Origin of the sequence: Paenibacillus sp. AN1007 (assembly GCF_040702995.1) — a bacterium.
In the GTDB taxonomy this organism is placed as follows: Bacteria; Bacillota; Bacilli; order Paenibacillales; family Paenibacillaceae; genus Paenibacillus.
The window spans coordinates 4571488-4629158 of the sequence record NZ_CP159992.1; the positions used below are offsets into that span (position 1 = coordinate 4571488).

A 57671-nucleotide genomic window follows, 5' to 3' on the forward strand; every position below is an offset into this window, starting at 1 on the left:
ACAGCTAATGATACAACCGATCCAGCATACCTGTCTGGACGACGGGTTGCCGTACCAAGTGAGCGTTCTACAGCCTATCTCCTATTCCGTCTATGGGCCGCGCAAAATGTACCTGGCGGTGTCGGGGAAATTGTGGTCATGCCCTTTGACAAAATAATGCCTGCCGTTCGCGACGGTCAGATTGATGCCGGACTGGTCATTCATGAAGCACGCTTTACGTACCAGAACTATAACCTGCAGCTGATGACAGACCTTGGCAGCTGGTGGGAAAATGACACGGGCTTACCGATTCCACTGGGTGCGATCATTGCACGCCGTGATCTGGACGCTCATGCACTCGCTGATTGGGCCCGTGCTTCTGTGGAGTATGCTTGGGCGCATCCAGAGGAGTCGAAATCCTACGTCATGGAACACGCACAGGAAATGGATCCGGAGGTGGCTGCTCAACATATCGATCTGTATGTCAATGAATTCAGTGCCAATCTGGGCGAAGACGGATATGCCGCCATTACTGCACTGCTGGGGCGTGCGATGAAAGAAAAACTGGTTCCCGAGTTCGACCTGAACCTGTTACGGATCTGATCTTCACATTATTCGGATGACCAACTGCTAACGATCTCTAAAGATCCTCACAGGCTCACAGAGCTTATTTGGCCCATTTCTGCACTCTACAATATCTAACGACCCTCAAAAACCTTATTTCGCCGAAAACAACTCTTTTTGATCTCACTCTTGTTGATTTTCGTGAAATAGCGTTCCTACAGATCGTTAGAATGTTAAAAGCGCCTGAATTGGCGCACATAGCATAGCGTCCGCTGAGATCGTTAGAATTTGCGCCATATAATCGTGCAGTATCATTGGAGCTAACGCGAAGTATCTTTGAGGTTAATCAACGTCCACCTCCTTAATATTGGACAATAGCTCGCAAAACCTTCCTCTAATTGGCGGATATACGTAAACATCAATCTAAATATGCATGTGAATTAGGGCATCTCCTCTCGCCACCTTTGTGACGTATTGGAGATGCCCTTTCGTTGATTCGTTCGTTCGACGGTTGGTTTTATTTGCACTCAGTTTATTTGATTGTTTCCACCTGTGTGTTTGTTTCTGTCTCTGACACAATCGTGCGGATTATGATCCGCAGTGCATCCAGCATCATGGACAGCGGTAAAGAAGGGACTGACGGCGCCGATGCTGCCATTTCTGTAGAGGCCGGAAAATGTATAAATCCCGCCTGCACAGACAGCTGCTCCAACCGAATATAATCCAGCACCCGATACATCGTGTTGTTACATATATAAGTTCCTGCCGTATTTGAGACAGCTGCCGGTATACCTGCTGCTGCCATTTCATTGACCATCGCCCGGATGGGCAGGGTGGAAAATAACCCGTCGGGACTTCCCGCCGCAATGGGCTCGTCCACAGGACGCTGACCCTGATTATCCCCGTAAGATCCGGGCGGGGTGTCTTTAACATTTATCGCGATGCGCTCTGGTGTGATGGCTGTTCGGCCTTTTGCCAAGCCGCATGAGATAACAACATCCGGCTGAAAAGCCTTCATTTCTGCAATCAACAGCTCTGCACATTCATCAAAATGCACAGGCAGCAGTATTGTTTTGATTACCGCACCCTCCAGGGCCTCATGATGTAATGCCTGCATCAACGCCCCCGTCGGATTTATGACATCCCCGCCAAAAGGCTCAAAGCCTGATATCAATATTCTTTTCATCCGCTCTCCCCCTGATATCATCCTTTCAATATGCAGCCTATCATTAATTTATCAACTTCACACAATGTCCGTCCCATCACACTTTCTCGCACAATCCGGCACACTTACTCCGATCTGTAACGCAGGCCCCATTGACGGCGGACTGTATCCATCAGCTTCATGATTTCCAGCGACTCGTCCAGCTTCATTGTGCTGCTCTCTGTGCGGCCCTGCAGGATGCATCGTCCAGCCTCTTCTGCTTCAAAGGCATATCCGATACAAGTCCGGTCATCCACAAATTTCTCTGGTTCATCCTGTCCGTTCACATGTAAATACGCTTCTTTACCTGCAAGGAAAAACGGCAGACGAATTCGGCCTTCCGTGCCGTAAATGACAGCCTCATTGTTCAGATTCAAACGAATCGCGCCATTTAATGAAGCTGACCGCCCTTCGGAATACGACAGCAGGACAGAAAATTGTTCGTCTACACCTGTTTCCCCGATATGTGCCGTGCTCCATACATGCTGAGGCTGTTCGCCAAAGATCATTGACGCAAAAGAAAGTGGATACACCCCGGCATCCAGCAAGGCACCACCGCCCAGATCCGGGTTAAGCAGTCTGCCTTCCGGCTCCCAACCGATACGGAATCCAAAGTCTGCCTGAACCATTCGCACCTCACCGATCCGTCCTTCTGCAATCCAGGCGCGTGCCTGGGCAATCGTCGGCAGGAAACGGGTCCACATACCCTCCATGAGAAAAAGCTTTTGCTCACGCGCCGTTTCCACCAGCTGTTCCAACTGACGTGAATTCATCGTAAACGGTTTCTCACAGAGCACCGCTTTCCCTGCTTCAAGGCAAGCCATCACATTTTCCTTATGTACCGGATGTGGAGTGGCCACGTAGATGATATCCAAATCAGGGTCCCGCAGCAGTTCATCATATGAAGCGTAAGCGTGTTCAAAACCGTATTCGGCAGCAAACTTTTCTGCACTGCCTGCTGTCCGTGAGCCAACTGCAGCTTTTACCGCGTTACCGGCAGGCTCCAGATCTTTGGCAAACTGGGAAGCAATCCATCCCGTGCCCATAATGCCCCAACGTACCTTATCCTGCCCTGCTTTACGTGCCATAAGTGCATCCTCCCTAACGCATATTTCGGTACTGCCCATCTACCTTTTCAATCCTGCCAATATCGTATCTCTCTTATTTTACCAAAAAGGAGCCCTTTCGTCAGAAAATGATGCTGCCCTTGATTGCATTTCATTTCCGCATCAGATTTGCTAAGATGATTTGGAGACAAGCCGGACCACCATATACTAGAATGTATATCAATCGAAGGCAGGGCCGGCAGAAATGGATACGACAGCCGCCTCAATTAATCTCTTGTGATTTGGCACTATCCCTTCTCACAAGAGAAATGGATTGATAGTAAATCATAAGATGAATAAATGTCTAAATGGAAATAAAGAAATTCAAGTAAGTTGAAATATAGAAATTGAAGGATAAAGGTTGAAATATACAAGTATAGAAGTAATAAGCACAACAAGAGTAACAAATAGAAAGGAAGGTAAGCCATGATCAGCGAACCGAATATCGACCATAGCCGCATACCTTCAGACGATAAACATGAGCGCCCTTTGGGCGATTCTAATAATCAACGTTCCGCCCAGACCGCTCCGGGCAAACTTGCACAATACTTCATGACCAGCAGCAGCAGGGCATCATTAACTAGTAAGAACGCCGAGCTTTCCTCAAAAAACACAGCTTTTCGCGCAGAGTTTAACCAGTTCCTGGACCATACCTTGATTGAGCTTCGACGGGCAGTGTATGTTAACACATCAAGCAGCTTCCATTCGCGTTCAGATGAGCTCCCGCATCATACCTTCATCTACATGCACCGATTCAATGGCACACATATCGCGGGCACCGAGCAGACTCGTGTCGTTCGTAAAGCAGCCTGCCTATACCCGCCTGGAACAAGTCTGGAACTGCTATCGGATGCCGATCACGATGCCGAGCTGTATATTGTAGAATTTGACCTGTTTCGTGTTACGGAGAAAACAGAGGCGAGGCGCATCTATGAACGTGAACATGGTTCACCTGTTGCGGGATGGATTCAAGGTCCTTTTTACGGCATTCAACGTATCGCCGCCCAGCTGACCGAGCTCGCACAACCCGATCACCAAGCAGCCCCCCGTGAAATCAAAGTACAGCTGCTGCTGACTGAGCTGCTCTGTATGCTCTGGCCTGAAGATAATTCAAGCCCTGCTGCAGAACCGGAACAGGATGATCCCGAGTCGTGGCTCAAATCAACACTTCAATATATGCAGCAGCATTACATGCATGAGATCAAACTGGATACACTCGCTGAGCTGGCTGGCATGCATCCATCCTACTACTCCCAGCTCTTCAAGAGCCGAATGCAGAAAAATCCAATTGAGTACATCACTCATCTGCGCATGAACCGGGCCAAGGAGATGCTGCTGACCTCGGATCTGCGCATACGGGATATCGCACGGGAGGTCGGTTATCGTGATGAGTTCTATTTCAGCAGGCGTTTCCGCAACCATGCCGGATATGCACCAACGGCTTATGCCAAACAGGTTCACCGCAATATTGTTTCACTTTCTTATCCCTATACCGATCATCTCATGACTCTCGGGATCACACCCTGCGCAGCCCAAATCCAGGGTCATCTGCCGCATCTGCCTCGGTCACTACAAATGCCTTTTCATGCGTATGAACCTTGGGAACAAGGACGGCAGGCTTTTCTGGATGTGAATCCCGATCTGATCCTGACCAAAGATAACGCCGCGGCTAAAGCGATAGAGCATATTGGTGATGTCGCACCGATTATTACGATTCCGTGGAACCAAACCGACATGTTCGGTCATCTGGAACAAATTGCTTCCATTGTAGACCGCACACAGGCGGCAAAAGAATGGATAGATCGACATGAGCGCAAAGCGGAGCGAGCACGCAAAAAGATTAAAGAACAGGCTGGCAGCCTCACTGTTGCTGTAGGTACGTTGACAGCCAAAGGGCCAAGGATGTACAGTCACCGTAACTTCGGTCATGTTTTCTACCGCACGTTACAACTTGCTGCACCGAAGCGGATTCAGGCTGAACTGCAAGGTAAAGCTCCGGGGGTTGGCTTCAACTGGATGTCTTTCACTCCGGGTGAGTGGGACGGCTTGGAAGCAGATGTCCTTGTGCTTGCGACTGACAGCATGCATAATCGAGCGGCTCTGATGCAAAAATTAAAGAATGATCCGCTATGGAACAGCCATCCTGCCGTTCACAGCGGGCGAGTTCATCTCGTCGATTGGAACGCGTGGGTTGTTTACGCCCCATATTCCATCAACATCCAGCTTGATGAAGCACTCTCGATGTTGACGAACAAGCCTGCACTTTTGTAATCTATAAAATGTCCATTTCCCAAATCTTAATTTATGCCATGTACGGGCCTGGATTAAGATTTTATAATAATCACTAATTGATAATGATAATCAATAACAACGAAAGCTGTTATTTGTTATAAAGGAGTGACCCGTATCCAACACCCGGGACTGCCTCATCGCCCGTCAAGTAAACAACGTTCTACCGTAACCATTGGTCTGATGTTCCTGTCTGCCATCGCCTTCCTGCTGATTAGCATGTTTGCCGCCATTTCCTTGGGAGCCAAGGGCTTAACACTGGAAACGGTCTGGACCGCCGTGTTTCAATATACCCCTTCTGTGACATCTCATCAGATCATTCACGAGCTGCGGCTGCCGCGTGTACTGGCTGCTGCTGTCATTGGAGCGGCATTCGCCGTGGCTGGGGCACTAATGCAGGGCATTACTCGCAATCCGCTGGCCGACACCGGCATTCTCGGTATTAACGCTGGAGCTGCATTTGTAGTGGCACTGAGTTTTGCCTTCTGGCCAGGATTACCTTATGGCTGGATCATGCTTTTGTCCTTCATAGGTGCTGTGCTCGGCACACTGCTCATCTTCCTTCTCGGTATGGCAGCACCCGGGGGCTTGAGCTCCATCAGGCTCACGGTGGCTGGCGCAGTGATCGCTGCCATGCTTGGTTCACTAAGTACAGGGGTAGCCATTTATTTTGACTTGAGCCAGGACTTGGCCTTCTGGTACGCAGGTGGTTTTGGAGGCATGGAATGGCGTCATCTGAAACTGGTTCTTCCCGTGCTGCTGCTTACGCTGCTGTTGACTATGCCGCTCGCCCGGCGCATTTCGCTCATGTCTCTGGGAGAAGAGGTCGCCATTAATCTCGGGATGAATCTGCGCTGGACCCGTTTTCTTGCCCTTACCGCTGTCGTGGTACTCGCGGGTGTGTCCGTCTCGGCTGTAGGTTCCATTGGATTTGTAGGTCTGGTGATTCCTCATATGTCTCGTAAACTGGTGGGCGTCGATTATCGGCTTATCATTCCAATGTCTTCGCTGCTCGGGGCAATACTGCTGGTGCTGGCCGATCTTGGGGCACGAATCGCGAATCCTCCTCAGGAGCTCGCAGTAGGCATCATGGTTGCCTTTGTCGGTGTACCGTTCTTCCTCTATCTGGCCCGCAAGGAAAGGAGGGCTTTGTAGTGATGAAACGGGGAAAGAACTCCGCAGCAGGATGTCTGAAGAAATTCAATCAGCTCTCGCGCGGCCAAAGATCGCTAATGATCAGCGTCGTCCTGCTCTGTCTCGGAGCACTGGTGATCCTCATCAGTCTGAACACAGGCACAGTGCGGGTGTCACCTCTGGCTGTCATACAGACCTTCCTGGGACAAGGAAACGAACAGGACCAAATCATCCTGTTTGATTACCGCCTGCCTCGCATTCTGGTGACCGTCCTTGCTGGAGCGGGGCTGGGAATTGCAGGAGCAGCCCTGCAGGGGATTACACGCAACGCACTTGCCGACCCGGGAATTCTGGGCCTGCATGCCGGAGCTGCCTTTGGGCTGATTGTGTTTGTCAGCCTGTCGTTAAGTATGGACACCTCGGTGGCTCTGCTGATTCCGCTCTTTGCTTTTGCCGGCAGTACGGCTGCTGCTCTGATCATCATGCTGCTGTCCTATGACAAAAACAGCGGCGTATCGCCGATTAAACTTATTCTGGTCGGCATTGCCGTCGCTGCCGGATTCCACGCACTTACACTGTATCTGTCCCTGCGTCTGGACGAGGACACGTATTCCTTCGCAGCACGCTGGCTTGCAGGCAGTGTGTGGGGCCGTGACTGGATTCATGTACAGGCACTGCTTCCCTGGGTTGTGCTGTGTACCGCCTATATCTGGAGCCGTTCCAAAACGCTGGACGCCTTCCATCTGGGGGATGCCGCTGCCACCAGCATCGGCACTCCGGTCCGTTCCCGGCGCATCCTGCTGCTGCTCTGCTCGGTAGCCTTATCTGCAGTCAGTGTATCTATGGCTGGAGGCATCGGCTTCATCGGGCTGGCCGCCCCGCATCTGGCTCGCAGACTGGTCGGGCCGATGCATCGCCACTTGATTCCGGCCGCAGGACTGATCGGCATGGTCATTTTGACGGCTGCCGATACAGTCGGCCGGACGATATTTGCACCGAATGCCATTCCGGCAGGGGTTGTTGTTGCGGCGATTGGTGCACCTTATTTTTTATACCTGCTGGTACGGACCAAATGATTATCAATCAAAAATATGAATTCCATCCAAGAGATGTGCAAGGAGAATAACGAATATGTTGAAGAAAAATCTTATGTTTTTGTTAACCATCAGTTTGGTGCTGGTACTCGCAGCCTGCGGGACAGCCAAAACGTCCACCTCGGGCTCCGGCGATTCGAACAGCAGTGCAGCTTCCGGCGAACCGCGTATCGCATCCATGTCCATCCATCTGACCAATGATTTGCTTTCCCTCGGGATCACTCCGGTTGGTTCTGTCATCGGCGGCGAAGCAAAGGGGTTTCTGTCCCATGTAGCTGATCGCCTGAAAGATACGACACCGCTCGGCCCGGTCAAAGACCCTGATATGGAAGCTTTGCTTGCCCTTAAACCGGATGTCATCTATCTGGATGAGGAATTTTCCGGTGACGATACTGCCAAGTTCGAGAAAATCGCACCTGTGCATGTGTTCAATCTTGATCAGGGTACATGGCGTGATCACCTGAAAGAGATTGGCAAACTGGTAAACCGTGAGAAGGAAGCAGAGCAGTATATTCAGGACTACGACACGGAGACAAAGGAAGTCCAATCGCTGATCCATGATCAGATCGGTGACGGTACCGTGATGGCGATCCGTGTGACAGCCAAGGAATTACGTGTATTCAGTACACGCCGTCCCATGGGTCCTATTTTATACGATGATCTCGGCCTGACCCCAGCCAAAGGCATCAAAGAAATGGATACTGCCAAACCGTATCAGGTTGTATCGCGTGAAGTGCTGCCAGACTACGACGCTGACGCCATCTTTGTCGTGGTTAACTCGGACGATGAGGCACAAACGATGTTCAAGGAGCTGCAAAACAATCCGATCTGGCAGGGACTAAAAGCGGTCAAAGCAGGCCATGTATACCCGATTGGGGCACAGCCTTGGCTCGATTATTCTTCCATTGGTAACAAAATGGCTATGGATGAAGCCAAAGAGATGTTTTCCAAAAAATAATATTCACTTCCACTATTGATTAAAAAACAAAAAACCTCGCTTCGGCAAAGGCACAGCGTTCGCTAGAGCATAGAGCATATTAACCATGCTCCATCTCCATTTGGTATAGGGATTCGAAAACATGAGCATTATCCATCCCTCTACCTCGCGCGCTTCCTTACCAAGCTGAGGTTTTTTTGATTTAAGATACATCCATCATACCGAGTTAAGATACATCCATCATACCGAGTTAAGAAACATCCATCATACCGAGTTAAGAAACATCCATCGTACCGAGCACCATTGCTCATATTGTACATACAACAATTTCGATATCCATATCCGCAAACGTGTCCTGAATGATTACGCTAACCTTCTCCCATTTCAAGCGGTCCAGCCCGCAGCCAATTCGGGGCATTGCCAGATGAGTTATCCCCTGCTGCTCACAGACATCCCGCATCGATTCTACTGCCTGAGTCAGCGATAAATACGTTGGTTTGTTCGAAAACTTCGCTTTGGTAACCAGGTTAAAGGTGCGTCCAACGGCATAACAGCGCCCGATCTCCAGAGGCTCCTGCCGAGCTTGGTCTTGAAGTACCTGCAGATCAAACCGCTCCCGAAACTGCACCGCAATCCCCTTCCCCATTCTGGCATCTGCTGAAATACAGTGAGCCAGCCTATAATGCTCCTCTAATTCAAATAAATCCTGCTGCCGTTCGTGAAACTGCATGCGATCCCTTCCTTCTCTATTTTATTTGCCCGGACAAGATGGATGACTTTCAGACCTGTTTATGCTGCTGCAGGACTGCTTCCATCTCACGCTCCATCTTCTGTGTTCAAACGCTTGAACGCCTCCAGCGTTCGCTGTCCGGCACTCCGGTCATATACAGCAAATACGATACGATCAAAATAATCCTTGTATCCCTCTCCAATCAGTACATCGGCAAAATACCCTGCAACTTGTACCGGATTATTCCGAAACACACCACAGCCAAAAGCTCCCAGCACGATGCTTCGATGCCCCTGCACAGCTGCAATCTGGAGCACATATCGAATACGCTGCTTCATCACAGATTTGATTTGTTCATCCGTCGCTTCATTTCGCTCCTTGACCACACCCGCATTTACGGCTGGAGCGGTAATAAATGAGCTGGTGTAATATTGATCCAGCAATCGGTCATAATCGTCCCGGATTACGGGCACATGAGGTGAATAGATCATATGATCTGAATAGAGGCAGGAGCGCTGCTTGCGATTGTACTCATACATTTCCTGCATCTGGACAATGCATGGATACAGTCCTGTTGCTCGCGCCAAGCTCTCCTCTTGAGCTTGACTTCCACCAAGGAAACCACCGCCCGGGTTTTTCGCTGATGCAAAATTCAGACAGACAACGTCTGTTCTTCCTTCTTCCACAGTCAGCCGGGCTGCCGCTGCAAGCGTTGTTTCTCCGGTGACTTCGATCCGTGCTGTTTTTCCTTGAGACCCAGTAGATATGGAGTTCTGCAGATTTCCGGATGAGCTGACTTGCGATCCTGCGCGCAGCTTCTCCCCTAGACCAGTAAGTTCCGAAGGCCGATACAGGACAGATTGCTGTACAGCCTGCTCCATATCTTTCTTGATATGAACAGCACGGTCATATCCGTTCACGTACACGCCTTCTTTCAGAATCTCCAACGTCTGATGTGCGGTACGAGAGCGCCCGGAACGCGAATTAACTCCTGTATGTTTTGATGATGCGTTAGATTGTTCAGACCCATTAACTCTGCTGCCTGATTCATTGTATTTATTGTATTTCTCCACATTACTCATTTCGATCACTTCCTATCTCTTCTCTCAGACGAGTAAGAATTTCGCCAAGCCAGTTCGTTCCCCGCCATGTCTTTCGATTACGAATTCGTGCATCCTCCTCTGCCAATCCCACTCCCCAGATCCGGTCGTCGGGGCTTGCTTCTACGAGCGTAGTGCCGCGGGTGTCCAGCAAAGCGGCCAGCAGGTCTTCATTTTGTGTGAATTTAGCCCGATTGCCTTCATAGACAATGCGCTGGCACTCGGCCTCCCATACCGTTTGGTCGAACCCAGCGACCTGCCTGCCCAGCTTCTTCTGTGCCGAAGCCGAACGGGTCTTCATGATTTTGTCTGCTGCGTTCTGGTCGCCAAAGAGCAGTGCTTTCTGATGCATCATATACTGCTCTGCACTCGTATAATGGACCCCGTCTACCGTAAAATTAGCGGGAAACCATTGGGAAAACGGCGATGCTGTACGCCAAAAAAATGTAAACTTTTCCATAGGTATCACCTCTTACCGATTTCATTAGCAGTCTTCTCTTTTTCTCAGATCAACTATAGTGTTTCTCGCTCTGGATTCAGGCGGTACAGCCGGGACGGCCGATGACCGGCACTGCTTGTGTATTCCCCCGTCTCCAGTACCCAGTCCGCCATTTTACGTCGAAAGGCAGCTGCCAGCAGTTTTTTGCCGCTTATAATCTCATAGACTTTCTGCAAAGCCGTCAGCGTAAACTTCTCAGGCATCAGATTGAACGCAATATCGGTATATTCAATCTTGGAACGCAGGCGCTCCAGCGCATAATGAATAATCCGGGCATGATCGAATGCGATCCCCTGAGCGTCCAGCAATCTGATGCTGCTGCTCCGTACACGCCCCTCCACCTGATCCATCGTCTCCACAACTGCGGATAACTGCTCTGTTTCATGGGTCAAAATAAGCTGCAATCTGCGCTCCGTTACCCGTCCGCGTTCGTGAATATGGCGTTTCTCTTCAATTAACCTCTGCTCCACCCGAAACCAGCTCGCCTCACTGGCATCATCACCGGCTTGAAGCTGCAGTTCACTGCTGTCCACAAGGGACATATAAGAGCAGCTGATTACACGAGTACGCGGGTCACGGTCCACATCGCCCCATGTATAGAGCTGTTCCAGATAAATGTCATCCAGCCCTGTCTCTGTCTGCAGCTCCCTCCGAGCAGCTTCTTCCAGGGATTCCTGCATCGAGACAAAGCCTCCTGGGAGCGCCCACTGTCCGAGAAAAGGGTGGCCTCCCCGGCGAATCAGCAGCAGTCCAAGCTCCGGCTGTGCCAGCTTGCGGTAATTTTCCTGTTCTCCGCTGCGGATTGTAAATACGAGCATATCGACGGTAACCGATGGACGTTCGAATTCACCCGCATCATAGGTTTTCAGAAACTCTTCTTCACTTATATGAGACACATTTGATGCCTCCGTTCTGTTATTAACATTTTGTTATTAACAACTTGTTAATAACAATGTAACATATGATCTGTTTACAGGTCAAATCTTCCATTTTCGCTATCACGGGCTGCGCATCCATACCCAACACAAAAAAACCGTCATCCGGCACTCCTTAATTTCCAGAGTGAGGACGACGGCTGGGGCATACCCGAGATTTTGCAGTCTTCTTCCGCAGTGCAGTTCTCAGAGACCCGTCTGAGGTTTCTTAAAACAAACTATCCGAAACGTAGTATATTTTCTGCCCGTTCTTTTTGTTTCCGGGGTCGGCCACGATCGTGAAATATACACTTCCGTTCTTCGTCTGCACACCTTCAATTTCGCGCTTTCCGACATTCGTTATTTTCACAAGGGACTGATAAGTACCTGCACTCGAAATTTTAGCGATCTGAGGAGTTTCTCCTTCTGCTCCGCCAGATGTAAAGATTTGAGTTTTACCGAGTAAGTCTACGCCTTGGAAAGAACCATTCGGTCTAATAATTCCACTGCCCGACTGCGTAAAACTGGCGACCGCAGCTTTAACTGCAGCAGGGCTGTCCATCCGAACCTGCTTATTCTGATCAAGCAGCCTGTTTAATGCAGCCGTGTCATATATGGACCATACCACCTTATCTGCCTTATTTTTTTCCTTCTTCATCTGAACCCGGAACACTGTATATTTACTGTTACCTCCGCCGTCAACCCGATACGTTTCCCCTTGTCTCGAACCATTTTTATTCGCATAATTCATATAGGTGAACCGATGAAGATCGGTATAATCTACCGTTTTTCCGGCCGCGTACTGCAGCCTCGCCACCTGAAGTGACCAATATTGTCGCGTGGACGGGTCGGCTTTGGAACTGAAATAGAAATAATTCGCCCCATTGTACGTATACATATCCAGTGTCTGACAATGACCGCTGTTCGTAATGGTCATATGATCCACATATGCTGCATCACTGCCTTTGATCAGCAGTCTGGATAGATGACACGCCCCACCTACCCGCTGCGTTACGTATACATACTTGTCCGCAACATAAGCCTTTTGTACGACCCGATCAAACTTGAGCCCTTTGAGATTGTAGGCCAGTCTGGCCGAAGCATTTACCGTTTTTCCGGGAGAAGCTGCGATTGCAGGTGTAACCGACATTACAAATACAATGAAAGCCAGAAAGGCAGACAGCAGCGTTTTCCATCTCATCGTTGTAACGTTCATGAATTGATTTTTAATCATAAAAGCGCCTCCTTATTCATCCGCAATAAATCAATAATCTGGATATTCGGCTGTCTCTGAGATTAAACCGCACCAATTAAATAATACCATATTTACCAATTAATAAAGTGAAAACAAAGCATGATTTTTATATTGTTCTTTTTAGCACAACTGTGTTATATTAATTTTAATTCATTTGTACCAAAAAAAGGAGGATTTCATGAAACGCATCGCCTTGCTCGACATCCTTCGGGGTTTTGCCATTATTGGAACTCTGGGAACGAACATCTGGATTTTTGCTTACCTTGGCGATCTGAACCTTGTGTTTGGAAATGCTCTTGAACCGTGGTGGAGTTCCGGGGACCGCTTGCTGCAGACGATTATGCTCATACTGGTGAACGGAAAATTTCTGGGCATGCTTACTTTGTTATTCGGGGCTGGTATGGAATTAAAACGACAAAAGGCCGTTCGTGAAGGATACACTTGGCCTGGTGTTTATATCTGGTCATGTGCACTTCTGCTCCTGGATGGTCTGCTGCATTACATTCTCGTAATGGAATATGATGTACTGATGAGTTATGCCATCACTGGCATGATTGTTTCCCTGATCATTCACCGTTCCCGGCGCTTCATCCTGGTTATGATGTGGCTCGCGGGGAGTATACATGTTATTGGCGTGACCGGGATTACAGCTCTGCTGGCATTCGAATCCGGCGCAGCCTTGAATGGTATGGATACGATTACGCAGCTCTACGCTGCCGGTACGTGGTGGGAGCAGGTCATGTTTCGGCTGAATCATTTCGGATTTTTCCGTGCTGAATCTATTGCTATCATCCCTCTGAATGTCTTCCTTTTCCTGCTGGGGGCGATGTTCATGCGAACAGGAGTGTTCTCCAACGACGAGTCTGGACGTCTCAAACGCCGAAAACTAATGATTGCCGGGCTGGGAATCGGTATTCCTCTGAATCTGCTCTTACTTATTCCCGGTGGAATCATGGATCTCTGGGTACGGTATATCAGTGCACCTGTGCTCACGCTTGGTTACCTTGGAATCATTGCCTACGGGATGGAGAAAGGTATATTTGACAGGCTGTTCCAGCGTTTCGGCGAGATTGGCAAGATGGCGCTGAGCTGTTACATTTTACAAAATATCATCGCCTCAATACTCTTCTATGGCTGGGGACTGAGATTCGGCGGACGCCCATCTTCCCTGTACATTCTGCTGATATGGGCCGGTATCTGCCTGTTATTGATGATCTTCTCTCATCTCTGGCTGCGCTTCTATCCACTTGGTCCGGTCGAATGGTTATGGCGCAAACTATCCATCTCTCCTGTATCCAAAGTTACGTCACGAGATACTTCTATATAAATGAGCAGCACAACAGGGGCTGTCCGAAACTCCATCGATCATTGATTATAATCAACAACCGGTGGCCTTAGGACAGCCCTTTCCTCATCGATACTGATAACATTCCCAGCAAGCCTTATCCCCCTTTTTTGGCTGGTCTGGCATGTACCTGTTTACATTTCCACTGTCTCCGCAGGCAGACATAATGTGAAGGTTGAACCTGTGCCCATCTCACTCTGTACGGTTATTTTGCCGTTATGATCCTGAATAATTTTCTGACAAAGCGCAAGGCCAAGTCCTGTCCCCTCTTCCTTTGTTGTAAAAAACGGATTAAAAATGGCAGATAACGAACTCTCGGGAATCCCGCTTCCCGTATCAGATAAGGAGATCAACACGATATTTCCTTCCTGTTTCATATCGATATGTACCTCTCCGGGGTCTGTCATCGCTTCAAATGCGTTACGAATCAGATTGATCAGAACTTGTACAATTTTATCGCGATCCATATTTACACAAACAGACTCATCCCTCATATGAAGTGTAATCCGGTGTCCTCTTGAAGCAGCATCCGATTCAGTCAAAGACATGACCCGCTCCAGACATTGTGCCAGCTTTTCGGGTTTCATATGATGGGCTTGCGGTTTGGAAAATTGCAGAAATTCCCCCGTTAAATCGGTGACCCTTGTTACCTCGCTCATAATAACTTCATACCACGGTGCAATATTGAAGGCTTGTCCACGTGACAGCTGCAGAAATCCGCGAATAGCGGTAAGTGGGTTGCGAATCTCATGCGCCATGCCAGCAGCAAGCTCACCCACAGCCCGCAGTCTTTCGGAACGAAAGACTTCCTCTTCATTCTTGATCCACTGGCTGCGCTGCTGCTTAAGCAGCTGGTCTTCGGCAGCAGTCATGAACTGCTGCAGGTTCTGCGATAATTTCGGATAATGCGATATGCTGTAACTTACCTGCAGCCCTTGAAGCTGATTAGACAGCAGGGAGGCTATCCTCTCTTCGATATGCTGCATCTGAGGCAGCACTACAGCAAACCGGTCCCCTGCATACCGGGATACCCCGTAAGCTTCGGGAAACTGGTTTGTAATCATCTTACCTGTCCCCGTAATGACGGAACACCAGGGGTCATCTGATCCTTTTTTATACCCGCTGAAATTGTTGACATTCAATAGAACTAACAAGAAAGAGTGTTCTCTCTCCAGCGTTTTATGGAGCACCTCCACGTAACCTTCATAATTTAGCAAGCCCGTCAGAGGATCATGAAGAGTCAGAAATGTATTCTTTTCCCGAAGTTTTCGTTTCTCCGACTCGCTGTTCGTTAATGTATGGTATATAAAAACAATCAGGATGGCAGTCAGCAGATCGAAAAAGGATACAAGCAAAGTGTATGGTTCAATCGGAACGTAAGATAGTCGGATCAGCGTATATTGAAGCATGAGCAGCAGTGAAACCGGCAAGGTCTGTGTCATCTGCTGTTTGTTCTGAATCATGGAAATAATAAGCATATAGTAGAGCATGCTGCACCAGTTCAGTTGACTGAAATAGTGAAATGCACCAAGAACCAGCCACTGTATCTTTCTTAGAAATGGATAACGCTGTTCGCCCCATATGCTTATGATCAGTAAAGCACCTGTAACCATCATCCATATCGGATGTGATGTTTGTCCCAGTATATTTGAGGATACAATGACAAGCAGACAACCTAGTGGGAAAACTACCATCTTCATTGTGTAACTTAGCAAATAGCCTCGCCCCCTTAGACAGAAGTCACACTAACAACATATTCACAAATATTATATCGATTATGATTAGCTGATGTTGTCGATTATTGGAATCTGTTAAAATTCGCAAGGATGTATAATTTTTAAAAACAATAGGGCATATGAAGTAATTGTAATATCTAAACGTGCATATCGTGATCTTATGACTTTCCGAACTGCGAAAATCTCTCATCAATAATCAAGCCAGCTCTCTAAAGGTGAGGGGTCGAATTTATTTTTTTAGAAAATACATTCAAAAATTGACTTATATTGGCACGTGTGTTATGATCATATAGGTCGATACATTAGTGGACATCAAGTCTACGGTTTAACTGCCGGATGAGCATTCATCAGAGTTGAATGCCGCTCATTCCAATGATCGTACAAAACTTATTATTTTTGGAGGAATCACATGCAAACAGGTACAGTAAAATGGTTCAACGCAGACAAAGGATTTGGCTTCATCGAAACTGAAGAAGGAACAGACGTATTCGTTCACTTCAGCGCCATTCAAGGTGATGGTTACAAAACGTTGGACGAAGGTCAGCGTGTCGAGTTTGAAGTAACTCAAGGTAACCGTGGACCACAAGCGGAGAACGTTACTAAACTGTAATTGATACGAGGGCTGCCTTCGGGTAGCTCTTTATTTATGCCCACTTATTTCCATCACAGAAAAGAGGTTTTTATTCCAACAGATCATTATAAACCGATTGAACAAGTTGTATTTTCCACGGTTGACGACATCATTAACTTCTATTCACCTCAGCAAACGAGCACAGAAAACACCGAAGCTCACTCGCATCCTGCGCATACGGCAGATCCATCAGAACATACAGACCGCACTGCCGAACGTTAACCACGAAACTGCAGCACCTATCCGAATAAGCAAAAGGCCCTGAACCGCTTGAACGGTACAGGGCCTATTCTAGTTCTATTCTTATATACTCACTTTGTTCCTGCTGCTCAGGTTCACCTATTGTGATCGATTTCTATTTGGATGTCGGACGTACTAATGCATTGTCTGTCCAAGTTAACGGAAAAATAAGCTTCAATGGTTCAAATGACGAATCCTCCTTTTGGTTTATCATAAGCAGCCGGGGCTTGTGTAACCATGGTAGAGGATGAAACTTGAGCCAATCTTAAATGAATTATCAGTGCTGGATCGATGTGATCCATACTGTGACCTGGCATGATAAACACAGCTTAAATGCATATGCATTTTTTTACGTAAAAACACGAAAATAATTCAAAAGTTTCAGTTCATAAGTCCTATTTTCATTAAAAAACCTAACATTAATATGTCGAAATAACGATATAACTGAGAAGTAGAACTTACCTGGATTTTCATATACGTGCATATTAAAAACAAATTATCGTTATTATATTTTTAGCAACCGTAGTTGTTTTCGCAGCTGCATTAAAGAAGTTCGTAGAAAATGAAGATGTATGTCCATCCTAATTTCAACACAATACGAAGCGTATACGACGTCCAGGTGAAGTCCTTTTTAATTTTACAGGAGGAGTGAACTACCTTGTTTAAAAAGCTTCGCTGGAGTACCATGCCATTTTTCGCAAAAAATCTGGTCATTTCATTCGGGAGCATCGCCCTTATTGGAATTATTCTGATCACTGCAGCTTACCAGCTGCAAAAAAGTATTCTGATTAACCAACTGCACGATCAAGCCAAGATTACAACGCTGAAATGGTCTCAGGATCTGGACACAAGTCAGGTCGAACAGGCCGTATCCGAAAAAAGTTATTCCGATACATATCAGAGCAAACTCCGGGACTATCTGGATTCCATTCATACCTTTAATCCCAATATTGCGCAGGCTTATATTTTCAGTTCGCAGCTGGACGAAAATAACGGGGCTCCGATTTATGCGATCCCGACCAGCCTGATCGAAGCATTTGAGAAAGAGAAGTTACTGCCTGGCACGAAGTATCCGCTATCCAACCAGATCGCACACGGTCTCCAAGATATGAATGCGACGGGCGGACCGGCATTTAGTGATTTTTATACCGACGATTTCGGTACCTGGACTACACTGATGTATCCCATCAAAAAAGCAGACGGCTCCATCTACGCAGCCCTGTACTTTGATGTCGATGCAAGTGCAGTACCCAAAGGACTTAATAAACTGCTTACATACGGTTTGATGTTCCTGATCGGCTTTCTGATCCTGTTCATGGTACTGCAGTTTATTCTGCTGAAAAAAACAATGCGCCCTATTCACAACCTGATGAAAGGTATTGAGGAAGTGAGCACAGGCAATCTGAACGTCACCGTTCAGACGGGACGCGATGATCTTGGTATCATTAACGAGAAATTCAATACGATGATTGATCGTTTCAACACAACCCTTTTCAAAGTGAAAAATACTTCACATCATCTCTCGAATTCGTCCAGAGAACTGCTGGATATTTCTGCGAGAAACAACGATAATATTCAATCCATCAGCACCAACATTCGGGAAATCTCTACGGGTCTGGTATCTCAGGATAAAGCCACTGTGGAAAGTGCACGCGCCATGACTGAAATGTCTACCGTGGTGCAGAACATCGCCGGAAGCTCTGCCGAAGTAGCGGATGAAGCTGTCAGCATGGAGCAGCGATCCAACAGCGGGCATGAAATTATGCAGCAGGTGATTGATCAGATGGGCCTGATCTCAGGTGCGGTGCAGAACACATACGCCTCCATTCAATCTTTGGAAAATCGTTCCAATGAGATCAGCAGCATTGTGGGTATTATTACGGATATTGCCAGTCAGACTAACCTGCTCGCCCTGAATGCTTCCATTGAAGCAGCACGTGTCGGGGAAGAAGGAAAAGGGTTCGCCGTCGTGGCTGGTGAAGTACGCAAACTGGCAGAGCAGTCTCAAGAGTCCGCAACTCAGATTCGTGCACTGATCGATGAAATCCAGCGGGATATTGGACAATCTGCCGAGGCGATGGAACGTGGTTCGGAAGAGGTGGAAAAAGGACTCAACGTCACGCGTGAAACCGGCGCTTTCTTCGAAGACATCCGTACCGCCACCAACAAAGTGGCTAACCAGATTCAGGATATCTCCAGCTCCACCGAGGAAATCTCGGCGAGCACACAGGAAATGTCCGCAACTGCAGACGAGCTGTCCTCAAGTGTCAGCAAAGCAGCGAGCAGCACCAAGCACATCGAACAATCGATTGCCGAACAGGAAACCTCTATGGCTGCCATCGTCAGTGCCTCCGATGAATTAGCCGAAGTATCCGAGCAGCTGCAGGAACTCATCTCGTTCTTTAAGGTGAAGGAAGTATAAACCTGCTGCAGAAGGCATTCGTAAGCGATATGCGTAACCTGCAACTTACGTAACATGCGTAACATCAACCAAGGCTTGAGCTTACACTCAAGCCTTGGTTTTTTTACACCGAAATGTTCAAAGCATAAGTGACAATCGTTAGAATTGGAGAAGGCCATAATATGATGAAATAAGCTCTCCTGAGATCGTTAGCGTTCAACCTTGACTAGTTCATCGCATCAGCTATACTCCGCAAACTGCCCCTCACTTGCTCTAAACTTCGATAGGCTCCCGCAATCTTAACCAACTTCCATTCATTTTTCCGTTTCAAATAATGCACCGTCACCGCACTGGGCAGCAGACACACTCGCTCATCTCCCAGATCAAACCACTCCAGCTTAATTCCTACGTCTGATGCAAAACACTGCATACCTTCAGCTGTCCTTAATGTAACTAACTTAGATGGCTCTGTTCCCTGTTCTACTCCTGCTGCCTCTTCCTCCCAAACATCCACACTATCGAACAAATAATTCCCATCTGTCTGGAATGTCATATTCACCGTATATCCTACATAATCCATACTGATTACTTCCAGCTTTTCTCCCTCCACACTCCACACCTCATCCGCCTGTACTTTGGCCTGCTCCAGGGTGATCGACACGTCTATGGGTAAACATTGCGGTAACTTCCCTTTTTGTACGTACTTCTCCAATGAAATCACACCGATGTGCTGCTTTGTATTCATTGTTTGTTCGTCAGCACCTTTCTGAAAATGTTGGTCAAGAACATGCTATGAGTGGCACTCGCAAAGTAATAAGCTTTCCCGTTTTCATTCCTATCCATATTGGACTTCGCTGCTAAAGTTAAGAATAAAAATATGTATAGAATGGGTTGTATGTCGTATGAATGTTTAATAAAATGAAAGTAAGAGAAAATAAGAGTAGCCAGGCCAATGGCTACTCCTGCACAGCTTATGTGATGTGATCACCTCTGAGTAGTGCTAGTTCAAAACGAAGTGACCCAACCTTCGGCGGTCAACCTGTGGCGGGTCACTTCTTCTTACGATCGATGTATGTCAGCAACGCAATTACAAACATTGCTAAAAGCATTACTTGTTCGAAGGTAAAGTTCATGTGATCACCTCCTCTCAGGAGATGACCAGTTCCCACCACAAATTGGCTGTACAATTTAAATTATACCAATGTGTAGGTGCTCAGACGAGCACCTTTTTTTTAAAAACTTACATTAGTTTCACACATTTACAAGAAGATCGTTACTGATACTTTGATCCGATTGCGACCCAAGGACAAGCCGAGGAATTCGCTGACATGATCGTGGAACGGGCAGAGCAGAACCGCAAGTAATACATTTTGCCCACCTCTATCTTTATCTATCTTTAATCCTCTTTAGCTTGTTTCTACTTTTCTATAGAAATGAACAGATAAAGACGCTCGGTCAGGTGTAATATCCTGTCTGGGCGTCTTGTTTTATAGTGCAGCTCTTTTATTTCAGGTATCCTTTGGATTTCCAATATCGCTTCGCAAAGGACTCAACAGCATAGGGCAGTTCTCCATCCAGCAAATCCTGATTCGCTTGCATCAGCTCTTTGCGTCCACGTTCCAGCAATTGAACGGCATGTAGTAATTGGGGACCGCCTACATAATGAAGTTCAAGCAACAACGGCTCTTCCTCATCCTCTTCCTCCTGAGCCGAGTATTCAATTAACACAATTTCCGTGCCGTCCGCATGCTGGTGCAGCGTATAGAAGTATTTCTCGACCTTCGTCTCCCCTTGGGTATCCGTATACTCTCTACCAATACGCAGCATAGCTGGCTGGGGAACATCATTATACATTTGACCTGCTTGTCGAAATGCAAAGTAGAAGTCTTCAATCCACAAGCCATGCCGGTCATCATCATAATAATCGTCATACGGCTCCACGATAGGCAGCGCTAATAAATCACGAATACGTTGCGGCGAAATCAAGGTACGGACATACTGGTAATTTGATACGGACCGCAGCAAGGTATCCCATCCACGGTTGCTTAACTGCTGAATATCCGGAGGTGAGTCTTCCGTAAATACGCTCCATTCGGAGTTCTCACTGTTCACATAACGATATACGCCTGAGATCATCCAAACAGGAGTGCCCGCTTGCTCGGCAAGTTCATTAGGAGAGCCTGAAGCTTGGTCTGCTGGCTCTATTTTGAGCAACAATGCACAGCCATGGTCGTCTTGAAAATACAGACTCCGGAAATAGCCCTCCGTATGCTCATCCCCGTAGACAGAACCTCGGCAAAACTGTCCATCCACCCAAAACTCATAGCTGTTCAGCAGCTCATCCTCCTCTCTTACAGGTAATAATGAAGGGTGAGTAAGACGCTCAATGTTCTCAGCGGTGAACTGATGATCTTCGAACCAATCCGGTACATCTGGCGCTAGTTCTGCGGCATAAATATACTTTCGTTTAATGATAGGCTGTCCCTGCTCCAGCCTCTTGATCATCTCTTCTCGCCATGGAAAAGGCTCTTCTGTATCTTCGTCAATTACACACTCAGGAACAAATAACTCCAGCATGTCAAAGCCTTTCCATGGTCCGTGATCCTCCCAATCTTCAAGCTGACGCTTCACTTTCCGCTGTCCTTGAACCTGAATTCCATATTGCTCTGTACTTACCAGCAGCCCACCTTCTACGCTGCCTCTCACCGTCAATTCTCCATGGTTGTAATCTCCCCAGAACATATCCTCCACATAAAGATTTCCTGTAATATATATTTCCTGCCCTCCCACGAGCATATAAGGCGTTGTAAGATCACCAAGCACAACCAGGTTAGAAGCGGCCGCGTCGGATCCTGTGTTTCCAATATAACGATCAACGATCAGATTTCCCTCCACCATAATTAAAAAAGGCCCCTCATCCAGCAACAGCTTACTGATATGAAGATCACCTGAATGCAGCCATACTTCCTCGGCATCAAATTCACCATCATGTGCTTCATTCTGTGTATACATCCAGCTTTCGTGAGGCAACCTCGTTTTGATATCGGCAAAAGTAACCTTTTGACCTATGTGATGTATGGACATGTCTTGACACTCCTCATCGGTTGATATATGGATAACATCTTCAAAACTTCTAATCTCAGAGTGAGTAGCTGATTGCTCATTTTGATACCGACTACCCTCTATGATTTCAATCCACGCACTCTTTACGGAGTGAGACAGCGAAAAACACGTATAGTACGTTCGTACACGTCACAAAACTACGTTTTTTCACTACTATTCTATGTGTTCCCGCCAACGAATTCAATCTTTTTCCAGATCATTGTTGCCAAAAGGCATCAAATACTCCCCCTTCCCTATTTCCCCATCTCCCCACCCACCCCATCACAATGTTCAATTATCAAACTATGACATAGATCACATCCATCCTCATACACAAGTGCTACATTAAATTACGACCAACTGACCAAAACAGTAAACCAGTCAATTGAAAAGTTAGGTTCATCCTTATTCAAAACCAGTCATCATTGCTTCACCCTGCTTTAACTTGCTTCATCATTTTCAAAAGCATCTACTGTTTCACACTGCTTCTTCTCGTGTTTTACCCGCTTCACCCATTACAAACGTCAGACCCCAAGGAGGTGCATAGCCGTGAAAACGATAGATCGAAGGCAACAGGTGATGGACTCTGCCGAGAAATCCTTTGCCCTGTTTGGCTACAAAGCCACAACGATGGAGCAAGTGGCGAGACTGGCCAATGTGGGCAAAGGAACGATCTATACCTTTTTCGAGAACAAAGAAGAATTGTTTGATGAGATCCTGCGCTCGATTATTGCAGACATGAAACGGATTACGGAACAGACCGTGAAGGAAGAACACTCTTTTCTGGATAACGTGCATCGGAGTATGGACTCGCTGCTGGAATATCGGGAGGAGCATGAGCTGCTGATCAAGCTTTTCCAAGAGGTCAACGATTTCGGGACACCCCAAGCAAGAGAGGGCCTGCAAAAAGTAGAGAAGGCCATTCTCGAATACCTCGAGCGTCAGGTTAGTCGGGCCATGGAGTTACAGCAGATTCGGAGCGACGATCCCAAGCTGGTCTCATTTGTACTACTGAAATTATACGTCAGTCTAACATCCGATTGGAATAAAGCGCATCCTACTTTGCACAAGGATCAAATCAAAGCGTTTGTGGGCCTCTTTCTCAAAAATGGATTATCCCCCACCTAGAGTAACGCCTGCGGACGCACATACCATACTAAATAGAGAAACAAGGGATAAGCGTAAGATAGGGAGAGAACATCATGAAATCATTTCGTGTATTTGGGCAGGATCTGAAATCCGCCCTCCAAAAACCAAAAGTATGGATTCCCATTCTCGTTGTGCTGTTCATTCCCGTGTTATATAGCGGACTGTTCCTGAACGCCTTCTGGGACCCATATGGCAAAATGAATGAATTACCTGTAGCCGTGGTCAACACGGATCGGGGTGCAGTTTACAATGACAAATCGCTTGAGGTCGGCCAGAATCTGGTCGATGAGCTGAAAAAAAGCGATGATTTTAACTGGCAGTTCGTTACCCGCGACCAGGCAGAACAAGGCATGAAGGATAACAAATATTACATGACCATTGTCATTCCAGAAGATTTTTCTGCCAAAGCAACCACGCTGATGGATGAGCATCCGGCTCCCGCAGAGCTGATCTACGAGCCCAACGAAGGCTACAATTTCCTTGCGGGTCAGATCGGCGGCACAGCGGTCAAACAGATTCGCTCCAAAGTCTCTGCCAAAGTCACTGAATCATATACCGAAACCCTGCTGGATAAGGTCGAGAAAATCTCGGACGGTTTGGCGGATGCCGGAGACGGCGCAGGTAAAGTCCATGATGGAGCAAGTAAACTGGGCGAAGGGGCGGCTGCGTTAAAAGAAAACCTGGCGAAACTGGCTGACGGTGCAGGCAAGCTGCAAAACGGTACCGTTTCGTTAAAAGAGGGCACAGCCTCCCTGGCCAAAGGCACAGGTGATCTTCACACCGGCGCGAGTACCTTATCTAATGGTCTCGCACAATTGGCTGCCGCCGGCACCAAGCTGGGTGACGGCGCAACCCAGGCGGCAGCTGGCAGCAAACAGCTGCATGCCGGTATCCAAGCTGCGCAGGAAGGCGCGTCCAAACTGGACGCCGGACTCGCAGCAGCCGAACAAGGCAGTGCCAAGCTGACTGCGGGACTGCAGACTTCCGTGGAAGGCAGCGGCAAAGTCAGCGAAGGCGCCAAAACGGTCGCCGAAGGGCTGGCTCAACTAGCCAAGTCCAGTCCTGAACTGGCTGCCAGCCCCGCTGTTCAACAACTGCTCGCAGCCAGTCAGGCTGTAGCCGCTGGCAGTGAGCAGGTATATCAAGGGGGACAGCAGCTCGTTGCCGGAAGTCAGCAGCTGCAGGCTGCACAGCAGCAATTACATCAAGGCAGCAGCCAGCTGGTTCAAGGTGAGCAGCAGCTTGTACAGGGCGCTGCCCAGTTATCCGGCGGACAAGAGAAGCTCACTGCCGGACTCAACCAATTTAACGAGAAGTTAAATGAAGCCGCGGCTGGTGGCGCCAAACTGGCAGCAGGTTCAGCACAGCTGAACGCTGGTGCAGGCAAGCTTTTGACTGGAGTAGATAAGCTGGAAGGCGGCGTGTCTACACTAACAGACGGATCTCATAAGCTGACTGACGGTGCAGGTAAACTCAAAGAAGGCACATTCAAATTAACCGATGGCTCTGGCGAACTTGCCACCAAATTAAATGACGCAGCCGACCAAACCAGCAATGTGAAGAAGACTGATGAACTGGTGACGATGTACGCCGAGCCTGTTCATGTCGATGAACACAAATTAAACGAAGTGCCGAACTACGGCACAGGATTTTCACCCTATTTCCTATCACTCGGATTATTTGTCGGTGCATTGATTGCAACACTGGTTGTGCCAACACGCGGCAGCAGTGTAAGCGACGCAAGCGGCTGGAATCGTTTTGTCAGCAAAACACTTGCGTTCACCATAATGAGCGGCGTTCAATCGCTGCTTGCTTCCTGGCTGGTTTTATATGCTCTGGGTCTGAAGGTACAGAGTGTACCGTTATTCCTTTTGTTCAGTTTCGTCACCAGTCTGAGCTTCATGTATATCATTCAGGCTTTGGTCACTTGGCTGGAAAATCCAGGCCGTTTCCTGGCGATCCTGATGCTGATCTTCCAGCTCACCACAAGTGCAGGCACGTTCCCGTTGGAGCTTATTCCAAACTGGTTGAAAGTGTTTAACCCTTGGCTGCCAATGACCTACTCGGTAACTGGATATAAAGCGGTTATTTCAAGCGGACAGTTCGGCGTCGCTTGGGATCAAATCGGCATTCTGTGCATCTTCGCTGTTCTCGGTCTGGTCGGTACATTATCGTATTTCTTGAAACATCGGACGGTCGAAAACGAAAGCCTCAGCAGTGAAGCTGTATTACAGGCTTAAATAAAGCGACTTCAAGCTTAAGTATAAGCATTAGATAAGATATTGAAGCAATATGAAGTCGAAGTATTAGACTATTAACGAATAGAAACCAAAAGGCATATCCCCTGTCCTGACTCGCTAATTCACAGCCAGTCTGGCGTATAGGATATGCCTATAAATATTATAAGATCTATCATACTAATACAGCTGAACTTACCTAGGATTCAAAGTGAATAAAAAATTCCAAGTTGAGCCCTTCACTTCAATTTTCGCTGTAGTTCTAGTAGCAACTCTAGCTGCTGGGGAAGGTACATTTACTGGTGACCATCCATAATTTCTTGGAAGTATTGTTCCAGAGGTACCTATATCCAAAACTTTTGTTTGATTGCTTATTGCTTTACCACTAATACCCATCCCATTTTGGTGAACCTCCATCTTTTTCTCAGTTACTTTGTACAATGAGTCCTTAATTTCTAATCGATAATCGATTTTATTTATGTTTATATAACTAAATCCAGGGTCATCTAAATGAACAGTATAATAAATTGTTTCATAAAAAGTCATACCATTATTTGAGTCAGATTTATTACCTTTTGTTTGATGCTCTGATGCTGCTCTAATTTCAGTTTTGTACTGAACTGCTTCTTCTCCAGTTTTTTTATCAATGAGGTCATACAGTTTTTTGGTTTGTAATTCTTCTACAGACCCTATTATTTTCTCACCAGTTACATCGTTATCTATTGCTATCTCTATTTGAGATGTATGCTCAAGAAGACTTGACTCTAACTCTTTTTCATTTAATATACTCTGTTTATGAGTGTCAGCATAAATTCTTTTAATAGTATACTTTTCAGTATCAAATGAATGTTCGTTTTCCTGTGCAAAAACAGAAGTATTCCACAATGAAATGAATAATAGAACGGATAATATTATTCTTGAAAATCTCGGTTTTCTCAAAATTACTCCACCTTTCATTATTTTTTCTTACCTCGGATTCATACTAAATGAGAATTCCCACGAATTCGACCCTCTTGTAACTAAAGCAGTTGTTTTAGTTCCTAATCTAGTTATTCGATGATCAAATCGGGCAGCGACCCATCCGAAATCTCTAACCAATATCGTTCCTGAGCTATTTAAATCAACTGTAACAAATTGATTTTTGTACTTATTTTCGTTAATATCTGCCCCCCTTTGACTGATAAGCATTTTCTTTTGAGTTACTACATACTGAGGATCTTGTCTTTCAAATCTATAATCAATTTTATTAATATTTATATAATCGACAACATTTGTTGTTGCCGTATAATAAATTGTTTGAAAGAATTTTAATCCTCCAGATTTATCAATTCCATCATCACTTGCTTGATTTTCTGTTGAAGCCCTAATTTCTGCTTTGTAATGTACAGCTGCCTCACCAGTTTGTTTATCTACAAGGTCATAGAGTTTCTCAATTTCTGCATTTTCAATTAACCCAAGACTTGTTTCACCAGTTTCTGTATTAGTTAACTTAACTTCTCCCAGAGATACATGACTATTAGAGAATATGCTTGTTGCAAAATTTTTATTAGCTTCATCATTCTCTTGGAGCAGCTTAGAAGATCCTCTGACAATCTCGTATTTTTCCTCATCGTAGGTCACATCATCAAGTAGAGCTGAAGAAGACGAGCCAAAGGCAAAAGATGTAATAAAAATAATAGAAGCCATACATAGTTTTAATAATGAACTGTATTTCATAATATTCCTCCTCTTATAAATAATTCTTAAATCATATCATAAATATTTATAAAAAGTAGCAAATAATGGTTTTTATTCTAGATAACATACTTTATACCTACATAATTAGGAGGTTTCAACTATAAAATTAATTGTTAATCAATCAATTCGGCTGATTAATACCAAATTTAATTACTTCACTTTTTGTAATTATGAAGATTAAGATCGAATTCATTAATTTTTTTCACTAAAAAACGCGATGAACACACCACCCTGGGATGTATTCGTCGCGCACAGGTTAATTTTTACATATAACACATTTTTTTAAATCAATTCAACGAGACTCCCCTTGCATGTCCACCCGCTGCAAAAACGTCCGTGTACGTGCAAGCTTCGGATTGCCGAAAATCTGTTCTGGTGGCCCTTCCTCTGCAATTTCCCCGTTATCCATGAAGAAGACACGATCTGCGACATCACGGGCGAAGCCCATCTCATGCGTGACAATCATCATGGTCATGTTCTCCTGCGCTAACTGTTTAATGACACGCAGTACTTCTCCCGTCAGTTCAGGATCAAGTGCTGATGTCGGCTCATCGAACAGCAGAATGTCAGGCTGCATCATGAGTGCGCGAGCAATAGCTACACGCTGTTTCTGTCCACCAGACAGATTACCAGGGTAGACATCGGCCTTGTCCGACAACCCTACTTTGCCGAGTAGTTCCAGACTTCGCTTTCGGATGATTGCCAAGCTTTCTTTTTTCAACGTCTTTGGTGCGAGTTCTAGGTTCTCCCTTACAGTCAGATGCGGGAAGAGGTTGAAATGCTGAAACACCATCCCCATGCGATCCGTAATCTTGCGAATACCCGCGGAACCAGCGTAACGACCATTATCGACCAACGTCTGGTCCTGAATGCGAATCGTTCCGCCCGAAATATCCTCCAGATGAATCAGGCTGCGCAGCATCGTACTTTTTCCCGAACCCGAAGGCCCAATCACAGCAATCACTTCGCCTGGTTCCACGTTAAAAGATACCTGTTTCAGCACATCAAGTGTACCGAATGATTTTCTCAACTGATTTACTTCTATTATATGTGTCATATGCAGACAGTCCTTTGATTGATCAGATTTAATTTATTCAAATGAAAACCGCTTCTCCAATCCTTTAAACAACAAAGTAAGTACCAAAGTCATCAATAGGTACATGATCGCAGCGATGAAAAAAGCAATCAACTGCCCATCCCGATTTACTGCCGCTTGAGCATAATACAACAACTCATGCACAGAAACAGCATATAACAATGCCGTATCCTTAATCAGTGTAATAGACTCATTGGCTGTTGCAGGCAATACCACGCGGATCATCTGCGGAATAATGACCTTCATCATCGTTTGCCGTCTCGTTAAACCCAGCACTTTCGCTGCCTCATGCTGCCCCTTGTCTACAGAGAGCAATCCACCTCGGAAGATTTCGGCAAAATATGCCGCATAATTTAGTATAAACGCAATCGCTGCCGCAACAAACCGATCAAACACCAAATATTCGCCGATTACAGGCAGCAGTGGCAGACCGAAGCAGAAGAAGAAAATTTGCAGCAATAGCGGCGTGCCGCGCATAACATAGACGTACATATGAGCGATCCATGCAAGGGGCTTGAAACGACTTCGCATAATTAACGTTATCGCAAAACCAAACGGCACAGAGAGTATGATAGCGACCAAAAACATGAAAATCGTCATCTGAGCCCCTTCCAGCATTGGCTTCATCACGGTAAAAATATAATCCCAACTCATTATTATGTCTCCTCTAATCTGTTAACCCCGCATTCCTCTGCAGCTTCATGGGCTCCATCGTGGAATACGGGGTCATTTTGTTTTAACTCATATTTCAGGTGTCACACCAGTCTATTTCAGAACTTTATCTTCACCCAACCATTTGGTGGAGATTTTAGCTGCTGTTCCATCTGCATTAAGTTCATCCAGTGCTTTTTGCAACTGATTCAGCAGTTCTTCATTGCCTTTTTTGATCCCAATGCCATACTGCTCCGGAGCAAGGGCTTCATCCAACAGCTTGTACTTCCCCTCTTCCTTGGACATGTAATATCTCGCGACCACTTCATCAATAATGACTGCATCCAGCCGCTTCGTTTTTAAATCGGTCAGTGCAAGTACATTATCCTTAAATTCCGATGTTTTCACCTTGTCGTTCAAAGGACTTGCCGCGAGGGCGTCTGCCGCCGAGGACAGAGCCTGCAATCCTACATTTTTCCCGTTCAGTTCATCCAGCTTCGTAATTGGAGAATCGGCGAGTGTAAGTGCAACCTGACTGTTTTCCAGGTACGGCTTCGTAAAGAGCACTTTCTCTTTACGCTCATCTGTAATGGTGTACCCGTTCCAGATCATGTCGATCCGACCACTATTCAGCTCCAACTCTTTGGAAGACCAGTCGATCGGCTGGAATGATGCCTTTTTCCCCATTTTCTCAACAGCTGCACGGGCGTAATCGATGTCAAAGCCTACAATCTCATTCTGCTCATCGCGGAATCCCATCGGGGCGAATTTGTCATCGATCCCGATCACAATCGTATTCTCGTCCTTGTTAGCCGAGCTGGTACAGCCCGCCATAATGATCATACATATGCTGATAAATAATAGTAGAATCGCTCTTTTTCTCATCTTTCATACCCCTCCATGTCTATAACCAAGCCCAAACGCTTTAGTTCGTTACCACGTTATCAGAGCCTTATAATAACATAGCATGGAAGAAGAGTCGAGTATCTTGCCCATTTTCCAGTAAATCAACCCTAAGAGTTGTCAACAATTTGTGAAAATGCAGCTTGTACCTGAGCGGGTTCCACCAGTTTCTTTTGCACATCAGCATCCCAACGCTCCGGCTTTTGCAGCGCTCCAAGCTCCGTTCCCGCCCATTGCTGTGCACGGTTACGATCAAGCTCAATCTGCTTATCCTTGAATTGGTAAACTATCCGCTCCAAATTATCGATCAGCACAAAGTTCGCAACCGCATTATACACGAGGATCCGCTCCAGCTCCACGGAGTTCATCTCATCTGTATTCAGGCTGTAATTGATTTGAGCCGTGAATGTCTCTGGAAACAGCTGATAGCCGTCTAACTGCTCATGAAGAGGCAGACTTTGATTCAGATGGCTGAGATTCGAAAAATTACCCATATAGGCATTCCGGTATTTAGCCAAGGCGGTAAAATCATGGGTCAACGGACTCTTTTGCTCCGTTTCATACCGCTTCTGGTCTGCAGCAAGCTTGGGATTGATAAAACCTTCCACCACGACAAGACTAATCAATCCGATCATAAACAGGGAAATAATCAACAGATTCTTAGCTTTCATATCTCATCACCCACTTCATATTTGCTAACGTTCCGGTATGCCCGGTGTACAACCAAAGGAATCATGATACTGAGGAGCGGAACGGCAAAAGCAAACAGAAGAACAGCCAGCTGGTAAGGTCCATCCACCTGAATCGGCCGACTAAACCAGACATTGCTGCCGAATCGTAAAGCTGCCTGTGTACCCCAAATTGCTAGCACTGCAGCTGCCCACAGCCACCAGGCTCTGCGCTGCCACTGCCTTAGAAGCGGCATATGAATGCGTATCGTACTTTGCTCGTTGGAAACTTCACGCTGCCTGCTGCTCAACAAATAAAAACCATAAACAGCTCCTACAATCAAACTCACAAGCAAAAAAGTATTGTTCAGAGCAGCTCCTTCCAGCATCATTCGCATAGGAATCGTAACGATCCAGGCTGCAAGGCTGTAGATCAAAGTAGATTGCAGCAGCGCTGTCCAGTAAGGGACGCGTTTCACGCTCCGGTAGTCACTCATGAATTGTTCCATACCGTCCATATGCTGCACGGCCGTCTGAAACGCCTGTTCCTCATCCATTCCTTTCTCCAGATAATCCTCTATTCGTGCAGTAAGGTTACTGCGAATTTCTTCCTTCAATTCCTGATGTTCACGCGTATGCTGTGTACCAGCAAACAAGCTGTCCAAATGCCGGTTAATTCGTTTTTCCATTTTCATAGCTGCTCATCCCCTCGTTCACCCGACGCAATCATGCAATCGATTAATGTTTTGGCTGCATGCCAGGCTTGAACCTGCAGGTGATACACTTCATTGCCCTGGCTGGTGATCCGGTAATATTTCCGCCTTCCGCCCTGCGTCTCTTCTCCCCAATAGGACTCAACATAACCGCTCTTTTCCAGCCGTTTCAGACTGGAATACAGCGTAGGCTCTTTCAGTTCAAACTGCTCTCCGCTTTTGCGGTAGATTTCTTTAATGATGCCGTATCCGTAATTATCTTCTGGAATCAGTACACTTAATATGATGGGGTCAATATTACCTCGGATCAGATCACTATTAATTACTTGTATATCCATCGCTGTACTTCACCGACTTTCCTTCTCACATTCGTTTGTTCAATTCTGTCCTTTTACTTCCAAGTATACTATAAGACATATTACTATGTCTGTAAAGGTAATGTGTTATGTATAGTACATTGCTTCTTACTCTCTTTTACGCCTTGTTATCTATGAAAAGGAGAAAGGAGAAGACTACCCATGAACAAAACAAAAGACGAAGCAGCGCTATCGCTGTTTCGCCTTTTGTTTTCGTTCATTGTTCGTTATACGACAACGCTGTATTCCGAATCCCTGTTCAGACAGAATCATTATGCTGAACCGCCAAACATGCTAACAGGACACTGGCCGAGCTTCTTGCGAATGTCCAATAGCTGTACTGCTTTTAGCGGTAATCCAACATTTTACCTCCTCTGTCCTGCAGCTTTCTACTGTTTCTTTTTACTGTTTCTTGTTACTGCTGTATCTTCTCACGATCCTTGCCTTTGTCGGACTCACCTGCATTTTTGTTGGCGGCATCCCGATCCTGCTGCATTTCTTCCACGGTTTTCACCTTCAGACGTGCGGCACCTTCATATGCCTTGGTCGGAATAAGATTGCCCGCTGCAAGTCTTGCCTTCGCTGCCGCAATCGCCTCACCGTACTGAGGCAGCCACTGTGCTTGTGCCACCAGCATCTCGTCCACCATCTGCCAGATTTCCTTCGGATTGCAGACCGCACCAACCAGCGGGTCCATCATAAAAGCCTGCCGCAGCAGCGTGTCGTCTCCATGCACTGCCGCTTCAACCGCAAGGCGCTGTACCGAAATACTCACATTACACACCGCCGCAGGACCCAGCGGCAGATCACCCACATGAGGCATCGAGATGCCGCTGCGATCCACATAACCGGGGGCCTCGATAATGGCATCATTCGGCAGGTTGGAGATAATTCCGTTATTTACAGTGTTGAAGTGACCACGGTACACACGCCCTGTCTCCAGCCCTTCAATAATGTAAGACCCGTGCTCTTCACCACGTTTCTCCGGGATATACTGCATCGGGTCATCCTTCATCCAGTTCGGGAAATCCGTCTCAAACCAGTTCCGCCCCTCCGTGCACACACGCAGGTACCCACCTGTCTCACCGTTAATCCAGCTTCCCATATCAATCCAGTCATTGATTTCTTCAGCACGTTTGCGATACCATGGCACATATTCACTCAGATGGCCGTTAGACTCTGTACTGTAGTACCCAAACCGGCGCAGCATATCGATCCGAACCTTCTCGGTACGGCTGTACTCCGGATGCTTCTCGAAAGCTTCAAGCAAACCGCCCGTAAGGTCCCGACCTTCATGCGACGCCTGAATATACCACGTTTGATGGTTGATGCCTGCACAGATAATATCGACTTCACTCTTCTGCAGCCCGTACACTTCCGCAATCTGGTGATGTCCATGCTGCACGCCGTGACACAGACCGATCGTCCGTACACCACCGTATTGGCTGCAGGCCCATGTCAGCATCGCCATTGGATTAGAGTAGTTCAGCAGCAGCACATCCGGCGCACTCTGCTCCCGAATATCTTTGCAGATCTCCAGCATCTCGGCGATCCCGCGCTGTCCATACATAATACCGCCTGCACACAGCGTGTCCCCAACACATTGATCTACCCCGTATTTAAGCGGAATGTCCACATCGGTCGCAAAAGCTTCCAGTCCCCCGACACGAATCGTACACAGCACATACTTCGCGTCTTTCAGTGCTTCTCTCCGATTGGTTGTCGGCTGAATCTGAATCTTCAATCCGTTCTCACGTATGTCCCGCTGACACAGCTCGGTCACCATGTCCAGATTATGCTGGTTAATATCGCAAAATGCGATCTCAATATTGTTGAATTCCGGTACAGTCAGCAGGTCACGCAGCAATCCCCGTGTAAATCCAATACTTCCCGCTCCGATAAATGCCACTTTAAACGACATGTACATGTCCTCCCGTAATCCGAACCTTCCGGCTTCGGTTAATGACTTGCTCCATGTGTTCATTGTAGCAATGGAGATGCAGAGAGCGTTATCAAAATCATGACCTGTTCACGGATATATTGTCAAAAATCCTAACCTTTCTTCACAGCTCTGCACTGCTCTTGCAGCACTATACGAGGCACCCCACTGTCATAGCTGGCTGTAGCTGATCAGTGTAATGCCGTGTTCCTCTATATAATCCCGCAGCGCTGGATTCAACAATAATGCGAGGTCATGTTCACGCTCATCCACCAGAGATGAGATGCTGCGCAGTTCCTCGTCCGCATACCCCGGATGTCCGGCAATTTCAACGATGCAGTCAGTATCTTTATACTCATCCAGGATGCCGCGCAGCCACGGTTCCTGAAGAGAAGGTACAGCTGGATCACCACACAGCTTATCGGTAGACCGGATTCCAGCTTCTGCGATCTTCCCGCTCAGCTCGGGAGACAGGAGGTCGTCTCTTCTCATCGGAACGTTATACTCCCGAGCCAGTTCCATAACCAAATCCAGCATTTGTGCATCTTTAAGACTTACACCATGATGAGTGTCCAGATGATTTAACGTCAGCCCCGAATCCAGAAACGCCTCAATCTGCGCTTTCAGCTCAGCCCGGACTTCCCTGGCATCATAGGACAACGGTATTAGCCCCGGCTTCCGATAGAAGCGGCCTGACTCATCTACGATACTTTGTACAACCGAAGCCTGCAGCATAGGCGCCATGAACGTCAGATTGAGATGAACACCCATAGCCGTAATTCCTGCTTCAAGAGCCATGACACTGCTTTTTTCAAAATGTTTCGAATTCACCAGCGCTGAAGTATCTGTAATCAGCCCCTGTTTCATACCATGAATAATGCCTTCGCTTACTTTCGTAGTAATGCCAAAATCGTCTGCATTAATAATCAGCTTCATCCTACTCCGCCCCTCTTCTGTGCTAATTACGATCGAACAGACAGCAGTTTCTCCGTTACGGCAATCTTTCCTTCTGACAGCAGGGGTGTAATCGTACGGTATTGATCAGAGTTTGTCACAACAATCGGAGTTGTCAATTTGAATCCCTCGTCCTGAATACGCTGCATATCGAATTCAATCAGCACATCCCCCTGTCTGATCCGGTCACCCTGCTGCACTTTCTGGGTAAAATACTGTCCTTTTAATTTCACCGTATCGATTCCGATATGCATGAGAATTTCGACACCTTCATTGGAAGTGACTGCGATTGCATGTGCACTTTTCATCGTTACAGAAACGACGCCGTCTACCGGGGACACCAATTGACCTTTGGACGGAATAACAGCAGCTCCTTGGCCCATCGATTCTGAGGAAAATACAACGTCTTCCACTTCACGAAGGGGAATAACCGTGCCTTCAAGCGGACTTCTAATCAAGCTTTCTACCGCTCCGTTCATATCGATCGCAGCTTCATTCTGTTCCTTTTCTACCGTAGAACCTTCAGTCCCCCGCTCATTGTCCTTGCTCTCATAACCGAACAGAACAACGCACAACGCTCCACCTGCAATCGCTGTTAATATACCAATAATGTAGAACAGCACCGGACTCTGGGCGGGCAGCGTAAACACATTGAGGAAGAAGTTGAACACAATCAGCTTCACCCCGAGATATCCTATAACTCCACCGCCGATGGCGCCCGCTGCGACGAGATAAATGAGTGTTTTGCGATAACGCAGAATAATACCGTACAGAATAGGTTCGGTAACCCCCGACAAAATCGCGGACAGGAATGCGGAACCACTTAATGCTTTGAGATCTTTATCCTTCGTTTTCAGGAATACACCGAGACCAATCCCCATTGAAGCCGCAACCGAGGCTGCCGCAAGTGGAACGATCAGATCTCCACCCGCACTCAAATTGTTCATAATAATGGGCACCGTCGCCCAATGTAACCCAAGCAGCACCAGGAAAGACCACGTACCCCCAAGAATAATTCCAGCGATAACCGAATTACTGTTGATCAGGAAATTAACAAGATCCCCCACCCATTGGCCCACATACTGCCCGAATGGACCAATCAGCATTGCCGTCAGCGGTACCATGATGACAAGGGATAGAAAAGGCACCGCGAACAGCTGTACATTTTTGTGCATGATTTTTTTCAGGAATTTCTCCAACACCGCATATATGCTGACCGCAATGAACATCGGAAACACCGATGAAGCATAGTTCATTAACGATACAGGAATGCCGAGAAAATGGGTCGTACCTCCTGCTGCTGTCAGCGCCGTAAAATTAGGCTCCATTAATGCAGCTCCGATCGCTGCAGCCACATAAGAGTTCACATTCAAAACTTTAGCAATCGTGATCCCGAGCAGAATGGGCAGGAAATAAAAGATCGAGTTGCCCGCCGCAGCCAATATAGCATATGTTCCACTGTCTACAGCAATCCAGCCTGCTCGCTCAAGAACAATAAGCAGCGCCTTGACCAGACCGGCCCCGGCAAATACAGGGATTAGAGGCGTCAAACTGCCTGATATCAAGCCAAAGATGGCTGAACGAATTCCCTTCTTTTCTTTGGCTGCGCCCTCACCAGACCCCGCTCCATCGAATTCTCCTTCGGCAGCGATATGTTTGTATACCTCAGAAACGTCATTGCCCACAACGACCTGAAATTGACCGCCGCTCTCAACCACCTTCAATATGCCTGCTGTGTTCTCCAACGTGTTTGCATCCGCTTTACGATTATCGTTTAAGACAAATCTTAAACGGGTAGCGCAGTGAGTCAGCGATTGAATATTGTCCCTTCCTCCAACGTGGTCTACAATGCGCTCAGCCAATTTGTGATGATCCATGCTGTTCCCCCCATACTTTTGTGTAATTACTCCAATTCAGACTTCCGCTATATTAGCTGTGATAAAAATAAAAACCTGAACTGAAGCTCGTCTACTGACCTTAAGTCAATACACCAGCCTCAGTTCAGGTTTCGCCTGCCGAACAGTCACAATCCCTAGATCTATTCTCTTTCTTGTTCATTCCTCATTTGTCTGTCAGGGTTTCATCGCTGTTCTTCATTCTTCCGTCAGCTCATGCTCCCGGTGGGTGACCCGATGAATATGGATCATGAAATAAACCATTTCCTCATTCGTTGTTTTCTTTTCGTAATTAATCTTCAGGTAATTCCTAATCTTTTTGGCACATGCATACGATTCAGGGTACTTGTCCTTCACATGATCGTACAAAGAATCCCTCTCCTCGGGAATCAGCTCATCATGTAAAATCCTGTATGCAAAATACCGCAGATGTGTAAGAAAACGACTGTAATTAATCGAACTTTCATCCAGTTTAATTCCAAAATGATATTTCACGATGTTTGCCAGATCGTTAACAATCTTTGTCATCTGATAGGTTTGCTTCATATCCTGTCCACGCTGCTGCGCATTAACAAAATGAAGGGCAATGGAACCAGCCTCATCCTCCGGCAGCCTCACACCTGTTTTCTGTTCAACAATGTTCAGGGCGTTCAGAGCGACCTCGTATTCGGAAGCATAAAATTTTTTGATCTCCCACAGCAGGGCATTTTTTACGATGATGCCTTCAGGAAATCTTCTGATCGCAAAGCTGATGTGATCTGTCAGGGTAATGTAGATGTTGTCACTGAATTTAAGAGCAAGCTGCTGTTCGGCATATTCAATAATTTCATTGGACAGCTCCAGATGTTCTGTTGGAATTTCGCCAATCAGACCCATCAGTTTGTCAGACGTCGCTTTCTCGACCACAAACTTCTTCTCCACCTGAGAGAAGTCAATGTCGTCTTGGTTATGTTTGTTGTATCCTATCCCTTTTCCCATCACAATCATTTCGTCCCCGTTGTCGTCGGTCAGTAAAATCACATTGTTGTTAAATATTTTTCTAATCTTCATCTGCATCACCCCCGTCTCATCATTTTTTTGTCTCGGTACTACTCCATAAAAAAAACCTAAATTGAAGCAGCAGCATGTACAGCTCATGTCTACTACGAACAATTTAGGTATCGCCTGCCGAACAGTCACAATCCTGAATATATGATTATCATAACCTTAACTTATAAATGAATCGTTACTCTGAACACAGAATAGCATGAATACCCTTTCGATTCAACACTTACTTTCTGTCAGGCTTTATGTTAAATGAACTGCCGCTTTTATTCCAATTCCTCCGGGTACCTCCATTGTGTCCGCTCGATCGAACCTCGGAATTGAACAGGTGTCATCCCGGTGTACTTCTTGAACAACATATGAAAATACTGCCGGCTTCCCACACCAACGTAGTCCGAAATTTCGGAGATCGGGATATCGGTTTGCTGCAGCAGCATCTTCGCTTTTTCCATCCGCAGCATCGTCAGGTAATCGGTCGGAGTCCGCTGGGTGTAGTTACGGAAAAGGCGGTGCAGATAACCGGGGTGCAGATTAACCGCGGCGGCTATATGCTTCATCTGAATACTGCGATCCATATTCTGATACATGAATTCAACTGCCCGTTTCACATACACTTCTGTCTGGTCCAGCATGCTTCGCTCCATTTCTCCCCGCAGTCTTGCCATGCGAACGAGCAGTTGAATAAATAGAGTCCGCACCAGTGTTCCCTGATCGGGAGTTGTCAGGTTTCGAGCCTCACGATGAAGCGTGCGCTCGTGCGGGGGAATAACACCCGGATTTACAGCAGCGGGAATGTCCGTTTCCTTCTGCTTCTCTCCCTTTCGCCGTTCCATCATCCCGCGCTGATCCAGTTCCAGCACCAGGCTTTTCATTGTGTAATACACCTCTTCCGGGTCAGGCAGTACGAGATAAGGAGCGGTATGGGTCAGAAAAGTATGCACTGCTTCTTCCTCCAGTGCAAGCCGTCTGATGGAAGGTTGTCCGGGTGCAGCAGGGGTAAATCCAAACTCGACATTCAGCATCCGGCACGGCACGCCGTCCTGCACCAGCAGTCGATGGGGAACGCCTGCATCCAGCAGGATAAACTGCCCTTTTTTCAACACGGCCTGTTCCGAACTTCCATCAGCCATCATCACATCTACCCGGCATATCCCTGAAATGATGTACATAATTTCCGTAGAATTATGGGTGTGATAGGACATCTGATAGTCATCCCACTGCTTGTAATAGTACGCGAAAAATTGCGGCCCCCAGTCTTCTGTTCGAAGTGGTTCTCGAAAAAGACTTCCTGAAAAGGATTCGGTTCGATTCATCCCCTCCTGACTCCTCCCTTCATGCGCAGTAATGGAAAACGGTGCCGGGATTCCCTTCCTTATAATTCAGGAAATTGACGTTAAATACCAACGATCCGGTGCTGCTCTCCATCCACAACAATAACCTGGGAGTTCGTAATCGGGACAAGAGGCAGTGCAGACTCATAGGCTGCAATGACTTGTGCCGCCGATTCGACAAACGGGAAACAGCCTACATGCGGAACAGGATAAAAATCAATGGCATGCAGTCCTTCATAACTGGATAAATCCGGTGCTGCAGCACAATCATCCATGGCCTTTACATATGCAATATCGGGGGCAAGTACAATGGAACCCGCCGACTCTCCTATATATATTTTCCCCTCCCGAATATGAGCTTGAATCCACTGTTCTGCTCCGCTTCTACGAAGTTCCTGCAGCAGAAAAAACGTATTCCCGCCTGATACGTAGATCAGATCACTTCGCTGCAGCTTGTCTGCTGTTTCTTCAACCGATGCAGTGGATACTTCCAGCTCTTCTACGATAAGCCCACGCTTCTCAAGGGCCTGTCTGCCTGCATGTACATAAGCATCGTATGGCTCATGAACAGCAGCTGTCGGGATAAAGGTCACCGTTCTCCCGGATAACTCCTCTTCCAATGTGTCTAACAAACCTGCAGTCTCTTCAAAGGAAGCGGATAAAAACAATTTTTTCATCATGATAGACCTCCGTGCTCTACTGTATTGAATTTCATCATATGAATTCATTATATACCTTACAAAACGTTTTAAATATGATTCCATTGAATCATCCGCTGGCCGCCTTTGAATAGTTGATCGATTGGAAATTATTGAATTGGGATCGGAGTCCATTTACACTGTTTATATCTAATGAAAGATGGGAAGTTCTCTCCAAGCATCTGCTGGGTCCTGATATCATTAATCGTTTCTTCCTAAAATACAGTAAGAAGGAGATTTCATACGATGAGTACAACCTTTTATCTGGTGAGGCATGGTATCAAAAAAAGGGATATCGGGGACGTACCGCTTACCCCGGAAGGCAGCCGACAAGCCGAATTAACCGCCCGGCACTTTGCAAGCGCTTCATATGATATCCACCGCATTGTAGCGAGTCCTCTTCGCAGAGCACAAGAAACCGCTCAGGCTATCGCTTCCCTCACCCAATCCGATGTAACGGAAGATGCACGCCTGCGGGAGCGCGCGAATTGGGGCGATGTTCCTGAGCAGACCTTTGAACAATTTGTTGACTTGTGGAACCAGTGTACAGCAGACCCCGAGTTCGTTCCCCCCGTCGGCGATTCGGCCAAGCAGGCAGGGACACGACTGGCGTCCTTGCTCAATGAGCTGGCGGCACAGGAGCCGCCCGGAAGTCATATTGTTTTGGCAACACACGGCGGGCTGATTACCGATTTTCTGGTGCAAACCTTCTCCGAGGAAGAGTTAAACCGTTGGCACCCTAATTTTCTGGTGATGCAGAATCGTCTTGTTCCCGAATGTTCGATCACCAAACTGATCTATCACGATGGTCAATATACGCTGGAATCTTTCGCTTCTGCGGCTCACTTAACCGAAAATAACGAAAAGTAATATCCAGCCATCAGATCAAAAAAAGCTCTGGAATGTCCCTGAGTTATCATTACACAGGATAGAATTCCAGAGCTTTTCCGGCTGCTGCGATTGTCATTTGCCTTCAATTCACCTAAGCTGCTTACTTATCCCCCTTGCCTTTTCCCGGGGTATAGAAGTTCGGCAGCGTCACCTTTGACCAATCGATATCGGATGCCATGTAGAAGGACGGGTAGGATGGCTGATTATAGCCGCTGTTCTGTCCGGCAATGCCCACGCGGTACATCGCATCATGCATCAGCGTGTACAGCTTGCGATCCGTCTTTTCGGTGCTTAGATAGATACGTATAGCAGAACTGTCGGCCGTGCGCACAAGCATCTCTTCACGCCAGTCACCGAATATATCTGCGACCAGCGAAGGTGTACCTTTGGTATGGTTATTGGTTAAGGTTCCCGCTGCGGTCAGCAGCGTGCCGCGTTTCCAATCCTTGATTGTAGGCGTAACATCGATGGCACCGTCCACAATCTGGGTGGTCATGTCTGCAGCCCAGCGAATGCTCATATTGGTTCCGGGCGCCTGATCACTTATTTTTTCACCCTGTGCTGTCCATAATCCGACAGCCCATGTCTCCAGCCCGCGCCGGGTTGGATCAACATCCCCGACCATGCCGCGACCGGTATCTTTGCCCGTATACCCGCCATAGATCACTTCTCCGGTTTTCGCATCACGCAGGGAGTATCCGTACGGTGCCCAAGGTCCACCCTCATGCACCATGAATATTTCCAGCCCCGGGCGATCCGGGTCGATGTCTGCGACATGCAGCGCATCACCGTGTCCGAGACGGGCCGTGGTCCCCGGTGCAGCACTTTCAGGCGGCATGACATCGGTGGAGCTGTACAGCACACTGCCATCATGGTCAATCGTGGCCGAACCATAGATAATCTCCTGTTTGCCGTCCCCATCCACATCAGCCACACTGAAATAGTGTGCTCCCTGCGTCGTAATGGAGCCGTACCGCGGATCTGTTCCATCTACACCATGCGGCCCGTCATTAAACGGGTTCTTCATCGGTGTCCAGCCGCTGTCTACCATCCACTCTTTTTTCAGTTTCCTGCCATCCCAATTGTAGGCAGCCATGGTGGAGCGAGTGTAATATCCACGCGCAAAAATCGCAGACGGTTTTCTGCCATCCAGATAGGCAGCTCCCGCCAGGAAACGGTCCACCCGGTTGGCCGGTTCAATGCGCGCCATCGCATAATCACCCCACATCAGGCCGTCATCATGGCGTCCCGGTTCATACGGGACGGTTTGTAATTCTTTTCCCGACTTCCCTTCAAATACGGTAATATACTCCGGCCCATCGACAATAAATCCTTCGAACTTGCGCAGTTCATTGCGAGCGCTCCGCTGCGGTGCGTACACATCCATGAAATAGTCGGCCAGACTTTCCGCATCCTGCCGGGATAACGGATAGCTGTACTTTTTCTCCATACCAAACGCTTCTTCCAGCGTCGCAGGCCAGTTTCCTTTGACTACCTCTTCGTGTTTATGCCAGTTTCGGAACATCTCGACAACATGATCATAGTACCCCTCAGCACTCAGGCGATAGTCATCCTCATTTGTAACCCCAGCTTTACGATCTTCCTTCGGCAGTGTGATGTACTTCTGTGAAGTTGGTTTTCCCTTTTTGTTGTATTTAATAATTTGTGTGCCCGGAGCAGTTTTGAACATCAGTTCGGCCTTACCATCTCCGTCAAAATCATAAACAAGCATCTGCGTATAATGCGCACCCGAACGAATGTTAACTCCCAGATCAATCCGGTACAGCAGCTGTCCGTCCAGCGTGTAACAGTCTACGTAGGTGTTTCCGGTATAACCTTTTTGCGATACGTCCTTGGCGTTGGACGGCTCCCATTTGACAAAAAACTCGTACTGTCCATCTCCATCCACATCGCCGACACTCATGTCATTGGCGCTGTAGGTGTAAGCTTCACCTGCTGGTGTTACACCATCAGCCGGCTTTTGCAGTGGAATATCAACATACCCGTTCGCCCAAGGTTTGACGGATGCGCTGCGTTTGCTTTCTTTCCCCTTGCTGTTCACCGCAGCAACTTCATAACGAGAAGAAGTATTGCCCGTGCTGTCGACATAGTTGGTGCTGTCTGTAACTGCTGCAATCTTTATGCCATCCCGATAAACATTGAAATCCGTACCTGTTAGCCCCTTGTCGCTGTACCCTGTCGCCTCGTCGCCAAGTAATCTCCAGCTTAGAAAAACGCCTTCGGACGTCGAAGCCGCCACCAGCCCTCGATCCAGCTTCTCCAGCTGTATGCCTTTCCCACGGCTGCCACCTTTGTCTTTGGCATTCATGTCTGCCTCCAAGGCACCACCTCCCTGAAATTGTGAAGTATCCGCTCCGGTGATCCCGGCGGTTCCACCAAGGACCAAAGCCAAACTGAGTGCAGATGAGAGCACTTTGGCTGCAAGGGGTAATCGTGAGCCGCTTATCCTTCTTTTTCTGGAATACTGCCCACTAATGCTCCCTGCATCTACCGGCGTAGTTGTTTTCACATTCATCCAGCTTCACGCTCCTTCAGCATAATGTTTGCGCTTACATAAATGAAAAGAGAAACCTTGATCTGCAGGCGGCTCTGGCCGTTCTTCTTTTCATCCTCTTCGATCCACACTATGCGATCTATCCTGTTCGAATGAAATGCAGAACAAACTTTACCGCCTACCCGGTACTATTATAGACATCCTTATCTCCTGACCATAGGCAAATATCCGTCTAAAATAATTAATATTCAGTGTATCTGCTCAGCTGGGAAATCACGATATTACCCTGACCCACGAATAATCAGCGAAGTTTGGTATGTACGCAGCACAGGAGCAGACCGCATGCCTTCCAGACGTTGAATCAGACATTCGGTGACATCTCTTACCATCTCCGGAATCCGGTTGGGTAATGTGGTCAGTTCCGGAGTGGTCATCAGACTTACTGGATGATTATCGAAGCCGATTACAGATACCTGCTCAGGGATCAAAACTCCGTATTTCTGCGCTGCCTTCAGCAATCCTGCAGCTGCGTAATCACTGCCTGTTATGATACCGTCCGGCCATGATGCCGCAGTGAATATACGTTCACCCCACGCATACCCATCCTGCATTGTAATCAGTCCTGAATGACACTGTGAACGTAAGCATACCTTGCCAGATTCTTGATGGGCCTGCTGGAATCCAGCCCACCTTTTCTGCTGCAGTGGCGTCTCATGATCCATTCCGAAAAGCAGCTGCTCCCGCCCTCTGGAGAGCAGGTAGGACGCTGCTTGGTACACTGCATCCTGCTCATCCAGCCGGAAGACATCCAGAAACTCTCCCTCCATAGCTTCATTGCAGATGATGCCAACGCCTGTGCCTATACATTCTTTAATCTCTTTCTCCGTGTAATTTGAATGCGCAATAATGACGGCATCCATCTCACGGCGCAGCAGGCGTTCGTAGACTTCCTTTTCCAGCGTTCGTGAGAACTCCGTTTGATAAATCACAACCCGATATGCTCTTGAACCCAAAGAACGACTGAGCTCACTAACAAGCTGACTGAAAAAAGGATGCTCCACATCCGGGACAATGACCCCGATATGACGACTTTCCTGAAGGCGAAGCTGTACTCCATGTGTGTTCCGAACATATCCAAGCTTCTGAACGGCTTCCTTCACCTTCGCCCTGCTTTCATCAGACACATGTGGATGATTGTTCAATACCCGGGATACGGTGGATTTGGACAGACCGCTTGCACGGGAGATATCAATAATGGTTGGCAACAAAAAACACCTCGTCATAAAGAATTGACCTGGGAACGTTCCCAGCTTCTAAGATACAAGTAACTAAACTTAGGAGGTATTACACCGCTTGGATACAATACACATTCCGGTTAAAACCCAGTATCTGATCCTGTTTGATTTTGACGAAACCTACTTCCCTCATGAATGTCTGCCAGAACAGCTGGAGAGGGTATATGAACTCGAACGTTATATGAATAAGCTGACCTTCAGTCATCAAGTAAAAACGGCCTGGATTACCGGCAGCAGCATGAAACAGATTCAGCTCAAAATGAAAATGGCAGGCATGACACAGCTTCCTCATTATATCGCCAGCAATCTGGGAACAGATCTATGGGAACTGTGTTCCGATGGGACATGGACCGCTATCCCTTCCTGGCAAAAGAAAATCCAACGCTCGGGCTTTTCCCGTGGAGACGTCGAGGACCTTATCGCCGAATTGAAGCATACCTACAATATTGTTCTTCATGAACAGACGCAGTTTGGCCAATCGGGATACAAAATGAACTATTACTATTATGAAGCATCCTCAGTTAAAACCCAATATGATCTGTCAGTGATCAAACACTTGGCTTCCTGCGCCGGTATTGGAATCAATATCAATCAATGCAACCCCAAGGCTGGCGATCCGGAAGATGCTTACGATGTTGATTTTATCCCGCTTGGAACGGGAAAAAAGCTGCGCTTCAGTTTCTGATCGAGTATACTCAGGTTCCTCTATCGAATACACTCGCTTTTGGTGACAGCGGAAATGATATTGAGATGCTGCAGACGGCTGCTCACGGATATCTTCTCCAGAATGCTACAGCCGAAGCCAAAGCCTATCATAAATCTATTGCACCCTATCCCTATGCCGAAGGAATTTTGCATGTATGCCGACAACTCTTCGAAGCACAGCACCTCTAAGAAGCAGTACCTGTCAGCTGTGATCGACCTGCAAACGTTCCAGGGCAGCTCTACAACCCAAATACCGCCGCTTTCCCTGACGGGAAAGGGCGGTATTCAGGTTTGAACAGCGAATTGTTAAGCCTCGGCTGCTTAATCTTGACCTGTTCAATCATCGCTAGGAACAAGAAGTACTACAGCCAGACAGCATTACGGCTCAATTCCCCATACGAGATTGCCGTCTTGGTAGAGCGTAACTTTGTCCCAATCCGCATAAGACGTTTTGGTTGGATCATAGGAATAGTCATCACTCTCGTCAAAGTTCGACCAGTCCGTTTTGAACATGCGAAGCTGAATATCACCGGATTGTCCGCCAGCAGCAATGCTTCCGGCGCCGGAGGTGAAGCTCAGCTCAACATATCCCTCTCCGAAGGTACGTTCAATGTTAGCCGCACCAACTACAGCATAGTCAATAGCGGAATCCATTGCCGCTGTGCCTTCTTTGGTGAAGTAATAACGGAGTTTCAAGTCACTCAGTTCTACTGCAGTACTGCCCAGATTTTTGATGTTGAACAAAGGTCTGATCTGGTTATCCAATGCATTGGTATCTCCTACACGATACTGCACCACCAGATCACTTGTCGGTACGACCACACCACCTGCTGGTGTTGCAGAAGCGACAGCAGAATTTGCACTTTGTCCCGCTGCATTCACCGCACTTACCACGTAATAATAGGTTGTGCCATTCGTCAGATCAGTGTTGGTATACGACGCTGCTGTTACATTGGAAGCAATCGTTGTGAATGGACCTGCAGCAGTCAGCGCACGTTTCACGTTATAGCTGGTCGCACCTGCGGAAGCTGTCCAGGACAGGCTCACCTGTGCGTTTCCAGCGGTTGCAGTCAGAGCCGTTGGTGCCGCAGGAGCTGTTACAGCTGCCGCTGGCGTTGCCATTGCAGCTGCCGAATTGACGCTTTCGCCTGCCGCATTGCTTGCTGTCACTACATAATAGTACGTTGTGCCGTTGGTCAGACCTGTATTGGTGTATGTTGTTCCGCTGACATTCGCAGCAACCGTCACAAACGGTCCGGATGCGCTGAGCGCACGTTTCACGCTGTAACTCGTCGCACCTGCGGAAGCCGACCATGTTAAGGTCACTTGAGCATTGCCCGCGGCGGCTGTTACGGAAGCAGGTGCTGCCGGAGCTGTGTTTCCGCCCGGAGGATTGCCTCCGCTGCTCTCTGGCAGTACTGGGAAGGAGTTCTTCACCAGCTGCACAAATTGTTCATGGAACCAGTGGCCTGATACCGGCGCGTTAGGCATTGCACCTGTCAGCACTCCATCCTTCGTTGTATACGTTGGATCACACATCCGGTCGAAGCCTTTGCCTTCATTGTTCGGAATTTCAGAACTGGAGCCATCCGATTCACCTGGAGGTTTTACCCATACATAGGCATCCAGATGTGCAGGTCCTGGAGCTGCCTTTGGCGCTTCTCCGATCCCAGCTCCGCTTGCATTACACCAGTTGCCCCGGTGCTCCCGTCGATCCACACGACCGGAATTGACGTAATCATTGATGTTGCTGCCCACAGCTGCAGCGGGACGATTCTCCCCGCCCCATCCGTTACGACTTGTATCAATCAGGAAACCGGTGCTCGCCGGCCATCCTGCTTGTACAAAATCCGCATACAGCTTCGCTGTGAAATCGGTTTCGTCAAAATACGGATTCCATTCATAGAACTTCGCGGAACGAATTGGTTGTCCACCAATGTTCAAGTCAGGATTCGAAAGGTTCGGTTCAGCCAGCGGTGTTGTGTTGGCTGTATTAGTAATGAAGCCATCCGCACTGCTCAGTCCACCGAGCGTATCGCCTACCACATCGGTATAGAGCGCTACTGCTTCAGTTCGGTTGTTATCCCATCCGAGCCAGCCCGAGTGACCGATATCGAGATAGTTGTACACATTAGGAATCGCATGCAGCTTGTCCAAAGCATATTTTACCCCAGCCTCATAAATGCCTGTTGACGCCGCTTGACCACAAGCAGGTGTGCTGAGGTTGGTTACCAGGTTCGGCAGACTGTCCGGTTCAATAATGGCAATGATACGGATATCCTGATATTTCGGATCGGCGAAAATATCTGCGATCACGTCAATGTAATCCGTTTTATACGTCTGCAAAGCCGCCTGGGTTAAAGGAAGCTCTCCGTTCGACGCAAGGGCATGACAGTCCCGGCCCGGCAGGTTATAGATAACAAAGGACGCCGTAATAGGTACGCCCGGCTTCTTCTGAGCGAGCACTGCGTCCAGATGTTCCTCTACGCTCTTGCGGCCAGCATTATCTGCCCCGCCGTAGATCGCTGCAATACGGTCAATCCATACCGCTGTAGGATAGGATTTCACCGTTTCCATCTTGGCCTTCAGCGAAGCATCATTGGTAAGTGCAATAGAGGTATCCACTAGTGCAGAATAGTCCTCATTGAGATATGCCGTCGCACCGACAAAAGGATTATTCACATGCGCCTCAGCCGCCTGAGCCACGCCTGAAGACATGCCCGGGAAGATTCCTGCTGCAAGCAGCGCAGCTGCCATCATGTGTTTTACACCTTTGTGCAGTATCTTCCGGCCTCTTGATTTTGTTTTCATTGTTTTCTTCATAGTTCCACCTTTCCCTTAGATCGATTGGATTGAACTTATGTCTGCTGTTCCTCTGTGTATAAGCAGGATGCATGGCACAAAGTGCATGAGAGTGAGTAGTGTTTCGATCGCCTCCATCATCGATAAAATGAGGTTAAGCAAAATAAACGTCGGGTGTATTCGGGTAGAGATGCTTTGTGAGTGTGTGTGAGGGGTCAAATCCATGAGAGTATACCGCGGTAGTCCAGCTGATCCATATCCTGGGACGATTCGGTTGAAGAACAGAGAAGTTGGAATGCATAACCGTAAATCTCGTAAGCGCTTACCTTTTGAACTTTTAGAAAAGGCTTCAACCTTTGATGACTGCCTGTTCACCTCCTTATAGTGTGATTATACGACATGTAAATATTACTGTAAATTGAATTATATAAATTTAATTATATTTTTTTCCACATAAAAAGGAGGATTTCTCTTCTCCACCGTCCCCAAAGCGAAAAGGCCCATTACGGCATGCCTCCCCCGCAATGAACCTTTTACAAGTCAGGTCGACTATTTACCCAATTCTGGCTTTTGGCTGACATCCCCAGCCTCAACTTTATTGAATAACAACAACATCTCCCGGCTTCAAACCGCTGATCACCTCCGTTTTATCCCCTGACTCCATTCCGGTTTTAATCGAAACCTGCTCCAACTTTCCGTTTCCTTTATCCAGCAGCACATAAGGGTCCGGCTGATCTCGCATAATGGCAAGGCTGGATACGGCAGTCACCTTGTCTTTGCGCATCGTTTCAATATCTCCCTCAAGGCTGACACCACCATACATACGGGCATCCGGCTTCAGATCAATGACAACATCGAACTGTGAAGCTTGTTTCAGATCGGTATCCGAGCTTTTTCGGGCAAATTTGGACACTTTGCTTACGGTTCCGGTAAATTTCAAGTCCTTCTGTGCACTCATTCGCACCTGTACCGGCATGCCTGCCTTAAGCCTGAACATCTCTTCTTCACCCACAATGGTCATGAATTTCATTTTGCCAGTATTCGTAATTGAGCCGATCAGCTGCCCTTCCGTAACTGCCCGTGTTTTGCTCTCTTGATCGTTCAACTGAAAAATACCTGTGGCTGCCGCATACACCACCGCCCTGCTCATCACGTCCTGTTTCTTGCGTATTTCCTGCTCTTTAAGAACCAGGGCTTTCTGGTTCAATTCATTCGCGAGACGTTTGCTCTCCCGATCTGCAAAAGCTTTTTTGCGTTCCTCCTCCGTCACACCTAACGTTTCGGTCATGCCGGCCTGATTGATGCTGATCTGATTCATCTCCACATCTAACCGGGCTTTGTCCAGATCACTCTGCATCTGACTGACCTCTGTCTGCAGTGCTGAGGTATCCAGCGTGAACAGAACATCTCCCTTTTTCACCTGCTCCCCGTTCTTGACATGCCACTGCTTGATGTTGGAAGTATACGGAGCAAATACGTCCGTCTGCTCGGTATACACCGATTTACCCTTGACCTGTATCGTTTGCGTCATTGTTTCCTGTGTCACATCAAAGGTAATCGGTGGTGGTGCTTCGACAGGCGCTTCGGGCTGGGGTTTGTATTTCTCGTACACCCAATATCCCGCACCTGCCATAAGTACAATGGTAATGATGATGCTGATCCATTTCTTCATGCGTTATATTCCCTTTCACTGATAAGTTTGAGTCTTGAAAATAGTTCCCGGATTCCGCTCGTACTTCTCTCGCCGAGCGATCACATCGATTTAATGACACTCAGCGCGTTAGTTCGGGATGCACTAATTGCTGGATAAATACCCGATACCACACCGACAAGTACGGCAAAAACAATCCCCATCGGCAGTGCCGACTGCTGAATAACCACCGTCATCGGTCCACCCGCCTGATCAGCCATCTGACTCGCGAGCAGCTGGTTCACCCCTCCAAGCGCAGCAAACGCAATGCCTACACCCGCCACGCCACCAATGAATCCCAGCATGGCTGCCTCCGCTATAAACATCTGACGGATCTGCCACAGGTTGGCACCAAGCACCTTCATAACGCCAATCTGCTTGCGCCGCTGATGAGTAGACATGATCATTGCTACAATAATAGACAGCGAAGCCAGAACCATAATGAAACCGCCAATGCCGATGGCTGCTTTCTGATACATCGCAAGCTGTCCAGCCATAGCCTCTTCCTGAAAGAGATTGCTTTGTGTGTTTAACGTCAGCTTCTTGATCTGCTCCTCAACCTGGGCGACATGCCGCTTGTTATCCACTTTCACCAAAGCCGAATTAAGACGTTTAAGCGCCGGGCTGTCCGTCTGCTGCAGTCCCAGCTCATCCTGCAGGGCACGTGCCGTATCGAGCGGCACATATACTTTTTTGTCATTCTGTGCGCTCATATCATCCATATTGGATGGTTTGACCAGTTCACCCGATACACGTATCGTGCCGCTCATCTTGGTCTTTCTGCCATTCATAAAGTCCTCATACCTAAATTGAACACGCTGCTGCATCAGTTGATCCTGTTTCATCATCATCTCATTGTACTGCTGCAGAAGATCATTGTTATAAGGATCGGAATTCAACTGCTCAAACAGCTTCTGGGTCACTTTGGCATCAATAAAACCATAGGTCGCTCCATAGTTCACTACGGCAGTTCGTCCATTTTCAGCCCCGCTGCCTTGTGAAAACTTGTATCCGAAACCGCCCAGTGTCCCCATTTCCGTTCCGATGACTTCCACATAGGAGCTGCGTCCATCGGGAAGCACCATATCCAGTGCATCCAGCTTTAACATCGGAGCTACAGCAGTGACATGCGGAAGCCGCTGTATAATTCGAATTTTCTCCATGGTCAGCGCGCCGCGTTCAAACTTGCTTTTCGTTCCTCCGCTGCCATTCCCCGTTTTGATCCCCTCGTTCGGACTAATCGTAATTTCGTCCATCTTGTAGTTATCGTTCAACGTTTTCTCGCTGTATGTCTGCACCGACTGACCCACACTCAGGGCAATAATCATCGCTGCCGATCCAATCGACAAGCCGATCATACAGAGCAATGTGACCACTTTGCGCCGGATGATCTGCCCCCAGGCCATGCGCACTACGTCCCGTATTCTCACTGTTCCTCTCCTTTTGCCTTATCTCATACGCTCTGCAGCTGGGCAGACTGTTCGACCAGTTTCCCCTGCTGCAAAGTCAGTACGACCTGCATCTGTTCCGCTACCTCGGCTTCGTGTGTCACAATGACAAAGGTTGTTTTCATCTCTCTGTTCAGCTGCTGCAGAATGGAAAGGATCTCTTCCTCGGTCTCTGTATCCAGGTTGCCCGTTGGTTCATCGGCGAAGATGACCGAAGGCTCTGTAATAAGCGAACGGGCGATACTAACCCGCTGCTGCTGACCGCCCGATAACTGGGAAGGAAAGAGATTGGACTTCTCGCCCAGTCCCACCTGCTCCAGCAGGCGCAGCGCCTTTTCTTTGCGTTTGGATGGTCTCACGCCCATAAACACCAAAGGCAGCTCTACATTTTCCCGAATAGTCAGGTTGGACAGCAGCTCATAGGATTGAAAAATAAAACCGATATGGCTCCGGCGAAACTCCGCCAGGCGATTCTCGCTGAAGCGTACAATGTCCTGACCCGCAATCCAAATCTTGCCCTGCGTTGGCTTCATTAAGCCAGCCATCAGATTCAGCAGCGTGGATTTGCCCGAACCTGAACTGCCCAGCAGAGCAACCATCTGCCCCTCTTGGATTGTCAGGTTAATATCCTGCAGCACCGGAACATCGACTTGTGCATTGCGAAAGGCATGGGATACATGTTCAACTTGAAGCATTTGCGCATGTCTTCCTTTCTTTTTCCTGATTATGTATTTCTGTCTATCACTCACTTTATTATAGGGTGCAGATGTATCGGGACAGGACGGAGTTGTATCCAACTTGTAACATGTCAGCACAAAAAGCCCTGCAGCAGAGCGTACAACGCCTGCATGCAGGGGGCTTATTTTCATCTATAATGGGGGGCTTAGGCAGTTGTGCATTCCTTACCTTACCTTACCTTGCCTTACCTTCTGTAAGTTCTGTCTCTATGCTCGTTGGAAACGCCTCACCACGCCTTGAAGCTAAAACGATACAGCTCACTCTTGCTGGTGGAGCTGCTCGCCAAGAACAGTTCCTCCTCAAACCATTTTAGTTTAATAAAATGGTTGATATTGCGGTAGATCACTGTATCAGAGGACAAGCTCTGATCGTTCAGGAAGGCGATATGAAGTTCATTCTTCTGGTTCTCTAGTGTATTCACATAGGCTATTCTGGATTCGTCCGCACTCAGGTCAAAATTCCAGAATGTGCCCTCCACCAGCAGGTTCAGCTTCTTCTTTTCTGCCTGATATCGGTAAAGCCCTTGAACCTGATCCACTTCTCCCTGAAAGATCATATCCCCGTTTTTCAACAAGTGATACTGCTGAATATCCTTCAATTGCAAATAAAGAGACACATCAGGGTTCTTCTCGATCGACACACGATAAACAGCATAGTTATCCTTGTGCATCACCAGAACATAAGCCTGCTTCAAATTCGGACTGATCTCGAAACTATCGATGACGATGTAGTTCTTGCCTGATTTATCCTCGTGTGTGTCAATGCCCACTTTCTTCATCATGGTTTCATCGGAGAACAACACCTGCTCCTGACCAGTCTTCAGATCGGTCTGAATGAAACCCCGCTCATCGTGACTTATTGAAGTGTCGTTATTGAGGAACTCCCTGAAATAGGATTGTTCTTTCCCCAATTTGGTGCGTTCACCACTTTTCATGTCATACATAAAGGCAGCGCGTTGAGCTTGTCCCGAACGGTACTGAGCATACATCAGCTTGGTTCGATCCGGGCTCAGCACAACGCCAAAATCGGTGTTGCTGCTGATCTCCTCTACCTGATTATCATCCAGATACAGCTTCAGCAGCCGCAGTCCCGAATAGGAACGTTCTGTGCTGTTGACAACGATTGTATTCCGATCTCCGATATCAAAATCATAGATTACGAAATCATTTGGAATCTTTGTCGCCGACTCAATCTGGATCGTACTGCTTGCCGGAGGAGCGAGACGGCTGTCGAACTGTGCTCCGGGCAAAATCACAGTACGCGGTTTAAGCTGGCCAATGCTGAACAGGCTGCCAATCCCGAATATGCCGCCTACAAAGGCAATGAGCAGACCGGACAGCATCAGCTTGTCGCGATGTTTGTGCCAAAAGCCGGTATGTTTCATTGATTTCTTTCCCCCGGCAGGCGGATCATCACTTGAGTCCCTTCCCGTATAATGCTTTTCATTTCCACTGTTCCTCCATGACGCTCCACAATGTTCTTTACAATCGACAAGCCCAAACCGGCGCTGCCTTTCTCGATTCGGTTCATGCCCTTATCCTGATAGAAGGGTTCAAATACATGGTTCAGCGCTTCAGCGCCAATGCCCTCTCCCTGATCTTGAATCAGGATGGCAATGGTCTGTTCTTCCCGCGTGGACTGTACTTCAATGATGGAGTTCACATCACTGTACTTGACGGAATTATCCAGCAAGTTCAGGAATACTTCCTTCAGCTTGTCCCGATCTCCCCTCACATACAGTTCTTCCTCAAGCTCATAATGAATGCCGATATTGTATTTGCCTGCCTTGATGGACATATCTTCACACGCTTCCCGAATAATATCCGAGACATCAACTCGTTCAAAGCGATAGTTTTCAATGACTGCCGAGGATACCGAAACTTCCAGAATGTCCGCAACCATCGAATTCAGCCGGCGGCTTTCCTTGATGATATAATTCATGCCTTTGTCGAAAAAATCCGGGTCGGTGAACCCGTTATCCCGCAAAATCTGCGCATAGCCCAGAATGGTCGTCAGGGGTGTTTTTAGTTCATGTGTCACATTGTCAAAAAAAACTTTGCTTCGCGCCTGGACTTGTTTCACTTCGTCCCGCTCCCGCTCAATCACATCGATCTGCTCCCGCACCCGGTCAATCATGACCGTGAAGCTTGCTGCCAGCTCGCCGATCTCATCCTTCGTAGCAATCTGAATATCGGCATTCAGACTGCCTTGGGCCACTTCGGCAGAACGTTTAGTGAGTACACGAATCGGCTGTGTAATTTTCCGGGAAATAAAAATCGAAGCAATGAAAACAAACACAAATATCGTCGCTGCAAACAGCTTGATCGTATCCTGAAAACGCATATTGCGCTGATACAGGTCGGTGTAATCCTTCTCAAGCTGCACTATACCAACAAGCTGCTGGTCACTTTGTACCGGGAAAGACAGGCTCGCCATAACCCGTCCTTGATCGACTTTTGTCGTATAGGCAATTTTAGACTGCATCGCTTCTCTCAAATCTGCTATGTCTGTGTGTTTGACAAGTTTTTCCCCGCCGGTACTCGAGCCGTATGGAGAAGCATCGGGACGATAAAGCGTAATTTTACCGCCAACCGCAGAACCGATCTGCTCCTCCAGTTCCCGACTGCCCGCCTCCAGCGAACTTTTGCTGATGCGTTTATTATGGATGAGAAAGTACTGATTCAGAGCGATATCCAGATTTTTTTTGGACTGCACCATATCCTCATACACTTCACGGTACATATTCTCTTGGGCAACCTTGTTAGACAGAATCAGCAGTGCCGAGAAACCGATAAAAACGATAACGGAGAACAGCACAACCATCTTGAACTGGATGGTCCATTTCATGTTTGCACCTGAATATTCAGCTTGTATCCTACGCCAAATACCGTTTCAATCATCGATATGCCCTGATCTCCGCTGTCCAGTTTTTTGCGTATACGCTGCACATGAATATCCACTGTACGAGTATCCCCTGCAAAATCAAATCCCCACACCTTGTCCAGCAGTTCTGAACGTGTATGTACTTTTCGATGGTGGTTCACGAGGAATAGCAGCAGGTCATACTCCTTGTTGGTAAGTCCTGCCCGTTCTCCATCCTTCCACACTTCGCGTTCATCCTTGCGAATCTCAATATGTTTACCCAGCCTGACTACTTCGTAAGACTGGTTCTCCAGCGTCTCGCTGATAAGGTCAATGCGGCGGAAAATAGCCCGGATACGTGCCACCACTTCGCGAATATCAAAAGGTTTTGTAATGTAGTCGTCCGCACCCAACTCCATGCCAAGCACTTTATCCAGCATATCCGACTTTGCCGTAATCATGATTACGGGAATTTTTGAATTTACAGACAGCTGCCTGCACACATCAAACCCGCTCATATCCGGCAGCATCAGATCCAGCAAAATCAGATCAGGCTTGGACTCCCGCAGCAGACTGAGTCCTTCTCTACCTGAAGCTGCCTCCTTGATCTCAAACCCTTCCTTGCGAAGGGAATAGGACAAAATATCGCGAATGGACTCTTCATCCTCGATGATTAATATCTCTTTTGGTCTCATAATACATTCGTAATCTCCCTGCTCTATGAATTTCATCTGCCTATATTTTGTATCCCAATCTATCTGCTTGAACAGAGGTAATCAAGAAATGTTACAACTCCGATACAACTCTGAACCTTTTGGAAACAACCTCTCGTTATACTTGCATTACAGAACAACAAACAGACCGGAATCAAGGCTTGATCCATTTCCAAGGGGGATTCACATCTTATGAACTACTCACAGATCAATGATGCTTACACCAACTATAAATCAGAAATCACCAGGTATCTATCCCAAATCCTCAAACAGCCGCAGGATGCAGAGGATCTAACACAGGATTGTTTTATTCGTCTGATGAACGTAACAACACCAATTCCCGAAGACCGGGTCCTCTATTATCTCAAGCGTATTGCTCGCAATCTGGCCATGGACAGCTTCCGTAGACGTACCCGGACCCTGCGGCGCGACAGCCGTCTTGAAGTACAGACATACCATGTCGATACACATCCGATGGAGATTAACGAAGGCGTTAACGAAATCGTCTCCCATATTAACAATACCGAGCATCGCAAAATTCTGGAACTTCGCCTGATCCATGGATATTCCATCAAAGAAACAGCCGAAATGGTCGACCGCAGTGAGGGGATGATCAAATCCTCTGTTTTTCACGCAGTCAATCGAATCCGTGCCAAAGTCATCTCGTAGAGATGGCTTTTTCCATTCTAGACATGACTTTTTTTCATTCAAGTCCCCTCTCCACTTCTGCTGAACCTCAATAATCCAAATGACCTATTCACATAACTTAACACGACGAAATACCTAATTTTACAAATTTCGATCTAATTTTTACATTTTGTTATGACTATGTGAGATTTTCATGTGGTAGAATATGGACGAAGTTATGAATCAACTAATTTTTGGGAGGGATTTGGTTGGGTAAATTGACACGTTTGCGGGGAGTCTGGTTAAAATCACTCCTGGCATTGTCTATGGCTTTGCCGCTTCAGATCGGATTGTGGAACGGAGATGCTTCGGTTCATGCGGAAGGACCGACAGACCCGGCACCATTCATTCAAGCCAAGGTTGTTAATGAGAATGCCGGCAAAAAAGTATTGTTCGACAATTCACACGGCCAGACAGCCGGAGCGGCAGATTGGGTCATCGATGGCGGATTCTCCGATTTTGCCAATGCTTTGGCGAACGACGGCTATTATGTGAAAGAACTGCGCAAAACGTCTCCTTTTACCTATGATGATCTGAAAGAGTACAACGTATTCGTTATTGCAGAACCTCAGATTCCTTTCAAAACGTCCGAACAGGCCGCTTTGAAACAATATGTTGAATCCGGCGGCAGTATTTTCTTCATTGGAGATCATTATAACGCCGACCGTAACAAAAACCGGTGGGATGGTTCCGAGGTCATCAACGGGTATCGCCGCGGCGCATATGAAGACCCGACCAAAGGCATGAGTGCTGACGAGCGCAGCTCCGAAGCGATGCAGGATGTAACCAGCACGGACTGGTTGTCTGATAACTTTGGCGTACGTTTCCGTTATAACGCACTCGGCGACATTAACGCCAATATCATCGTGCCGGCTGATCAAGCCTTCGGCATTACCGAAGGGGTATCTGCTGTAGCGATGCATGCAGGTTCTACGCTGGCAATCACAGATCCTGAGAAAGCCAAAGGCATCGTGTACCTGCCAAAAACAAACGCCAAATGGAATAATGCTGTAGATCAGGGCGTGTACAATGGTGGCGGCATTGAAGAAGGACCTTATGTGGCTGTATCCAAACTGGGTTCAGGCAAAGCAGCCTTCATAGGTGATTCCTCCCCGGTGGAAGACGCATCCCCGAAATATTTGCGTGAAGAGACCGGCACACGTAAAACAACGTATGACGGCTTCAAAGAAGCCGATGATGCCGCACTGCTCGTCAATACGGTAAACTGGCTGGCTGAGCAGGAAAACTACACCAAGCTGTCCGAAGTGAACGGCCTTACACTGGATACGGCTACAGCGCTGCTGCCATTTGAGGAGCCTGCCGCTTCGACGGAGCCGCAAGCTGAACCTTGGGCTGCTCCTGCAGCCGGATACAAGTGGTATGACCGTTCCACGTTCAAACCAGGCTCTTACGGCGGTCCTGCATCCAGCGCTAATGCAGCGTACAGCTTTGTGAAGCAGGATACCCTGCCTAACGCGGAAGATTTCCAAATCCGCGTAGTAGTTGAGAATATGCCGCCAAACACAACGGTTACCGGCTACAGCGCCGGAATCTATCTAACAGGCGGAACACAGGTAGCCATGATTCAGAATGACAGTGGAACATGGCCAACTTCGTACGGATACAGCTCTGCATTCAGCGTAACATCAGATAGCAAAGGCCGCGCAGTTAAAGACCTGAATGTACGCATTAAA

The 57671-nt window shown here is 47.5% G+C and carries 49 protein-coding genes (2 of these 49 only partly in view); 16 read left to right on the plus strand and 33 right to left on the minus strand.

What is annotated here, in order from left to right; translation table 11 throughout:
* Positions 1-582, plus strand: the 3' portion of a protein-coding gene (locus ABXS70_RS20650; RefSeq protein WP_342554503.1) for a 1,4-dihydroxy-6-naphthoate synthase. 261 nt of this gene lie to the left of the window's left edge; the window shows 582 of its 843 coding nt (coding positions 262-843); the start codon falls outside the window, past its left edge; the stop codon is at positions 580-582.
* 493 nt (positions 583-1075) lie between these two features.
* Here ABXS70_RS20650 and ABXS70_RS20655 read toward each other — a convergent pair whose 3' ends face one another.
* On the minus strand, positions 1076-1729 hold the full coding sequence (locus ABXS70_RS20655) for a pyroglutamyl-peptidase I (RefSeq protein WP_342554502.1): 654 nt from the start codon (positions 1727-1729) through the stop codon (positions 1076-1078).
* Between the two features lie 104 nt (positions 1730-1833).
* Positions 1834-2835 (minus strand): Gfo/Idh/MocA family oxidoreductase, encoded by a 1002-nt coding sequence (locus ABXS70_RS20660; RefSeq protein WP_366290458.1) that lies wholly within the window; start codon positions 2833-2835, stop codon positions 1834-1836.
* Positions 2836-3279: 444 nt separating this feature from the next.
* Here ABXS70_RS20660 and ABXS70_RS20665 point away from each other — a divergent pair, with 444 nt between their 5' ends.
* From ABXS70_RS20665 to ABXS70_RS20680, 4 genes are all read left to right on the plus strand, one after another.
* Positions 3280-5124 (plus strand): AraC family transcriptional regulator, encoded by a 1845-nt coding sequence (locus ABXS70_RS20665; protein WP_366290461.1) that lies wholly within the window; start codon positions 3280-3282, stop codon positions 5122-5124.
* A gap of 201 nt (positions 5125-5325) precedes the next feature.
* Positions 5326-6297, plus strand: a complete 972-nt coding sequence (locus tag ABXS70_RS20670; RefSeq protein WP_342556244.1) for an iron ABC transporter permease — start codon at positions 5326-5328, stop codon at positions 6295-6297.
* A gap of 2 nt (positions 6298-6299) precedes the next feature.
* Positions 6300-7352 (plus strand): iron ABC transporter permease, encoded by a 1053-nt coding sequence (locus ABXS70_RS20675; RefSeq protein WP_366296715.1) that lies wholly within the window; start codon positions 6300-6302, stop codon positions 7350-7352.
* Between the two features lie 58 nt (positions 7353-7410).
* On the plus strand, positions 7411-8328 hold the full coding sequence (locus tag ABXS70_RS20680; protein ID WP_342556242.1) for an iron-hydroxamate ABC transporter substrate-binding protein: 918 nt from the start codon (positions 7411-7413) through the stop codon (positions 8326-8328).
* 286 nt (positions 8329-8614) lie between these two features.
* Here ABXS70_RS20680 and ABXS70_RS20685 read toward each other — a convergent pair whose 3' ends face one another.
* The 5 genes from ABXS70_RS20685 to ABXS70_RS20705 form a co-directional block, all read right to left on the minus strand.
* Positions 8615-9037: a macro domain-containing protein gene (locus tag ABXS70_RS20685; protein ID WP_342554499.1), complete on the minus strand. Its 423-nt coding sequence runs from the start codon at positions 9035-9037 to the stop codon at positions 8615-8617.
* A gap of 86 nt (positions 9038-9123) precedes the next feature.
* On the minus strand, positions 9124-10119 hold the full coding sequence (locus ABXS70_RS20690; RefSeq protein WP_366290464.1) for a TIGR02452 family protein: 996 nt from the start codon (positions 10117-10119) through the stop codon (positions 9124-9126).
* Entirely contained in the window at positions 10112-10597 is a 486-nt protein-coding gene (locus ABXS70_RS20695; RefSeq protein ID WP_366290467.1) for an NADAR family protein, read from the minus strand. Before ABXS70_RS20695 ends, ABXS70_RS20690 begins: the two co-directional genes overlap by 8 nt.
* 53 nt (positions 10598-10650) lie before the next feature.
* Positions 10651-11532, minus strand: coding sequence for an NUDIX domain-containing protein (locus ABXS70_RS20700; protein ID WP_366290470.1), 882 nt, complete (start codon positions 11530-11532; stop codon positions 10651-10653).
* A 247-nt stretch (positions 11533-11779) separates the two neighbouring features.
* A complete protein-coding gene (locus ABXS70_RS20705) occupies positions 11780-12784 on the minus strand; it encodes a helveticin J family class III bacteriocin (RefSeq protein WP_342554495.1) in 1005 nt (334 codons plus the stop codon).
* Positions 12785-12983: 199 nt separating this feature from the next.
* Between ABXS70_RS20705 and ABXS70_RS20710 the strand changes: the two genes are divergently transcribed.
* Positions 12984-14132, plus strand: a complete 1149-nt coding sequence (locus tag ABXS70_RS20710) for a DUF418 domain-containing protein (protein ID WP_366290474.1) — start codon at positions 12984-12986, stop codon at positions 14130-14132.
* 152 nt (positions 14133-14284) lie between these two features.
* Here ABXS70_RS20710 and ABXS70_RS20715 read toward each other — a convergent pair whose 3' ends face one another.
* A complete protein-coding gene (locus ABXS70_RS20715; protein WP_342554493.1) occupies positions 14285-15865 on the minus strand; it encodes an ATP-binding protein in 1581 nt (526 codons plus the stop codon).
* Positions 15866-16295: 430 nt separating this feature from the next.
* Between ABXS70_RS20715 and ABXS70_RS20720 the strand changes: the two genes are divergently transcribed.
* Both ABXS70_RS20720 and ABXS70_RS20725 read left to right on the plus strand, forming a co-directional pair.
* Positions 16296-16496, plus strand: a complete 201-nt coding sequence (locus tag ABXS70_RS20720; protein WP_090917732.1) for a cold-shock protein — start codon at positions 16296-16298, stop codon at positions 16494-16496.
* Between the two features lie 946 nt (positions 16497-17442).
* Complete coding sequence (locus ABXS70_RS20725) at positions 17443-19179, plus strand: HAMP domain-containing methyl-accepting chemotaxis protein (RefSeq protein WP_342556241.1); 1737 nt, start codon at positions 17443-17445, stop codon at positions 19177-19179.
* Between the two features lie 205 nt (positions 19180-19384).
* Here ABXS70_RS20725 and ABXS70_RS20730 read toward each other — a convergent pair whose 3' ends face one another.
* Complete coding sequence (locus tag ABXS70_RS20730; protein WP_342554492.1) at positions 19385-19903, minus strand: hypothetical protein; 519 nt, start codon at positions 19901-19903, stop codon at positions 19385-19387.
* Positions 19904-20661: 758 nt separating this feature from the next.
* Complete coding sequence (locus ABXS70_RS20735; protein WP_366290479.1) at positions 20662-22242, minus strand: hypothetical protein; 1581 nt, start codon at positions 22240-22242, stop codon at positions 20662-20664.
* 567 nt (positions 22243-22809) lie between these two features.
* Here ABXS70_RS20735 and ABXS70_RS20740 point away from each other — a divergent pair.
* Positions 22810-23388: a TetR/AcrR family transcriptional regulator gene (locus ABXS70_RS20740; protein WP_366290482.1), complete on the plus strand. Its 579-nt coding sequence runs from the start codon at positions 22810-22812 to the stop codon at positions 23386-23388.
* A gap of 74 nt (positions 23389-23462) precedes the next feature.
* Positions 23463-25649 carry a YhgE/Pip domain-containing protein gene (locus ABXS70_RS20745; protein ID WP_366290485.1) on the plus strand — a complete coding sequence of 729 codons (2187 nt, stop codon included), beginning with the start codon at positions 23463-23465 and terminating at the stop codon, positions 25647-25649.
* Positions 25650-25841: 192 nt separating this feature from the next.
* Here the strand turns inward: ABXS70_RS20745 and ABXS70_RS20750 are convergent, their stop codons facing one another.
* The 14 genes from ABXS70_RS20750 to ABXS70_RS20815 form a co-directional block, all read right to left on the minus strand.
* Complete coding sequence (locus ABXS70_RS20750) at positions 25842-26585, minus strand: hypothetical protein (RefSeq protein ID WP_342554480.1); 744 nt, start codon at positions 26583-26585, stop codon at positions 25842-25844.
* A 27-nt stretch (positions 26586-26612) separates the two neighbouring features.
* Positions 26613-27362, minus strand: a complete 750-nt coding sequence (locus tag ABXS70_RS20755) for a hypothetical protein (protein WP_342554479.1) — start codon at positions 27360-27362, stop codon at positions 26613-26615.
* A gap of 313 nt (positions 27363-27675) precedes the next feature.
* Positions 27676-28440, minus strand: coding sequence for an amino acid ABC transporter ATP-binding protein (locus ABXS70_RS20760; RefSeq protein WP_342554478.1), 765 nt, complete (start codon positions 28438-28440; stop codon positions 27676-27678).
* A gap of 33 nt (positions 28441-28473) precedes the next feature.
* Positions 28474-29133: an amino acid ABC transporter permease gene (locus ABXS70_RS20765; RefSeq protein WP_342554477.1), complete on the minus strand. Its 660-nt coding sequence runs from the start codon at positions 29131-29133 to the stop codon at positions 28474-28476.
* Positions 29134-29244: 111 nt separating this feature from the next.
* Positions 29245-30015: an amino acid ABC transporter substrate-binding protein gene (locus ABXS70_RS20770; protein WP_342554476.1), complete on the minus strand. Its 771-nt coding sequence runs from the start codon at positions 30013-30015 to the stop codon at positions 29245-29247.
* A gap of 128 nt (positions 30016-30143) precedes the next feature.
* The gene (locus ABXS70_RS20775; protein ID WP_342554475.1) at positions 30144-30704 is read right to left on the minus strand and encodes a DUF4825 domain-containing protein; all 561 of its coding nucleotides are present in this window, start codon (positions 30702-30704) and stop codon (positions 30144-30146) included.
* Positions 30701-31396, minus strand: a complete 696-nt coding sequence (locus ABXS70_RS20780) for a permease prefix domain 1-containing protein (RefSeq protein WP_342554474.1) — start codon at positions 31394-31396, stop codon at positions 30701-30703. Before ABXS70_RS20780 ends, ABXS70_RS20775 begins: the two co-directional genes overlap by 4 nt.
* Positions 31393-31752, minus strand: a complete 360-nt coding sequence (locus ABXS70_RS20785; protein ID WP_342554473.1) for a PadR family transcriptional regulator — start codon at positions 31750-31752, stop codon at positions 31393-31395. The genes ABXS70_RS20780 and ABXS70_RS20785 overlap by 4 nt, the downstream gene beginning before the upstream one ends.
* Before the next feature lie 433 nt (positions 31753-32185).
* The gene (locus ABXS70_RS20790; protein ID WP_342554472.1) at positions 32186-33691 is read right to left on the minus strand and encodes an alpha-glucosidase/alpha-galactosidase; all 1506 of its coding nucleotides are present in this window, start codon (positions 33689-33691) and stop codon (positions 32186-32188) included.
* Positions 33692-33880: 189 nt separating this feature from the next.
* A complete protein-coding gene (locus tag ABXS70_RS20795) occupies positions 33881-34645 on the minus strand; it encodes a ChbG/HpnK family deacetylase (RefSeq protein ID WP_366290491.1) in 765 nt (254 codons plus the stop codon).
* A 26-nt stretch (positions 34646-34671) separates the two neighbouring features.
* Positions 34672-36540: a beta-glucoside-specific PTS transporter subunit IIABC gene (locus tag ABXS70_RS20800; RefSeq protein WP_366290494.1), complete on the minus strand. Its 1869-nt coding sequence runs from the start codon at positions 36538-36540 to the stop codon at positions 34672-34674.
* 216 nt (positions 36541-36756) lie between these two features.
* Positions 36757-37608 (minus strand): BglG family transcription antiterminator LicT, encoded by an 852-nt coding sequence (gene licT / locus ABXS70_RS20805; protein WP_342554469.1) that lies wholly within the window; start codon positions 37606-37608, stop codon positions 36757-36759.
* A gap of 260 nt (positions 37609-37868) precedes the next feature.
* A complete protein-coding gene (locus tag ABXS70_RS20810) occupies positions 37869-38915 on the minus strand; it encodes an AraC family transcriptional regulator (protein ID WP_366290498.1) in 1047 nt (348 codons plus the stop codon).
* An 80-nt stretch (positions 38916-38995) separates the two neighbouring features.
* Positions 38996-39613 (minus strand): Type 1 glutamine amidotransferase-like domain-containing protein, encoded by a 618-nt coding sequence (locus ABXS70_RS20815; RefSeq protein WP_342554467.1) that lies wholly within the window; start codon positions 39611-39613, stop codon positions 38996-38998.
* A 264-nt stretch (positions 39614-39877) separates the two neighbouring features.
* Here ABXS70_RS20815 and ABXS70_RS20820 point away from each other — a divergent pair, with 264 nt between their 5' ends.
* Positions 39878-40501 carry a histidine phosphatase family protein gene (locus ABXS70_RS20820; RefSeq protein ID WP_342554466.1) on the plus strand — a complete coding sequence of 208 codons (624 nt, stop codon included), beginning with the start codon at positions 39878-39880 and terminating at the stop codon, positions 40499-40501.
* A 121-nt stretch (positions 40502-40622) separates the two neighbouring features.
* On the opposite strand, the gene ABXS70_RS20825 is transcribed toward ABXS70_RS20820, so the two are convergent.
* Positions 40623-43058 carry a rhamnogalacturonan lyase gene (locus tag ABXS70_RS20825; protein ID WP_366290502.1) on the minus strand — a complete coding sequence of 812 codons (2436 nt, stop codon included), beginning with the start codon at positions 43056-43058 and terminating at the stop codon, positions 40623-40625.
* 260 nt (positions 43059-43318) lie between these two features.
* Positions 43319-44302, minus strand: coding sequence for a LacI family DNA-binding transcriptional regulator (locus tag ABXS70_RS20830; protein WP_342554464.1), 984 nt, complete (start codon positions 44300-44302; stop codon positions 43319-43321).
* Positions 44303-44390: 88 nt separating this feature from the next.
* Between ABXS70_RS20830 and ABXS70_RS20835 the strand changes: the two genes are divergently transcribed.
* From ABXS70_RS20835 to ABXS70_RS20845, 3 genes are read left to right on the plus strand one after another with little or no spacing between them, the layout of a single operon-like run.
* On the plus strand, positions 44391-45017 hold the full coding sequence (locus ABXS70_RS20835; RefSeq protein WP_366290506.1) for an HAD family hydrolase: 627 nt from the start codon (positions 44391-44393) through the stop codon (positions 45015-45017).
* Positions 45017-45226 (plus strand): HAD hydrolase family protein, encoded by a 210-nt coding sequence (locus ABXS70_RS20840; RefSeq protein ID WP_366296718.1) that lies wholly within the window; start codon positions 45017-45019, stop codon positions 45224-45226. Before ABXS70_RS20835 ends, ABXS70_RS20840 begins: the two co-directional genes overlap by 1 nt.
* Positions 45189-45332 (plus strand): hypothetical protein, encoded by a 144-nt coding sequence (locus ABXS70_RS20845; RefSeq protein WP_366290509.1) that lies wholly within the window; start codon positions 45189-45191, stop codon positions 45330-45332. The genes ABXS70_RS20840 and ABXS70_RS20845 overlap by 38 nt, the downstream gene beginning before the upstream one ends.
* A gap of 83 nt (positions 45333-45415) precedes the next feature.
* On the opposite strand, the gene ABXS70_RS20850 is transcribed toward ABXS70_RS20845, so the two are convergent.
* From ABXS70_RS20850 to ABXS70_RS20880, 7 genes are all read right to left on the minus strand, one after another.
* Positions 45416-47848 carry a glycoside hydrolase family 6 protein gene (locus tag ABXS70_RS20850; protein ID WP_342556240.1) on the minus strand — a complete coding sequence of 811 codons (2433 nt, stop codon included), beginning with the start codon at positions 47846-47848 and terminating at the stop codon, positions 45416-45418.
* Between the two features lie 586 nt (positions 47849-48434).
* Entirely contained in the window at positions 48435-49511 is a 1077-nt protein-coding gene (locus ABXS70_RS20855) for an efflux RND transporter periplasmic adaptor subunit (RefSeq protein ID WP_366290512.1), read from the minus strand.
* 80 nt (positions 49512-49591) lie between these two features.
* Positions 49592-50959 carry an ABC transporter permease gene (locus ABXS70_RS20860; RefSeq protein ID WP_342554461.1) on the minus strand — a complete coding sequence of 456 codons (1368 nt, stop codon included), beginning with the start codon at positions 50957-50959 and terminating at the stop codon, positions 49592-49594.
* 23 nt (positions 50960-50982) lie between these two features.
* Positions 50983-51672 (minus strand): ABC transporter ATP-binding protein, encoded by a 690-nt coding sequence (locus tag ABXS70_RS20865; protein WP_342554460.1) that lies wholly within the window; start codon positions 51670-51672, stop codon positions 50983-50985.
* Positions 51673-51941: 269 nt separating this feature from the next.
* Complete coding sequence (locus ABXS70_RS20870) at positions 51942-53099, minus strand: hypothetical protein (protein ID WP_342554459.1); 1158 nt, start codon at positions 53097-53099, stop codon at positions 51942-51944.
* Positions 53096-54562: a HAMP domain-containing sensor histidine kinase gene (locus tag ABXS70_RS20875; RefSeq protein WP_366290517.1), complete on the minus strand. Its 1467-nt coding sequence runs from the start codon at positions 54560-54562 to the stop codon at positions 53096-53098. Before ABXS70_RS20875 ends, ABXS70_RS20870 begins: the two co-directional genes overlap by 4 nt.
* Positions 54559-55272 carry a response regulator transcription factor gene (locus ABXS70_RS20880; protein ID WP_342554457.1) on the minus strand — a complete coding sequence of 238 codons (714 nt, stop codon included), beginning with the start codon at positions 55270-55272 and terminating at the stop codon, positions 54559-54561. Before ABXS70_RS20880 ends, ABXS70_RS20875 begins: the two co-directional genes overlap by 4 nt.
* Before the next feature lie 210 nt (positions 55273-55482).
* Between ABXS70_RS20880 and ABXS70_RS20885 the strand changes: the two genes are divergently transcribed.
* Both ABXS70_RS20885 and ABXS70_RS20890 read left to right on the plus strand, forming a co-directional pair.
* The gene (locus ABXS70_RS20885) at positions 55483-55959 is read left to right on the plus strand and encodes an RNA polymerase sigma factor (protein ID WP_342554456.1); all 477 of its coding nucleotides are present in this window, start codon (positions 55483-55485) and stop codon (positions 55957-55959) included.
* Positions 55960-56243: 284 nt separating this feature from the next.
* Positions 56244-57671, plus strand: the 5' portion of a protein-coding gene (locus tag ABXS70_RS20890; RefSeq protein ID WP_342556239.1) for a DUF5689 domain-containing protein. Its footprint extends 1323 nt past the window's final position; only the first 1428 of its 2751 coding nucleotides appear in the window; the start codon lies at positions 56244-56246; its stop codon lies off the right edge, out of view.

What these genes read in the sequence shown, in the direction of transcription:
- ABXS70_RS20655 (WP_342554502.1), bottom strand. Translation starts at nt 1,729, where the DNA reads ATGAAAAGAATATTGATATCAGGCTTTGAGCCTTTTGGCGGGGATGTC.
- ABXS70_RS20870 (WP_342554459.1), bottom strand. Translation starts at nt 53,099, where the DNA reads ATGAAACATACCGGCTTTTGGCACAAACATCGCGACAAGCTGATGCTG.
- ABXS70_RS20710 (WP_366290474.1), top strand. Translation starts at nt 12,984, where the DNA reads ATGAAACGCATCGCCTTGCTCGACATCCTTCGGGGTTTTGCCATTATT.
- ABXS70_RS20815 (WP_342554467.1), bottom strand. Translation starts at nt 39,613, where the DNA reads ATGATGAAAAAATTGTTTTTATCCGCTTCCTTTGAAGAGACTGCAGGT.
- ABXS70_RS20665 (WP_366290461.1), top strand. Translation starts at nt 3,280, where the DNA reads ATGATCAGCGAACCGAATATCGACCATAGCCGCATACCTTCAGACGAT.
- ABXS70_RS20745 (WP_366290485.1), top strand. Translation starts at nt 23,463, where the DNA reads ATGAAATCATTTCGTGTATTTGGGCAGGATCTGAAATCCGCCCTCCAA.
- ABXS70_RS20855 (WP_366290512.1), bottom strand. Translation starts at nt 49,511, where the DNA reads ATGAAGAAATGGATCAGCATCATCATTACCATTGTACTTATGGCAGGT.
- ABXS70_RS20670 (WP_342556244.1), top strand. Translation starts at nt 5,326, where the DNA reads ATGTTCCTGTCTGCCATCGCCTTCCTGCTGATTAGCATGTTTGCCGCC.
- ABXS70_RS20695 (WP_366290467.1), bottom strand. Translation starts at nt 10,597, where the DNA reads ATGGAAAAGTTTACATTTTTTTGGCGTACAGCATCGCCGTTTTCCCAA.
- ABXS70_RS20690 (WP_366290464.1), bottom strand. Translation starts at nt 10,119, where the DNA reads ATGAGTAATGTGGAGAAATACAATAAATACAATGAATCAGGCAGCAGA.
- licT (WP_342554469.1), bottom strand. Translation starts at nt 37,608, where the DNA reads ATGAAGATTAGAAAAATATTTAACAACAATGTGATTTTACTGACCGAC.
- ABXS70_RS20765 (WP_342554477.1), bottom strand. Translation starts at nt 29,133, where the DNA reads ATGAGTTGGGATTATATTTTTACCGTGATGAAGCCAATGCTGGAAGGG.
- ABXS70_RS20755 (WP_342554479.1), bottom strand. Translation starts at nt 27,362, where the DNA reads ATGAAATACAGTTCATTATTAAAACTATGTATGGCTTCTATTATTTTT.
- ABXS70_RS20685 (WP_342554499.1), bottom strand. Translation starts at nt 9,037, where the DNA reads ATGCAGTTTCACGAACGGCAGCAGGATTTATTTGAATTAGAGGAGCAT.
- ABXS70_RS20810 (WP_366290498.1), bottom strand. Translation starts at nt 38,915, where the DNA reads ATGAATCGAACCGAATCCTTTTCAGGAAGTCTTTTTCGAGAACCACTT.
- ABXS70_RS20720 (WP_090917732.1), top strand. Translation starts at nt 16,296, where the DNA reads ATGCAAACAGGTACAGTAAAATGGTTCAACGCAGACAAAGGATTTGGC.
- ABXS70_RS20660 (WP_366290458.1), bottom strand. Translation starts at nt 2,835, where the DNA reads ATGGCACGTAAAGCAGGGCAGGATAAGGTACGTTGGGGCATTATGGGC.
- ABXS70_RS20820 (WP_342554466.1), top strand. Translation starts at nt 39,878, where the DNA reads ATGAGTACAACCTTTTATCTGGTGAGGCATGGTATCAAAAAAAGGGAT.
- ABXS70_RS20705 (WP_342554495.1), bottom strand. Translation starts at nt 12,784, where the DNA reads ATGATTAAAAATCAATTCATGAACGTTACAACGATGAGATGGAAAACG.
- ABXS70_RS20875 (WP_366290517.1), bottom strand. Translation starts at nt 54,562, where the DNA reads ATGAAATGGACCATCCAGTTCAAGATGGTTGTGCTGTTCTCCGTTATC.
- ABXS70_RS20885 (WP_342554456.1), top strand. Translation starts at nt 55,483, where the DNA reads ATGAACTACTCACAGATCAATGATGCTTACACCAACTATAAATCAGAA.
- ABXS70_RS20800 (WP_366290494.1), bottom strand. Translation starts at nt 36,540, where the DNA reads ATGGATCATCACAAATTGGCTGAGCGCATTGTAGACCACGTTGGAGGA.
- ABXS70_RS20675 (WP_366296715.1), top strand. Translation starts at nt 6,300, where the DNA reads ATGAAACGGGGAAAGAACTCCGCAGCAGGATGTCTGAAGAAATTCAAT.
- ABXS70_RS20780 (WP_342554474.1), bottom strand. Translation starts at nt 31,396, where the DNA reads ATGAAAATGGAAAAACGAATTAACCGGCATTTGGACAGCTTGTTTGCT.
- ABXS70_RS20770 (WP_342554476.1), bottom strand. Translation starts at nt 30,015, where the DNA reads ATGAGAAAAAGAGCGATTCTACTATTATTTATCAGCATATGTATGATC.
- ABXS70_RS20880 (WP_342554457.1), bottom strand. Translation starts at nt 55,272, where the DNA reads ATGAGACCAAAAGAGATATTAATCATCGAGGATGAAGAGTCCATTCGC.
- ABXS70_RS20735 (WP_366290479.1), bottom strand. Translation starts at nt 22,242, where the DNA reads ATGTCCATACATCACATAGGTCAAAAGGTTACTTTTGCCGATATCAAA.
- ABXS70_RS20845 (WP_366290509.1), top strand. Translation starts at nt 45,189, where the DNA reads ATGTATGCCGACAACTCTTCGAAGCACAGCACCTCTAAGAAGCAGTAC.
- ABXS70_RS20790 (WP_342554472.1), bottom strand. Translation starts at nt 33,691, where the DNA reads ATGTCGTTTAAAGTGGCATTTATCGGAGCGGGAAGTATTGGATTTACA.
- ABXS70_RS20825 (WP_366290502.1), bottom strand. Translation starts at nt 43,058, where the DNA reads ATGAATGTGAAAACAACTACGCCGGTAGATGCAGGGAGCATTAGTGGG.
- ABXS70_RS20785 (WP_342554473.1), bottom strand. Translation starts at nt 31,752, where the DNA reads ATGGATATACAAGTAATTAATAGTGATCTGATCCGAGGTAATATTGAC.
- ABXS70_RS20730 (WP_342554492.1), bottom strand. Translation starts at nt 19,903, where the DNA reads ATGAATACAAAGCAGCACATCGGTGTGATTTCATTGGAGAAGTACGTA.
- ABXS70_RS20850 (WP_342556240.1), bottom strand. Translation starts at nt 47,848, where the DNA reads ATGAAAACAAAATCAAGAGGCCGGAAGATACTGCACAAAGGTGTAAAA.
- ABXS70_RS20795 (WP_366290491.1), bottom strand. Translation starts at nt 34,645, where the DNA reads ATGAAGCTGATTATTAATGCAGACGATTTTGGCATTACTACGAAAGTA.
- ABXS70_RS20865 (WP_342554460.1), bottom strand. Translation starts at nt 51,672, where the DNA reads ATGCTTCAAGTTGAACATGTATCCCATGCCTTTCGCAATGCACAAGTC.
- ABXS70_RS20725 (WP_342556241.1), top strand. Translation starts at nt 17,443, where the DNA reads ATGCCATTTTTCGCAAAAAATCTGGTCATTTCATTCGGGAGCATCGCC.
- ABXS70_RS20775 (WP_342554475.1), bottom strand. Translation starts at nt 30,704, where the DNA reads ATGAAAGCTAAGAATCTGTTGATTATTTCCCTGTTTATGATCGGATTG.
- ABXS70_RS20760 (WP_342554478.1), bottom strand. Translation starts at nt 28,440, where the DNA reads ATGACACATATAATAGAAGTAAATCAGTTGAGAAAATCATTCGGTACA.